The following is a 54,649-nucleotide window of genomic DNA, read 5'->3' on the forward strand; positions in this document are numbered from 1 at the left end:
GCATAAGTATACAGATTTTACGGAACTTACTGCTCCAATGATTTATGAATTTGTAGATAAGATAATTGTCCACGAAGCAGACAAGTCAACAGGGGAACGAATACAGCAGGTAGATGTTTATCTAAAATATATCGGAAAGCTGGATGTTCCAATGCCGGAACTTACGCCGGAGGAACGTAAAGAGCAGGAACGTCTTCGCAAAAAGCGTGCCCAGAGCCGCAACTACCGTCAACGTCAGAAACTAAAGAAACAGGCTGAAAAAGAAGCCAGAGAAAAAGCCAATTCAGAGGCTTAAATAAAAGAAAAAAGGACACTAACCTCAAAGCGTCCTTTAGAACGGCAAGCATGGGAATGGCGGATATCGTGGATACGAATCTTTTTCACTCCGCTTTTCTTGCAAGCCCTTGCCATCGCATTATTGATATAAGATTTGGTGAAGGGGAAGACCCTGTCCGTAACTTTCAAATTATAAAACTTTAACATATAATCTTTTACTTCCTTCATCACAAAGTCCGGTATGATGATGTTACGGATACTCTTGGGTGTTTTGGGTGGTGTAACCACATCCTGCTTCTTCACACGCTGGAGACTTTTGGTGATATCAAGAGTATTCTTCTCAAAATCAAAGTCCTTTGGTGCTAAAGCGAGGAATTCTCCAAAACGGATACCGGAGTAGTACAGTAGTGAAAACGAAACATGTGCGGTAGGATCATCTTCCATGGCTGTGAGTATTCGGTCAAATTCGTCCTTTGTCCAGAAGTTTACCACAACCTCACGCTTACCCATTCTGCCAGCCTTGTGGCAGGGATTTTCAGATAGGTTGAAGTAGTCCACTGCATAATTGAAAAGTGCTGTAATCATATTCTGCATCCTGTCTAGGTAGGAGTTGGAATAATCTTTTGCAATCATTTCGTTCTGCCAGGCGCGGATGTCCTTAGGAGTAATTTTATTAATGGGCTTATTCTCGAAATAAGGAAGAATAAGCTTCTCAAATACATGCTCCTTTCCGTCGATGGTGCTCTGGCGGCATCGGTGTCCCATATCCTCTATATAAATCTCATACATAGAGCGGAAGGTCATATCCGTGCTGCCTTTCTGCTTTCTTAAAAAATCTGTTTCCCATTCCTTTGCTTCTCGCTGAAGCTTAAAGCCTCGTTTCTTTATCTGTTTTTTCTTTCCGGTAAAATCTTCATAATAACATCTGACATACCAGGTTCCTCGTTCTTCATCTTTATAGACCGGCATATTGTTTACCTTTACTATCGAAGGTTCTCGCCAAAGAGTCGGATGAGTTGTTTGAACTGTTCCTTCTGATATTCCATAACCCTTCCCAGTTCTTCCTCACTGATTGGAAATGTTTCCTTATCAAAGCTGATAAGGTAGGAAGAAGATTTACTTCCGTCATCGTTTTCAATCTGACAGGGATTGCATCCGAAGTGAGAAAATTTCAACCAGTTTAGGTATGCATCTAGATTGTTGCCATAATCCGTGGTCTGTGTCATCCGTACATATTCATCGCCGGATGCTACAAATCTGGATATGTCACATTCCAGAGCATTTGCAATTAGTTGAAGCTTTCCGATTCCCGGAGTGCGGTCACCCTGTTCGTATTTGGAAACCGTTCCAACTTTCAAGCCGATGAGATTGGCGAGCTCCTCTTGTGATAGCCCTTTCTCTTTTCTTGCTTGTTTTAGTCTGTTGCCAAGTTCCTTGCGTTCTTCAAGTGTCATAATATTCACGGCTTTTCACCTCCTGAAATAAATACTATCACAATGTGTGATATTTTGTAATAGGAAAATCTATTGACAATGACAAAAAGTAGTAGTATAAATAATGATGAAATAAAAAATGCTGACAAAATGTGATAGTAGAGAGTGAGGTGAGAGGATGAAAATACAATATGTGACGGCAGATGAATTGGTAGATACTTTGGGCGTCAGCAAGGGAAAAGCCTACCAGATTATCAGACAGCTTAATGAGGAACTGGCTGAGCAGGGATATATCAAAATCGCTGGGAAGTGTCCAAGAAAGTATTTCGAGAAGAGATATTACGGATATACTTCCGAGGCTTAGCGTAAGCAAGCCCTAAAGAGCGGTAGAGATATTTCCCAAGGCTGACATTCGTACTGGTTCATTTCCATAATAAGAATGTCAGCATGCAGATGTGACTGCCAGCCATAGGAAGAGGAGTTCCTAATACGACTGGTGGGAGCAGATGCATTTGTGGTCAAGCGGCAAAACGCTTGCCCCCTAGTTTGGGATTTCCCAAACTAATAGGGGGACATTACTTTCGGAACCGGGAAAGAAAATGGAGAGCGATACCCTAAGAAATGAACTTGGAGAATTTAAGAAAAGGAGATTATGACAATGAGCATAAGAAGATTTTTATTTCGGAATTTAAGTAGACATGGAACAGATAAAAGGAGCGTGATGAGATGCCGGATATATACAGAACCATATCGGGGGCACTGTTCCGGGCACCGAACTTAGAACACAATAACAGAGATCATATTCCATGGAATGCGGTATAGGAGCGTGCAGACAGGAATGTGGTATTTGTAAACGGAACAAAAGATTTTACCCTAGAGCAGATATACGATAAACTTTTTCAAAAATCCTATGAGGAGTGGCTTGCAAAGGAGCGGAAAAAGAGTCGTGCTAAGGATGATCCACCAACCTATTATGAGAAGATTGAAAAGGATAAAAAGAAACATTTATCCTACAAAATCATCTGGCAGATAGGGGATATGGATGATACCAGGTACGATACAGACCACTTGTCAGCCATATGGGCGGAGGATGTTCTGTTACGGTTTGCAGAGCATCTGATGTATGAAGTGCCCAATGTGACTTATATATCCAAGGAGAGGCTTGAAGACCCAGAGTGGAAACCGCCCTTTGAGGCAGGTGTGGTGATTACCAATTTTGCATTTAATGGAGATGAATCTACTCCCCACCTACACATGACATTTGTTCCCTATTCTGATAATTGCAGTCGTGGACCGAAAACCCAAAATGCATTGGCACAGACCTTTACGCGTATGGGTTATAAGACCACTATGGAGCAGGCAAGAGATGCCTCAGATGAGCTGGTGTGGCAAGATACACCAGAGGGGAGGAAGCATCAGATGGTGCGTACAGCCTACGGCGCAGTTGAGTGGATAGAGGAGCAGAAGAATTGGATTGCAGAGGATATGGAAAAGAATATCGGATGGACTCGCTTTTATAAGGGTAAGAATGAGCGTGGCGATTTACTTCTTTCAGATTATCGCAGGGAGCGTGCGGCAGAGAAAGCATTGGAAGCGGAACGTGAGAAAGAAAGGCGAGAAAATGCCCTGCAGCACATTCAAACCCTGTCAGAGAAGACGATTAAAAAGCTGGATAAAGAGATATCCGCCAAGAATATGACGCTGGAATGCAAGGATGCTTTAATCGAGAGTAGAAAAAACGATGTGGCAGAGTGGGAGGTAAAAGCGGAGTATTCCAAGTCGGAGTATCTGAAGGCAGATGAGCTTCTGACGGATAAAAAGAAGGAAGTGGAGCAGGCACAAGGGGAGCTTTACAGAGTGACGGAGGAAATGGATGAAGCAACTCGTAAAAAGGAGAGCGCCTTAGATTTGTACCATAAGTTATCAACGGACACTGAGAATACGGATTTATTTGATAAGGTGGTGGATTTGTCCTACGAGAATGAACAGCTCCGGAGTAAGATTCAGGTCTTGCAGGATAAGCTGGGAAAAGCCTATGAATTTATGAAGCAGTTCGTAATCAATGGGAGAAATATGCTGGATGTGTTTCGAGAGCGGATTGGCGAAGTGAAGGAGTGGGTGCATAGGAAGGTTGCCGGGATAGGACGATAGGGGATGCCCCAAGTGGTAGTGATACTGCTTGGGGTGTTTTTGTTGGTTGTAGTCAAGTTTTGCAGATGATATAATAAGGACATGAATGGAATAGAAATGAGGTTGAATATTAAATTATGGTTGATATACATAGGATTAGTGCTGGCAATGTAAACTGTTATATCGTGGTTGATAATGATAAAGCCATATTAATTGATACAGGAAGAAAAAGATATCGGAAAAAGATTTTAGATAAGTGCAAAGAGCATCATGTGAGCTTAATAGTTCTCACACATGGACACATGGATCATTGCCAGAATGCGGCTTATCTTGCGAATGCTTTGAAGATTCCAGTAGCTATGAGTAAAAAAGATATTAATATGATACCAGATAATAGAAAGCAAAAAATGTCGGCAAAAACTTTTTTAGGGAAAATGGTGTTATTAGTATCTTTAAGCAGTTTTGAGAAGGATACTTTGGATACATTTGAACCAATGGTGTATTTGCAGAATGGAGACAGTTTGAATGAATACGGTGTAGATGTAAAGGTTGTAGAATTGCCAGGGCATACAAAAGGTTCTATTGGTTTGGCTATAGAAGATAAGTTGTTTGTTGGAGATGCTTTGATGAATATGTTTTATCCAACTATATCAATGCTATATACAGATGAAGAGAAAATGCTAGAAAGTGCGAAATGCATTGGCGAAATGGGAGAGAAAACAATTTATTTTGGTCATGGGAAACCAAAACGAAATCGGAAATGGGTGAAGTAAGTAAAGATGGTGGGATTACAGAAGAAGGTGTAAATGTAATACAAGAATCGTTTCCGCAAGTTTCAGATGCAATTTTTGATAAAACATTAGAGAAAAGAAGACAGACTACTTTGAATGTACAGAAAGCATTTAAGTAATAACGGTGCGTTCATGCATATTTTAGTATGTTGAGAAAGACGAAAGGTACAAGTATGAATGAAAATTAGTGATTTTATTTTTAAGTTCAAATCATTTAGAATGCGAGAGGAAGGATTATGTAGAGTTAGATTTTTTGTCAATACTCAAAAAGAAATGATATGTGTTTTGACCGATATAGATATTATGTCTAATGCGCCATATTTAGATACAGTATGCGATACGGTTATACAATCTCTGTATAATAATGGGTATTTGCTTGATTGCCAGATTCACATTTTGCATGATGATTTTGATAATAGTATGGCTATTATTGATAAGTATGGTAATGTGGAAAGGCATTTGTCTAAAAAGCAGATTGAGATTTTGACAGAGTGTGATGAAAATGAGTTTGCAAAAAAGTCTGTAGACATATTGTCAATAAAAAGACAGATAGAGAAGAAAAGATATGAAATTAATCCGTTTATTAATAATCAATACCTAAAAACACCAGAATATGTCAAAAGAGAAATTGAAATACAAGAAAATGCAATAAGTAAAAAGCGGTTGAAAGAATTAATAGATGCAGGAGCGTCAGAGTGGGAGTTGGATGCATTAATAAAAAAAGATCTGTCCTTAATTGCTGAAATATATAGTTCCCCATATGATGAGTATATTGTATTTTCAGAATTTCCACTTGGTGAAAGGCGAGTTGATTTTGCAATATTTTCTAGTAGGTCAACTATGGATGTTACGTTTATTGAAATAAAAGGAGCTGATTTTAATTTAAAAAAACGTGGACATTATGATAATTTAAATGCAAAGATAGAGGAAGCAAATAGTCAGATTAGGAATCATCGTAAGTATATATATAATAATTATGAATCATTTAGAAAAGAACTTCATAGAGTCAGAAAAAGAGCAGAATCAGGAGAAAATATATATAATGCTTTTTTAGCACCGAAGAGAAAATTACAAGTCGATCCAAATAAAAATGTCAATATAAGATTTGTTATTGTAGCTGGTAGAACTCCTGAAAATGATATAGAGGAAAGTGATTTAAGATACCAGTTTGAAAGAGATGATAGGGATGTAGAGTTGTTTTCATGGGATTCATGGATTAGAAGACTTAGAAGGGATTAAGAGGAGTGGAAGAATGGTACTGTTAGTGGTGGATACACAGAAATTGATAACCAATCCGGATTTGTATAATTTTAGTGCGTTTGAAAATGCTGTAAAAACGTTAATTGCAGCAGCCAGAGAGAATAATGTTGAAGTTATTTATGTAAGACACGATGATGGTGTCGGTGCGGAATTGACAAAGGGAATACCTGGTTTTGAGATATATGAAGGTTTTGGCCCGCAGCCGGGTGAAAAGATTTTCGATAAGACAGTAAATAGTTCTTTTAAGGGGATTGGTTTGTTGGAATACTTGAGGGAGAAGAATGTCCAGACGGTAGCTGTTGTTGGATTGCAGACAGATTACTGTATTGATGCAACGATTAAGTGTGGATTTGAATATGGTTTTAAAATGATTGTTCCTGAGAATGCGAATTCCACATTTGATAATGCTTTTATGACGGGAGAGCAAAGTTATAAGTATTATAACCATTTTATGTGGAAGGGCAGATATGCGGAATGTATTTCTGTGGAGGAAACGATTGAGAGGATGAAGGGGTGAGTTCAGAATGGAAGATGTTATAAGAAAATATTTTCAATGCTGGCTGGATAAAGATATTAATGCTGTAAAGGAGATTTTTAGCGACGATATTATTTATAGCGAGTGTTATGGTCCAGTGTATAAAGGTATCGGACAGATAATAAGATGGTTTGAGGATTGGAATCGAAAAGGTACTGTTTTGCAGTGGAATATAAAGCGTGTGATTGTTTCTGGTAATACAGCTGTTGCGGAATGGTATTTTAAGTGTGATTACGAGGGCAATGTGGATGGTTTTGACGGAGTTACCATTGCTGAGTTTGATGCAGATATGAAGATTTGTGATTTGAAGGAGTTTCAGTCGAAGGCAGAGCATTATTGTCTGTATGGTTATTGATTATTTAAATGATTTTGAGAGGAAAAGGGAGTGGACAGGGCTTAAAGGTGATATTAAAAAATATATAATTTTGAACCATGGTTTTCATGTTTTTGGGGATTTTTTATATACATATAATTTGGGGTTTGTGGGCAGTGTATCTTATGCCGTATTTTAGATAAATATAGGATGTGCTTGGTAGTGCTATAATGTATTTTATATAAATGTGCAGCGGCTGAAAAATCAGCCGCTGCACATTTTATAACTTTTTGTCTTTTGGTGGACACGGATCGTTTCCGTAACTATCTTTGTCGCGGATTCGTCCATCACGTCCGTGAATTACTAATTCGCTTTGTTGCTTGATTGCAATAGAGCGAGCATAATCAATTGCTTGTTTTTGGGTTTCAAAGTTTTTGGTAGCTTTTTCGGCGCCTTGGCGTTTGACTTGCCATTGTCCGTTGTTAGGTACTACGTGTTGATTGGCCATATTCTAAGTCCTTTCTCTGCCTAAGCAGCAGTATAATGTTTCCAAGGAATTCTTGCTGGATTAATTTTGGCAAGAAAACGTACAATGTCAGGTCTACCATCATAAGTTGGTATTCCGCGAGAGTCTTGAGCCATTAATATAATCGGAATGTTTCCGAAGAATGGAATAAAACTAGCACGTATTTGCTCCTTGGATGGACTTCTAAGAACATAAGACTTTACAACGACAATTCCAAAAGTTACGCCCTGTTCTTTAATTTTTGCACCATCGAATTGCATAGGATATTCCTCCTTTCCAAATTATTAGGAATAGAGTTAAAAAACTTTCAAAATGATTGAATTCTGCCTTGGAATATGCTATGATTCAAATGCGACTTTGAATTCGCGAAAGCGACTTCATTTTGAAAGGGTGGTCTATGAGACCATCTTTTTTTGTCTCTATATTAGCAGTCAAGAATGACGAGTGCTAAAACTCCTAATTAAATAGTATCATGTATAGATAAATATGTCAAGCTAAAATGTGAAAAAATCACAAGTGAAAAAGGAAGAAGTGGAAAAATATCGAGAGGATGAAATGAAAAAACTTGACAAATGTGAATAAATCACAATATAATACATATATTATATACATATGAAAGAAAGAAGGTAAGGGTATGCTAATAGGTTTTTCGGTAAGTAATTACAAATCATTTAAAGAGCCTCAGAAGATTTCGTTTGCGGCAAGTAAAATTACTAGACATAAAGAGCATATTACAGTAAAAAATAATAAGAGAATATTAAAAAGTGGATTAATTTTTGGAGCAAATGCGGGAGGAAAAAGTAATCTTGTAAATGCAATTCATTTTTCAAGGGAAATTATAATTAATGGTTTAGATAAGGTTAATCTAAATAAAAGTTATTTTAGAATAGAAAGTAATATGTATAAGGCACCAGGAGTATTTGAATATAGAATTATGCTTGGTGATGTAGAATATTCTTATGGATTGGTGATTTCATATATTGATAAGATTATATTGAGTGAATGGTTGATAAAAATGAGTTCTAATGGAGATGAAACATACATTTTTAACAGGGAAGTAGATCAAAACATAAGCCATGCGGAGAGTGAAATAGACTATCAAAACATGGAAGAAAAATATAAAATGGATTTTTACTTAGAAGGATTTTCTGAGAATATATCAGACGCATACAAGAAAAAAACTATATTAAGTGATATTGCGTTGAGAACTACGGATAAAAAAGGTGTGTTTGCAGAAATCAGAAAAGTATATGAATGGTTTGCGAGTGTTATAATTTTATTTCCTGAGTCAAAATATAACGGATTAAATGAAGTTGCGGCTGACGATGATAAAAAGAGGTTCTTTTCTGCGTTGATGAATTATTTTGATACTGGTATTGATTCCGTAGAGGGCGAAAGTCAGCAAATGGATTTTGATAAGATATTGGATAATATACCCAGAACTGAAGCTGAAAAAATCAAGGTGGATATTTCAAATGCGGCTAATGAACATCCGATTATGTTTAAAGTAGGTGAGCAGATTTTTATACTTCATAAAGATGAAAATGGAAATATTGTATACAACAAACTATTGTTGAATCATGGAAATTTAGATGATATGTTTGATTATACAGATGAATCTGATGGAACAAAACGACTTTTTGATCTGATTCCTATATTTTATGAAAATGGAAGAGGAAGTTTGATTTTGATTGACGAGATAGATAGAAGTCTTCATACAAATTTAACTAGAAAATTTCTTGAACTTTTTTTTGAAATTGTTAAAGATAGAGAATGTCAATTGGTTGCAACTACGCATGATTCAAACCTGTTGGATTTAGAGCTTTTAAGACAAGATGAGATATGGTTTGTAGAACGTCAGGTAGACCATAGTTCAAAAGTTTTTTCGCTAAATAAGTTTAAAGAAAGATTTGACAAGAAGATAGATAAAGAATATTTGTTGGGAAGATATGGAGCGATTCCGATATTTGATGATGATTTCGTATTGGAGGACGCGTATGAAGAATAAATATAGGTTAAGCTCCAATGCATTTGAAAGAGAGGAAGAGACTGACAAAGTGGAACCTCAAAAAATCTTTTTTCTATCTGTGGAGGGAAACGCAACAGAAAAAGAATATTTTGAAGCTATATCTGCCAATAGAAAAGCATTAGGTATTAATGCAATAGTTGATATAGAGGTGTTGAATAGAAGGCGAAAAGATACAAATAGTGCCCCGGAGCATGTGGTTGAGCTATTAGAGGAATATTTGCGATTAAGAGAGTATGGAAGAGAATCTTTAGTTAATGATATACCAAAGAACTTTGTTGAAAAGTATGGAATAGAATTTATTCAAAATTATCTCAAGGGCGAGGGAGAAATTTCTCGAAAACAAAAGAATGAATTTGTGACAGATCTTCTAAAGATAGGATATGATATTAATTATCGAAAGTATTTGGATAAATATCATAATGAACTTGATGAATTCGGGATTTTGATTGATAGGGATATGCAAACGCATTCGGAAGTAGATATGACAGAATGCATTAAATATTGCAGAGATAAGGGATATGCTTGTTATATTGCGAATCCATGTTTTGAGTTCTGGTTATTGCTACATTTGAGTGATGTGAAGAAAGAGTATCGCGACAGAATGTTAGAACTAAAAGAAAATAGAAAAGTTTCAGATAAACATACTTTTGTAAGTAAGGAAGTTTCGGAGAAGGCGCATCATGGAAAAAGTGGGATTAATTTTCGGAAAAATTATATGCCGTATATTGATATTGCAATCTCTAGGGCAAAAGAATTTGCGTCAACCGAGGATGAATTAGTGGATAATATTGGTTGTAATGTATGGAAATTAGTTGAAACAATGAAGAATTACAAATTATAAATGAATTATGGTGAGGCAAGATGCCTTGCCATAAATTGCATAAGAATAAAGGTGCGTTGGAAATATGGCAGGAAGAGATGGGGCACGTGGATATGTATATCAAGCACTTGTGGCAGTGTTCAAGTGTTTTCAGTATGACTCATGGAATCAAATAAAGGTTGAGCCGTTAACTAATAATGATAAGGTTGATATTTTATTGAAAAAAGATGAGGTGCTGATAAAAGCTATTCAAGTGAAATCTAGTGTTAATAAATTTGAAAAACCAGATATTGAAAAATGGATAGATGAAATAAAAAAAGACATAAAGGCTATGGATTATGAATTGGTCTTAGTAGGAGACATTTTAACGAAACCTGCGAGAGAATTTATTCGAAAAAATAATAATGATAAAAACAATCATGTTTATATTGAAATTATCGAAGGAGGAGAACGGGGGATAGAAAAACTTACCAAGAATTATGTGTTGGAATTTTTAGAATGTTATAATCCTGAGTGCAGTATTTCGGTAAATCAAATAGATGACATAGCAAATAAAATTTTTGCAAAACTCATGAAAATTAGCACGAATGAGAATTGGTTTTCAAAAAATGACTTGATCAATACAATCAATAGAAATATGACATCTAATACAAGTCAAAAGAAGATGTGGCATTCGATTAAGCGAGTTATATTCAGCATTGTTTGTATTGCAGTGTTTTATATTTCAATATATGTGTCAAAGGGTTCTCTTATTCCAATGTTATGCGTTGTCTTCTCGGATGTAATGGTTGCAGTTATATGGGGACTTTTGAAGTATAGCGACATTCATTTTTGGAAGAATTGGGGGAATGATAATGAGTGGTTTAGTTCTCGAAAATATGGTTCCGAATGTAAAAGTATTGCTGTGAATATTAATAAAGATGGTATGTCACACAAGCAGAAAGTGTATATAGAAAATTTATTGGCAGAAAGAATTGATAATATAGAGGGAGTAATAAAATTTTTCTCTGGAAATACAGAAAAAAACCATATTGCATTTAAAACTATAGATATTGATAGTGGTCGGGAAGTAAAAATAGATGAGATAGCTTTTGATACAGATCGTGAGTATGGTGATAAAACTTATTGGGATGAGGTGGAATTGCATATCGATAATATAGTTTCTAAAGATAGTAGAGCGTGCGTTTGGTCGGGCACAGTTATTAAATTTTTTAGAATATATAATTTTGACCAATTTAATTATTTAAGGTTGGGTGAAATAAGGATATTGCCATATGAAATAACATGGTTTAAAAATAAGATTGTTCAGAAGATGTGGCGTTATATAAATAATTTGTTGACTGTATATTTGGGCGGCTATGATAGAAATAATTTGTGGAAGCATATTAAAATAAAAGTAATTGGATTCTGTGAAAGACTGATTTGCAGATTGATAGGACTATTATTACTCTGCTTAATTATTGCTGTTATATTAGGTGTTTTGTACGGGCAACTATATTGGGTGATTGAATTTATAAGATATATTTTTTAGCAAAAAAATGTAAATACATTTCTAATGTCTGGCTGCTGATAACATTAGTCCGGCAAAGGATGTATATTTGCCGGACTAATGAAAGGATGTTTTAAAACACTTCCAAACTATCCTCCGCATCCACCCAGTCCTGCATCTCGCCATTCAGAGCAAGCCTTGCGTATTCCAGCGGATTATCAATCGCCAGAGCATTTAGGCACTGCTGAGAATTAGGAGTGGTCCGTATCCCGGATTCTGCTTGATTGCAATCAATCCGGAGGCTGTAGCCGTTGTAGTGGTTAATGTCGATGCTGTTATGCATCGGGTTATATTCAGAGTGTATCAATTTCATTGTTATCAGTCCTTTCATTTGAATTGGAGGTAAAAAGCCCATGGGCTTATTTTGGACTTGAAAAACTTTTGAAATAGATATAATAATCACAAAATGTACCATTTTATAAAATAAAACATCACTAGAAATATTCAGAACAATACAAATCGTGACATTAACAGTTAGGTTGCTACAATTATTGAATAATCAACGTTATCAATGAATAGAGCGCAAGCTCACTACAAATATTTCTTTTAATCTTTTACCGTCTCCCATAGTTTGCCACATATATGGATACGGTTGAGTTTAGGACAACTACTGCGTTATTGAATTTGCAGATGCACATGATATGATTTTACTATAATGAATCATCAGGAGGTTGCTATGTTATATTTACCAGAAAACTTAAAGAAATACCGTATATTAAAAAATCTTACGCAAGAGGATGTTGCAGAGTATTTGGGGATTACCCCGCAAAGCGTTTCGAAATGGGAACGTGGCGAGTCTTATCCAGATATTACACTTTTGCCGGCACTAGCAAATATATTTGAAACAAGTATTGATTTGTTGGTGGGGATGGATACGATTCGTGCAGAAACAACACGGTACAACATTCATAAAAAAGCTGTTGATTATCAGCGAAAAGGAGATTATGATTCTGCAGAAAAAACTTATCGGGATGCATTACTGATTTATCCCAATAAACCAGGGATGATTCTTGGACTAGCAAGTACATTAGCATTAAAGGGTAATACAGATGAAGCTATCGAATTAATGGAAAGAGGATTGCCTATATCAATTAATGAGAAACAGAAAGCCACTATGCGTGCAACCCTATGTTTCTTATATTTGAAAGCAGGATGCGAGGATAAAGCTAATAGACTTGCATCTGAACTTCCTCATACAAGAGAAAGTCGTGAAGTGATTCAACCACTAATCCAACAAAGTTTGTCTGAAAGTGAAATAAACGAAAATATAAAAAATATCTTACTTGGTGATGGAAAAGGTATTTGGTGAAAAAAGTTTGTTTCAGATTATAGTGATATTTTAGATAATAAAGACAACTTCAAGTTTTCCGGATTAATGTATGTTATATCTATAGCAAGATGAAATTAGAATATAATCAGCTAAAATAAACCTTGAGATTCAGTCGTGATATGACGAACCTCAAGGTTTATTTTTACCATTTCTTAATCGTCTTTACCTGTTTTGCCCGGTTGGTGTATTTCTTTATCTGCAACTGGGCGTTGATAAACTGATCCACGTCATGACGTCCTTCATCTGTGAGCTGATAGTAGTTGGTAAGGTGTTCGTCTACCATTGGCATTTTATCTTTTCCGAACATTTCCATAAGTGGATAGAGAGTATATTTTAGATATCGTTTTACCCGGTTTCCATCAAGAATACTGCCCAGACCTTTTGGTAGTTCCAGCAGCATTTCTATTTGATGTTATGGAACCCGTTATGAAATGCGTCGGAAAGTCATAACAAAATGAGGAAAAGTGTGTTGGAAGTTCATAACATCAGAAAAATTAGTGTTATGGAACCTGTTATGAAGTGTGTCGAAAAGTCATAACAAAATGGCAAATAGTATGTCGAAAAGTCATAACATTCCGGAAAATATCAGGGTTTTAGGGTTTTCCCTAACGAGAATCATTGTTTTGTACGGACAAAACGAGTATCTCGCAATTACCTTTGGCATATTCTACAAGGAGTCTTAGTTGTAATTTTTAGAACAAACAAGGGCAATTTGTTAGAGCAATAAAGTTCTATGGAAGATGAAAGATGAAAGATTGGGGAAAATAGGGTGTGAATACAGTAGTTGATGTGGTAGAATTGAAATAATGGATATAAAAACAATTAAAAGAAAATATAAAGATAGGTCAGAAAAATTTCTCTTGAAACTGATAGATAAAGTTTGTGATTGTGAAGAATTGGGAGAAATGATAATTGGGTTTTTGGGGAGACTTTAAATATGTCAAAATTAATTATTCTTAGAGGAAATTCCGGTAGTGGAAAGACAACGGTAGCAAGAGCATTACAGAGAAAGTTTGGTCGAAATACTATGGTAATCTCTCAAGATATAATTCGTCGTGAAATGTTATGAGTTCAGGATTATGAAGGAAATCCAGCAACAGCACTTATGGCTATTTTGTTAAAATATGGACAAGAAAATTCAGAGATAACAATTCTAGAAGGAATATTATATTCTGATATTTATGAACCATTATTTGAAACCGCTATTGAACAATTCGGTGAAGAGATATATGCGTATTATTATGAAATTCCCTTTGAAGAAACTTTGATAAGGCATAGTACAAAACCAAATCGTTTTGATTTTGGCGAAGAACATATGCGAAAAATGGTGGAAGGCCAAGGATTATCATGACACTATTCAAGAAAAGATATTAACGAAAGAACTAAGCTTTGAGGATGTGGTACAAATGATTTATTATGATGTGAGGTGCAAATGAAAAAATATAATTTAATTGCAGTCTTTAATAAGACTGCAGACCAATGGCTTATGTGTAAAAGAAAGAAACCGCCATATAAGGGATTGGCAAATTTGGTAGGTGGAAAAGTTGAACTGGGTGAGAGTGGAATTGATGCAGCCTACAGAGAATTGGAAGAAGAAACAGCAATTACCAAAGAAGATATCAGTCTTTTGCATTTGATGGATTTTACATATTACACAGAAGACTGTTGTATTGAGGTGTTCGTTGGAAAACTCAATAAAGATATCGAAGTTCGCGGTAACGAAAATGAATTATTTTGGTCTGAATTGGATAAAGATTTTTCAGACGAGTCAAGATATGCGGGAAATGGAAATATTAAGCATATTATGTGTGTGATTAAGGAGAAAGTTTTATTATGAAATTATTTCATGTGCAAGGTTGGCAACGGAACCGATAAAAGTTAAAAAATATATAAAAGTTGATAATGCATATAAATGGTTTTTAGAGAGTGCTGAACAGGGAAAATTAGTTATAGGAAAATATGAAGATAAATCGGAGCAAGAACTAAATAATTGGTATAATATGATTTATAACTATATTAAGGAAAAGGAAATGATAAAGATACCAGATTGCTCTTATGCTAAATTTGTTAAGAAAAAATTACCATTAGTATGGGAACGTTATGAAAAAGAAGCACAATATTTCGGAAAACCAGTGAGGGAAGCAAATGATATGAACAGCAAATAAAAACGATAGTAAGAAAGTTGCAAATTTAGCACATATGATGTGGTCATCTTCTATTGAAGAACTAACAAAGACATTGTAGAAGAAGTATTTACTATGCAAGACAGGAAATAAAAGACGATTTTGAGGTGTAGATGTGACAAAACTGAGGTACGAAAAGGCGACAATAGAAAATATAGATACAATTTATAATATAGTTCAGAATACAATAAAAACAATATGTCCGAAGTATTATCCGAAGGAAGTGGTTGAATTTTTCTATAATCTTCATAGCAAGGAGAATATTAAGAAAGACATCAAAAAGGAATGTGAAGGAAAATTTGTAGGGGCAGGAGGAGTCAGTTATTATAACGTTATGCCGACATATCACAATCATACAGGGCGAAAAGCGTATATCATGAATATGTACACAAAGCCAGAATATCGACGAAAGGGTATAGCGATTAAAACTCTTGAGTTGCTTGTAAAGGATGCACAGGAGAAGGAAATCACAGATATTTCTCTTGAGGCAACAGATATAGGGAAACCGCTTTATGAAAAGTTTGGATTTGTTGCAATGGAAAGCGAAATGAAATTATAAAGATAACGAATGTGAGAACAGTATTAAAAAATATTTTCATTGTCATAGTAATAGTGTGACTTTGTGAGGTTAAGTACAAAATTGGAGAAAGTTCATGAGAAAGCGAATTTATGTAATAATTGAGGTTTCAAAGGATAGTGACTTGGTTAGCAAAATATACGATATTTTTATGATGGTCGTGATATTTGCAAGTTTAATTCCTTTGGCATTTAAAGAGCAGACGACGGTATTCTTATGGTTAGATAAAATTACAGTAATGATTTTTATCGTTGATTATCTATTAAGATTGATAACAGCAGATTATAAATTAAACAGCAAAGGGAAAGCAGCAATTCTGATTTATCCATTTACACCGATGGCAATTATAGATTTATTGTCAATACTTCCGTCGATGACAATATTAAATAGCGGATTTAAACTTTTAAAGATATTTAGGCTTTTGCGAACCTTTAGAGTATTCAGAGTGTTTAAGGCGGTCAGGTATTCGAAAAATATTATGCTTATTTTAAGCGTACTAAAAAGACAAAAGGATTCTTTGTTAGTTGTGTTATGGTTGGCGTTAGCGTATGTTCTGGTTTCTGCGTTGGTAATTTTTAATGTGGAACCACAAACGTTTGACAGCTTTTTTGATGCAGTTTATTGGGCAACGATTTCACTTACAACAATGGGATATGGAGATATCTATCCGGTGTCTACAGCTGGACAGGTTATAACAATGTTATCGTCAGTCCTAGGCATAGCAATTGTGGCATTACCAGCTAGTATTATCACGACAGGGTATATGAAAGAAGTTAATAGTGATAAATAGAAATATATATCGACGAAGAAATACGCTTGTAGTATAATTACAGAGTATTTTATAGAAAATATGAAAGGGGATCGTTTTATGGCAAACATCCTTCAAAGAGATGGATTGACAGTAGAGTTGCTTGAAAAATTATCATATAAATCAGAACTAGGCATTAACCTCAAGAAAAATTTGCATTATTTTGACAAAGAAAGCCTTTTTGACGAATTGGTTAAAATAAATGAATGGTATGACGAGTTCCAAGAATTATATGAATTGGCTCTCGACTATCGAATTAAGAGTATACAATCAGCCATGCTAAAATACCAGCGTTATTATCCGGATCATCAGGCTAGAAAAGTATTCGATGATTTATTAGGATTTCGTTCGCTATGCGATAATTATGATGACGTATTGGCATTGTCAGAAATATCAAAATTACGGGTTGCCGACATGTCGAGGGGAAAAGCGAATGATGATGGATATCGAGGCGTGCATATGTATTTTCAATTAAGTGGAAATCATTATCCGATAGAAATTCAATATAATACTTATTATGATAGACAGTTCAACAATTGGCTGCATAAATATATTTATAAAAAGAATTACGATAATTCTGTAGGGGTACAGTTGCGAAAACTGTATGAAAGTGCTAAAATTCAGACAGAACAGGATTTTAAGGAGGAGCTAAAGCATGTGTTATCTGGTTGCTAAAAATGTAGATGCTGTTGGTTGTGTTGCATTGAGAACAACACATGGAAAGCATCTCTCGGAATTTAAGAGAAAAATTGAAAAAGTTGTAGGTTATGAAAAAATTCAGCTTGTAACCATTAGCAGACCATCTGCGTATGGCGAGTATGAACCATACAACTTTGTAGATACGAAAGAAGAATTTGAACATGCAGTAGTGCATATGTAAAGTTGTATTTACGGCTACTTTAGTGTCAAGATAAGGAGTGGCGTCAAAATGGCGTCAAGAATCACATTAAATAAAAATAACTGGTAGCAAAATTATGAAAAAACCTTGAAAAATGTACGGAAAAGTACCTAAAACATGGTAAAGAACGCAAGTTCGTTGCTGTGAAGGTTGTAGAACAGTAGGTTCAGGTTAGGTTGCTACAATTATCGAATAATAAAATTCAATCTAAAAACTATGGCTCAGCCCTTTATTTATAAGGGGTTGAGCTTTTTTAGTTTTTAGACTCAAATTCCCCGTGCACTTGTTTTGCACTTAAAAACTGCTTGTGCACTTAACAATGCACTTTGTGTTATGCAGTTTTCGTGATTATTTTGTGCCCGTTATCGTGTGCAGTTTCCATCATTTCAACCAATTCCTGCTGTTTGTTAGGATATAGATGGGAATAGGTGTTTAAGGTCGTCTGTACTTTCTCATGTCCTAATCGTTCTGATATGAGAAGAGGAGAACAACCTAAATGAATTAGATAACTTGCGTGAGAGTGACGCAAATCGTGAATTCTGATTTTCTTAATGTCTGTAGCCTTACAGGCTCTTGCGATACAGCCATTGATATAACTTTTCGTAAACGGAAATAATCTTTCTTTATTCGTAATTCCATAAATCGAATCAACATACTCTTTAAGCTCATTCATCACAAATGTCGGCATAACAATTGTTCTGACGCTTTTTGGAGTTTTTGGACTTGTGATAATGTCTTTTCCACCGGCACGCCTTAAACTCTTTGAAATGGAGATTTTATTATTCTCAAAATCTATATCTTCTAAAGTAAGAGCGAGAAACTCGCCACATCTAAATCCGGAATAATATAAAATCTGAAACATTATGTGTGCCGTCTTATCGGTAACAGTAGAAATTATCTTTTCGTATTCTTCAATAGTCCAAAAGTTTACAACCGTTGTACGTTTTCCCATCGAACCTGCCTTGTGGCATGGATTAGAGGGAAGGTCGTAGTAGCTGACTGCAAAATTCATAATGGAAACAATCATATTGTTTATTCGTAACAGATATGCGTCGGAATATCCCTTGTTAATCATTTCCGTTTGCCATGCTCTGATATCCTTTGCAGTAATCTTGTTTATGGCTCTTTTACCGAAGTAGGGAAGAATAAGTTTGTTGAATACTGTTCTGTATCCTTCTACCGTACTTTCCTTATAACGAGAGTCCATATCCTTAATATAGATATTGTATAGCGATTGGAAAGTCATATCAGCGTTTCCGTGTATCTGTTTTAGAAAATCATTTTCCCAGTTCTTTGCATCTCTCTGTAACTTAAAGCCTCTTTTGAAGGCTTGTTTTCTTTTACCGTGTACGTCCGTGTAGTAACATCGGACAAACCACGAATTTCGTTCTTCGTCTTTGTAAACTGGCATTTATCCACCATTATTGCTTAGTAGAAGAATCTTTCATCTGTTTAACTATGAGTTTGAACTGTTCTCTCTGAAAATCCATAATCTTTGATAATTCAGTTTCGCTAACAGGATATGTCTGATTATCAATTTTCAATAAGTAAGATAAGGTTTCTTCTCCATCGTCACTTTGAATTTTGCAGGATGTGCATTCAAACTTTGAAAGTTTAAGCCAGTCTATATAAACATCAAGACCGTGTTCATAAAATCCGTCAACAGTTGCTCTGAAAAGTCCGTCTTTGATCTGTAGAATGTCGTTAGTAGTACAACCCAGAGCTTCTGCAATAACAACAAGCTGATTAATACCAGGAGTACGGTCACCCTGTTCATATTTAGAAATGGTTCCAACTTTCAAGCCAATCAGATTTGCTAAATCTTCCTGAAGCAATCCTTTCTCTTTTCTTAATTGTTTAATTCTTTGTCCGATTTTTTTCTTTTCATCTTTACTTAATTCTGTCATGATTTCTCACCTCCTGAAACAATACTATCACATAACGTGATAATATGCAAGCAAAATTTCACTTAACTATCACACGAGAGAGTGGTAAATTATAAAAACTAATAAATAACTATCACAATATGTGGGGGGTAAAGAAGGGAGGAAGACAGTATGAGAGAAAAATATGTAGATGCCAATGAACTTGTACAGACATTAGGAATTTGCAAAAGTAAGGCTTACGAAATAATCCGAAAACTGAACAGAGAGTTGGAAAAACAGGGGTACATTACAATAGCCGGTAAATGTCCCAGAAAGTATTTTGAAAAGAAATACTACGGTTACGGAAGTCAGTAAAAAAGACTTCCGTAAAATCACAATTAAATAAAGGAGGATGAAAATATGACTAGAAGAACTTCGGAAGATATTCAAAGACAGATTGAACAGTTGAAGAATCAGAAAAAGGAAGTGCTTGCTAAAGAAAAGGCACAGGCTAGGAAAGCAAGAACGAGAAGACTGATTCAACGAGGGGCGATACTAGAACAGTATTTAGACAATGCAGAGGATTTGACCAACGAAGAAATTGAAGGAATCGTTAAATATGCATTTAACACTCCATATGTCAGAGATTATGTGAAAGATTTGAATAATGTTAAAGAAATTTGATAAGGTCCCTGAGCTTGCAAAGGGCGCACTTATGTACCACAAAGCAAGTTGTGGTACTCACCGGTACAAGTGCCGGACGCGCGCTCTCCGAGGGCTCTTGCAGAGAGCGGTAAACTAGTCAGCACTACATTAAAAAGTAGACTGACAGTTTTACTGTTTCTCCAATATTAAAAAATAAATATAGAGAAGGAGAAACAAATGGCAATTTTCCATTTATCAGTTAAGATAATTTCCAGAGGAAAAGGAAAATCTGCCGTTGCAGCGTCGGCATACAGAAGTGGTGAGAAGATTACCAGCAACTATGACGGAATCACTCACGACTATACGAGAAAAAGAGGAATAGCCGAGACGCTAATAATGTTACCAGACAATGCTCCTATCGAATTTTATAACCGTTCTACTTTGTGGAATGCAGTCGAGAAAATTGAGAAGGCAAAGAATTCGCAACTTGCACGAGAGATTGAGGTTGCAATACCAAATGAGTTGTCCGTTTCAGAGCAGTACAACTTGGTAAAAGAGTTTTGCAAGATGAACTTTGTGAATAAGGGAATGATTGCAGATATATGTTTTCACAATAAGAAAGATGGCAATCCTCACGCACACATCATGCTTACAGTTAGACCATTTAATGAAGATGGAAGTTGGGGAAGTAAGCAGAAGAAAGAGTACATTCTGGATGAGAATGGGGAAAAGATTTATGACAAAAAGAAACGTCAATATAAATGTAAATCTGTTCCTTCAACTGATTGGAATGAAAGAAGCAATGTTGAAAAGTGGAGAAAAAGTTGGGCAGATATGTGCAATACATATCTTGAAAAATCAGGTCACGAAACACGAATAGACCATCGCTCTTATGAACGACAGGGATTGGAGATATTACCAACTGAACACTTAGGTCCAGCAGCTTCACAGATGGAAAAGCGAAACATCAAAACGGAACGAGGCAATGTTAATCGCCATGTCAGATTGATTAACAAAATGATTCAGTTCTATAATGGTGAAATCGCAAGATTGAAGGAAGAAGCAAAGCTGCTTATCAAGGATGTAAAAGACAAAGTTGTCGGTATTGCAAGAAGGCTTGAAGGTTTCAGAAAGAATTATATATTTACAACCTATGCTGAAATCAACAATGACCGTGAACTTGCAGAATACCGAAAGTTAGTGCCAAAGGGAATAGACATAATTAAGAAGGCATATGACCTCATTAGAAAACGTGACAGAATGGATGAAGAAAAACGAGCATATGCAGAAGTTATGAATTCCAAAAAGGAAAAGAAAGCTAGAAGAAAACAGGCAGAGGACAAGTTCAACGGTTTGGTGTCATAACTTTATAAGGTGGATGGCGAACTAAATAACTTGCCACAGATGTTTAGATTGTATTCCTTAGACGATATGGAAGAAGCTATTGAGAATGAAGAGAGATATGGCAAAGCAATATCAAGGCTAGAAAAGGTATCCGATAGAATAAAAACAGCGAAAGAAATATCGCTTTTGGAATACGAGACTGAAAGAGATGGGATTGAACCTGATGAGGCTCAGGATGTTGAGGATGAAAGAGTAAAGATAAGACCGGAAGTAGAACAACAGGTAAAAGAAGAATTGGTTGAAATGTATGGTAGGGATTTTGATGGAGTGATGTTAGAACAGGCGATTGTAAAGGCAGATGAAGAATTAGGAGACGGTGCGACGGAAGAGAAAGTCTATATTAGAGAGAAAGAAAAGATAAGAGGGTAGTGAAACAAAGCGAGAAGGTAAGTGTTTCATTACCTTCTTTGCTATGGTAGAATATTTATAAGAAACACGTGTGCGGAGTAAAGGCGGAAGTATAGTATGAATTTAAATGATTTTATAAGGGAAGAAGAAAACGGTATTATATTTTGTAAAATAGGAAAAAACTCTTTGGAAATGTGGGGAAAAGGAGGACACTTTCCTTATAGAGATTATATTGGAAAGACAATTAATTTGAAAGAAGGTAGTATTACATTTGAAAGATTAGATGATGTTGTAAAATATCTTCATTACGGGGATGATTTGGTTATTTTTAGTTTTTCAGAAGGAAGGGACGAATTACCAGATGATGGCTATTTAGATAATCAGATGAATAAAGGTTGTTACAACACAAGAACTATTTATGTGAGAGACGTGTTGTCTTTTAAGGAAGCGAGTACAGTGGATTTTATATATGATAATATGACAGATAGAAGTGAGTTTTATGGATATTGTTATATAGCTAGTGAACATTTAAAGGATAGAAAATTGTATGAAGCAGCGCAAAGGTGGTTAGAATTAGCACAAAAAGACAATGTTGATTGTAATTAAAAACAAGATTTGATAGAAAGTTATGTCCAACAAAGTGAAAAAGATAGTATATTCAATAAGTTATTCAAAAAGATTTTTAGTTGGAAATAAATCGAAAAGATTTAGGGACAGAATATGAGATGAATATTTTGGGGAAATTTATTAGCTGTTAGGAGTAAAAATGAGTAATTACGCATTAGAGAATAAAACAGAAAATCTAATATCAATTATTAATCCAGGTCTAAATGGAAAAAGTGGAATAGAAGTAGCTTTATTATATCGAATTCTTCCTTGCAAAGAAATTGATTCTTCTGAGTTAGTAAAGGATGCATATATAATACAATACGGTGAGGATATTCCAAAGGACGAGTTCGGAGAAATACATGCGGATACGATTTTTAATGCTTTTATTCCATTTAGAGATTTTTGTGTGGCAAAGTTAATAATTCTTGCACGTAAGGATAAGTGTTATCAACCACTTAAAAATAGAACATATAGAAAGGATTTGAATGAATTAATATATTTATATTTAGATGATATTTTCAGGGGATATGAAGATTTACGAGAATTGTTTGATAAATACTTTGATTTGATGTATTCATTTTCTAATTTTATGCCAGTACCACGTTATTTTAATGGCAGTGAATGGAAAAGAGGTAAGGGGGATTGGAAATTAAATAAAGATTATCCATCTTTATTTTTGGATAATCTTAATGATGAAACAAGTTCTGTTTATAATAGAGAAAAAAATAAAGTATGGCTGGAAACAAATATGGAAAAATACAATATAAAGGAGATGTATGCTCTTAATCCTCCTTATAGTATAGGAGAATATTACAGTGATGAAAAACTCTTAAATTTAAAAGAATTTGTTCAAGAAGCTGTTAGAATAATAGAAGAAAGATTTAAAGAGCAACAGTCTCGACTCTGCAAATTTTGACAAAAGGGTAATATGAATGTAAATGTCTAAAAAACAGCATGAAACATTTGGCTGTAACGGTTTATTATTTTAGCTATAAGGTTGAAAATATGACAAGCATACATACGCTTTTTTAGTATACAAAGAGATAGCAGTAAATGATATAGGTAAATAACATTTGTTATTGAAAGGAGTAATTTTGAAAATTTATAACGATTTGATTGAATTTATTTTAGAGTATGGCTCAGCGAACCTAAGATATCGAGTGTATAAAGAAATTCTAGGTGAGCCATGTGATTCAGACAAGATGATGCAACTACAAGAAGAAATATTGAAGTTGCCTAAAGTGAAAAAGGCGTTTTCAGTACAGAAGGAATCTGGTTTTTTAGGAAATGTTATTCATGGCATTTACTTTGATGGATTTGATTCAACGGTTAACTTGCTTAAAAGAAATGGTGTAGAACTTACTAATCCAAATATGCAGCGAGCAAAAGATTCATTATTAAATTGGACAGATTACGAGAAAGACCATTTTTATAAAGGTGGCAACTTTATGGATGAGTATGGGAGAGGTGGATTCAGAGCAATTATAGCTGACCTTTTAGTAGAGTTAGGTTGTGACGAGAATGAGCCTATGATTCAAACACAGATAAATTATGCTTTGGAACATTTTGAAGGAGCATTATTACATACTAGTATAGATGATTTTACGCGTCCGGTTCGTTTCCAGGGCAAAAATGTTAGATACTACATAAAGGATTGCAAGTTCCCTGCTGCAAATCATGTTCAGATATTATCCAAAACATCTTCTTGGAGAAGTGAGGAAAATATTGAAATGGTTAGAAGGTCATACGAACATTGCAAGAAGATCGCAAGTGAATATGATGGCTTTATTTATATTAACTGTGGATATTTATTAGGACCGTTTAATCATAATTGGAAGTCAGGTATCATTGATGATGTACATGCATTTGACTCAAACCCAATTGATTTCGCTTGGTGGATGAGAAGTTTAGCCAGCGCAACAGAAACGAAACCTATAACATATGAGCCTACTTCTGGGATTGGACAAGGTATATTAGATTGGATATTTAGTGACGATTTATTATCTGAATTAACAGACGAGCATATAAGATTATTTAAAAAGTTTGCTTCACTTGAACCAGCATGGCGCAAGAAGGAAAGTATGCTTTGTGATATTTATTTTCCTATTGTATTAGGTATAAAAAAGTCAGGTCTAGCAGATAAATGTTAAAATATAAAAAATCTCTATGTAATGAGTGGAAGGACTCGACACATAGAGATTTTTTGTGTGAAAAGATTTGATGTTTCTTTAGATATGTAATTATGGTAGAATGGAAATATATTTAGTGTGCGGAGGACAAATGAATATGAAAGAAATAGAAAGAATGATTGACTTTCTGCTAAAAAATGCAAATCCTTCAATTGTGTATCGTGTTAAGAAAGAGATTTTGCAGAATATTAGCGAGGAAGAAGAAAAGCAATTACAAGAGCAGATAATGTCAGAGAAGATAGTTCAATCTATTGTAGACTGTCAAAAGGAGAATGGTTGGTTAGGTAATGGTTTTCATGGACCTAATAGAAATGCTGGTCAATATGAAAATCAGGAAACTGGAGTAAAATATCTTGCAGAAAAAGGTGTTTGTAAAGATACTCCTGTACTAAAACGAGCTATGACTGCATTTGTGGAGGTACCATTAACTGATTTATGTTATAGGACAAAAGGAAAATATTTTGATGAATTTAAATATGCAGCTAATGGGCAAAATATTATTCGTTGTGCATGTATAGCACGTGCTGGTTATGAGGATTCTATAGATATTCAACCACAGATTCAATTGTCACTAGATTCATTCCGTCGAGTACTAGAGGTGGATTCTATTTTAGACATTACACGTTTGGTCAAAAAAGAAACGAAGCGAGTGTTTAATAATTATGAAAAATGGCCTTGTCGATATCATTTAGATATTTTAGCGCACACTAATTCATGGAGAACGGAAGAAAATATCAAGATGTTAGCAGAAGCTGTTCATAAAATAATGCGTACTGATAGACCTGAATTAGTAGGAGTACATGCAGACTCTTGGGTTGGATATGTTCTAGGAACAGTTGGATGTTTCCCATCTCAAGGTTTTAAAGTTGTTGAAGATATAGATGGAATTTTACATTATCATATGGAATATCTTGTGTGGCTTGCAAAATGTGGAATTGTTAAATATAGCCCAATATTACAAGACATTGTAGAACAGGTAATTAACTGTGTAAATGATGATGGAGTATGTGAACTTGCAGCTAGGGATGACATATTTAAGGGATGGGGGCCATATGCAGGATTGCAATTAGAAGAGGATTGGAAATCAAAAAATAGAAGCAATTGTGATGTTACTTTTAGGGCGTTACAGTTATGCTATTATGCTAGAATATAAATGGATTTTGAGGAGGAAATGATGTATTACCACGCATCACAAGTTGCTAATATTAAGATTTTAGAACCAAGAATATCAAACCATAATATTCCACTTATATATTTCTCAACAAAAAGAGAAAATGTCTTAGTGTATTTGAGCAATGCAGTTGAAAAGTGTTGCAGAGAAACAGATTTTAGACATAATGGAAAATGGCATAAGTGGGCAACTTACGGATTTAATAAGGACGGAATACTAATATTAGAAGAATACTATCAAAATGCAATTATGGACACTTATAAGGGTGTCGCAGGGTATATATATTCTGCAAAAAATGTAAATAATCCACAGGAAAATATCAATATCCCTAATGCAGTTTCAACATCGGAGTTAGTAAATGTTACTGCTTGCGAATTTGTTCCGGATGCATACATAGAGATTTTGAAAGCAGCAGAGAGTGGGAAAATTATCATACGCAAATATGAAGATATGAATGATAAAAAAATTGACTGGATTAATAATACTATTAAGAAGGAATATGATGAGGCACTAAGCGAGCCAGAGTATAGATATTTTTTAGAAACCAAATTTCCCTTTGTGAAATAATAATAACTTCAAGGAGATTTCAAAATATATGGAAAATAATAGATTAAAACAAATCCGTGAAAGTGAAAGAAAGTCACATATAGAAATGTATTCTAATGATGAATTATATAAAGAAGGAAGTTGGTTAAGAAGACCTATTAAAACAGTATTGGATATAATTACTTTATTTGATGAATATGAAGAAATAAATGTATTGGATTTAGGATGTGGTGTTGGCAGAAACTGTATATACATAGATTTACATATTTTCTGGCGATAGATTCTTTACAGAAATCAGTTGTACTTTTGGATAAGTGTGCAACAACTATTCAAAAGTATTATGGCGGAATTATAACGAGTGATGATACTGAAATTATTAATTCTGAAAATTATGATGATAGTGTAATGGCTAAAAATACATTTTTAAAAGTGCTCGTTGATTGTTTTTATGTGGAGGATTTTCGTATAGATCGCATTACGCAAAATCCAAGTGAACAGTCTATCATAACTATATATAAAACAGGCGTGGATACAACAGAGTTGCTAGGTAAATTAGGCATAAATATGATTAATGCTAAAATGATAGATGAAACAACTCGACGAATGGAAAAAGAAGAAATAGATATTTTATGCGATAAAGCTCCTTATTTGATTGCGATGAGCGTCAGAGATTTTGCCGAGGTAGTATATGATATTACAGAAAGCGAGAGCTATAAAGAGCGTCTATTGATTCCTGAGCCGGCAAACGAACCGGTTGTAGGTGTAATAGATACTCAATTTGATAAAAGGGTATATTTCAGTGATTGGGTAGATTATCAGAAATGTATAAGCGATGATATTGAACTTCATGCAGAAGACTATTTTCATGGTACGGCAGTAACATCATTAATAGTTGATGGTCCTTCATTTAATCCAAGATTACAAGATGATTGTGGACGATTTAAAGTGCGTCATTTTGGTGTGGCAACAGCGGGTAGATTTAGTTCATTTGCAATATTGAAGCAAATTAGAGAAATTGTTCGAAAGAACAGAGATATAAAAGTTTGGAATTTATCATTAGGTTCTGCTATGGAAATAGATGCAAATTTTATATCTCCGGAGGCGGCTGAGTTAGATAAAATTCAATATGAGTATGATGTTATTTTTATAGTTGCGGGAACGAATAAGAAAAGAAACTCAAATGTCAATAAAATTGGTGCACCAGCAGATTCATTAAATTCATTGGTTGTAAATGCTGTGGATTTTAATGGGAATCCCGCATCATATACTCGAAAAGGCCCAGTATTATCATTCTTTTATAAGCCAGATGTTTGTTATTATGGTGGAGATGGTCCGGATAAAATTGTGGTTTGTGAACCATTAGGAAAAGCAACCGTATCAGGAACATCTTTTGCAGCACCATGGATTACTAGAAAAATGGCATATCTTATACACATTATGGGATTAAGTAGAGAAGTTGCAAAGGCTTTAATTATAGATTCGGCTGCAGGGTGGAATCGACAGGATACAATCAAATATGAAAAAGGATACGGAATTGTACCTAAAAGAATCAAAGAAATCTTGTATTCACTAGAGGATGAAATTAGATTCATTATGTCAGGTAGTATAGATGAATATGAGATATATACTTATAATATTCCAGTTCCACAAGATATGAATGCACATCCTTTCTTTGCAAAAGCTACACTTGCTTATTTTCCAAAAAGCGATAGAAACCAAGGAGTTGATTATACATCAACGGAGATGGATATTCATTTTGGACGAATTATGGATCAGAAAGGAAAGGCTGTTATTAAAGCTATTGATTACAATAAGCAAGCAGAAGAAGGACTGAATACAATTTATGAAGAAGATGCACGAAAGTTGTATCGTAAGTGGGATAATGTAAAACATATTTGTGAGGCGCTAAAGGAAAATGGACGTCCACGAAAAGCATATCAATCAGGTATGTGGGGATTGAGCATCAAAACAAAGGAAAGACTTGATCCAAAGGCAGGTAGAGGATTAAGATTTGGCGTGGTCGTAACATTAAAAGAAATGAACGGCGAGAACCGAATATATGAGTTTATTAAAATGTGTATGATGAGGGGGTGGATTGTTACTAGACTTGATGTACATACGCAAGTGGATGTTTATGTTAAGGCAGAGGAAGAGATTACTTTTGAATAAGGTAATAAATCAAAAGAGGATGGTGCTATAAATGGATGAACTGGAAAATTATAAAGAATTATACTATAAAGAAATTGAATATACAGAGAGATTAAATTCAAAAATAAATACGTGTATTACGTTTCTGACGATTATAGGAAGTGGATTGATTCTGGTGTGGTCGCAATTAGAAAAGGTTGGTTCAGGAATACAGTTTTGGCTATATTTGATTTTATGTGCGATTTCGAGTGTGTTGTTTATTGTTTGCATATATTTCTTTTACAAGGCGTACTCAGGTTACAATATACACTATTATCCTATTAAAGAAATGGCAATAGTCTGTAATCAAACATATGAACTAGCAGAAAAGGGACAAATAAAAAAGAAACAAGCTGAAAAACATATCAAGGATATGATGTCTGAAAGATATCTGAATGATGCTATACATAATCGAGAACAAAATCGTTTAAAAAATGAAAGACATCGACGATTAATAAATTTTATTGCAATAACATTTATGGTTATTCTTATAAATTATGCTTCTAGTGTATATATTTTGAATTACGTAAATGTTGAGCAGAATGTATATAAATGTGAATGTTGTAAAGGAGGTGGAAAAATGGAAAATGGTAATGATGAAATCAAGTTGACACAGCCAACAATCAATGGTGTGCCACTACCACAAACACCCAAAGCAGAAGCTATAAATGAATCTTTCAATTTGATAGATGATTCAAATGCAAATGTGTTACCAAAACAGAATGATGAATAGAAAAATGAGGGTGCTAAGATTAGCATCCTCGTTTTTGAAAGGTAAAATATGGGAAATAGAATATTAGGTAAATATAGTTATCAAGAAGGTGGAAGTATTTATATCAGTATTAATGAAAATATGAAATATAAGACTGAAGTAAATACACAAATTCACGAAATGAACCACATGCATTTAGACAATGTAACAACTTTAGGAAATATACTAAAGATATTGGAGATTGAAAGATGCTGTACACCAACAATTGATGTTACACATAGTTCCTTAATAGAAAAATATCAGCAAATTATTAAAAGAAAGACCGCTGATATACAGGAAATCTATGCCAACGGAATAGAACTTCTTTTGCTTCAACATTTAGGTAATGATATTGTAAAAAAGGAAGCATATCAGTTAAAGACAGAAAAATATAAGCAATATTGTGATAAATTATTGTTTGTTGTTGAAAATAGCGAACTGGAGTATGCTGAAAAACATAGGATTATTAATCTATTATGTTTTTATGCGATGGCCGTAGAAGATGGTTTTGTAGAGCTTATTACAGGTGAAATTAATGAGTGTTGGAAGTTGGAAAATTATTTTAATACAAATATGGGGAACCCAAATAGCAGATTGGATTATGGGATTGAGTGCTTAAAACAGAATGATTTAGAGAAATTAGTATCTTGTATTACGAATCAAAACATAATAAAGGTTATAGAAGGTTTGTTTGATGACAAAATTTTACGATATTCAGAGAGCATAGCAGAAATATATAAAGTTCTAGATATAAAAATTAGAAATAATGATATAAGTGAAGAAGTAATAAATTATTGGATAGAAAATTACCAGAGAAAAATTGAGGAACGAATTAGAGTTTTTGATTTTAACTTTTTGAAAAGGTTAGAAATAACTAGTAATGTTGTTGAATTAACAAACAAAAATATATGTATATTAAATATATATAATAATGGAAACGGAGAGGAAAAATTAAGAGTATATACTCACAATAATAGGGAAGGGGAATATGAGTGCTATGAAGTAGATAAATCTGCGTTAGAGTTGCTTATAGATGATATTAATTGTGTTTGTATTCCAAGTACAGATTATTTATTTTTAGAGAGAAAACCCCAATATTTCAAATCAATAAACAAGTTATTTGTATTGTTTGAGGATTATCGAGAATGTGACAGCTGGATAAAAGATACAGTTGTTAAGGGTGAATTTTACATAGGTGACTTGTATGATAATAAAGTTAATAACTTTTTTACTATTCTTGTATTTGCGGATAGGTTACAAAGTGGAGTTATATATTTATTTCCGACAACAAAGAAACTTGCAAAATGCATTATTGAAAATAACGGATTATCCAATATAGTGGTATATACTAACGATAGAGCATTTTTTACCGTTGTTGCAGCTTTGGGAACTAAATTAGATATGTTAAAAGATATTCAATGGATTATGGCTTTTATAACTGGTAGCAAAGGGGACTTCAATCCAGAGATAGATTCAGCAGCAAAGTTAGGGTATGATTTTGCTGTTAATATAGCGAATTCATTATTTGACTTTTTCGAAAAAGATGATTATTATTCGAGGTATGTTCTACCAACAGACAGAACTAAAGCAAAGCCGTTTTATATCGCAATGATGTTCAAAAAGGGGCATAATACAGGAAAGATATGTTCGTGTGATGAAAGATATCTTATTTTATTTCCTAGTAAAACATTAGGGGAAGAATGGATAATTAAGTATTCTGTTGAAAGGAGTGGTGAAGAAGAGCCATTTATAGTTGGGGTAGATAAACTATTTTGGAAAGAATTGAGATGCAGATTAAAAAATATTGATAGAAAAATTATATTATGTTTGGAAATATTACCACAAAAAAATGAAGACATATATAAGGAATATTCTTTAGAACAACTAGATAATATTATAAAATAAAGTGTTATGGAAGGAATAATTTAAATGTCATTATTGATTAATAACAGAAAAAGATAGCATCTAGTAAAAATAATATGCTGTTGTGAAAGTGTGGAATTCTTTATATGAGTACTTATAAACGAACGTATATATTGAAAGTAAGAAATCATGACCTCATGCACTTAATAATTTTTCTAAATACATATAGCCAGTACAAACTGTAACAATTTATAGCATAAAATCGAACTAAAAATACTATAAATACCACAGTATGTCGTACTATCAGGTAAGGTTGCTACAATTATTGAATAATCAACGTTATCAATGAATGCCGCGAGCTTATTGATTGCAAAGCAATCAATAAGAGAGGTTGATGCGAAATAGTAGGCATTCCCGAAATTTTCGGGGATGCCTAAATATTTTGGATAATTAGATTAGTATCATTAAATTAAAGTCGGTAATTTATCCACTAACAGAGGGCAAGTTCCCAAGATTTTTTTTATTTTCATTCATTTTATTGCTCCTATAATTTATAATATTAATTGTATATATAGAAATAAAAAACATATACACGCAAATCGGGGATAGCAATGATTGACAAAACATTTTATGCTATAATAAATGATAATTAAAATAAAAAGAAAGAAGACATTATGATTACACATCCAATTGAACCAATATATAATCAAAAATCAAAAATTTTAATATTAGGTAGCTTTCCATCTGTTAAATCCAGAGAAGAAGGATTCTTTTACGGACATCCACAGAATAGATTTTGGAAAGTATTAGCTGCCATATTTAATGAAAATATACCACAAACAATTCAGGAGAAAAAAGAATTTTTGCTTAATAATAAAGTGGCAGTGTGGGATGTAATTCATTCATGTGAAATTACAGGGTCTTCTGATAGTAGCATTAAAAATGTTGAAGTGAATGATTTGACAAGAATATTAAATACAGCAGATATAAAACAGATATTTGCTAATGGAAAGAAAGCGTATTCACTTTATAACAAATATATGAAACAGATAGTGATGAAAGAAGCAATATGCCTTCCATCCACAAGCCCTGCAAATGCTGCATGGAATATAGACAGACTTGTTGAAGCATGGAAGATTATAAATGAGTGATTAAATAAGAAATATATATAGCAATAATTAGAATAGAAAGATAGCAAAATATAATTTATAAAATAATTAGAATTTGAACAAAACAATAATAAACATATAACTTGCAAAAGGGAGTAAATAATTTTATGAAAATATATTACTATAATGTAGAAAAATTATCTGATAAATCAGTATATTCAAAATATTATGAAATGATGGATGAAGATAGGAAAAATAAAATAGATAGAATAAATCAGGAAGATAAAAAAATGCAAAGTCTTGCAGCTGGAATTCTTATACAGCATATAAGAAAAACTGAAAAAGAAGACAGTAAGATATTAATTGACAAATATAACAAGCCTTCATTTGAAGATGGTAAAATTAAATTTAACATATCACATTCAAATAAGTATGCAGTAGCTGTTGTTTCTGATTATGAAATAGGGATAGATACTGAAGATGTTAAAAGAAAGAATAAGTTTACTATGAAAGAAAGAAGGATTGTTAATACCTGCTTTGCTCCTAAAGAACAAAAATACATTTATGATATAGGAACAGAACAGGGAAAACTTCAGAGATTTTTTAGGGTGTGGACTATAAAAGAAGCTTATGTAAAAATGGAAGGGACAGGAATGATAAGACCATTTTATACATTTGAAGTGGATTTCGAAGAGGAAAGGCCAAAAATTATTGCAGACAAAGAGACGATGATAACTGAAATGAAAATTGGAATAAGCAATTTAGTGTCAGTATGTCATAACATAAATGATAATGAATATACGATAGAGAAATTATAAAATAATAGAAAATATGAAAATAGAGAAAATAAATAGCAACTAGATGGGTAATTCTTTATTGGTTATAAGAGATATTAAACATAAATATATTATAGTAGGAAAATAATAAAGAATAGAAAATTAGAAAAAAGTTGAAGTAAAGATTGTTGTAATCCTAACTTCAACTTCTTTGATAAAATTATTTACACCAACGACCAGAGGCTCCACAAGGAAGAACCAGACCATTGCCGCTTACAGGAACTCCAATTTCATCTGAAATAACAGTTCCGCCGAATTTTGATTTAACTTCAGTTGATAACATATAAGTTAAAACTGAAGGTGCAAGACCTGTAGTATATGAATTAATTAAGTAAAATAATGGATCGTCAGACAAGACTTCCGTACATAATTTTACAAAATCATAAATGGAATCTTCTATTTTCCAAATTTCACCACCAGGACCACGGCCGTAAGAAGGTGGATCCATTATGATTGCATCGTATTTGTTGCCACGACGTATTTCTCTTTTTACAAATTTAGTGCAATCATCAACTAACCAACGAATAGGTGCGTCTTTTAATCCGGAAGAAACAGCATTTTCCTTTGCCCATGTTACCATGCCTTTAGAAGCATCAACGTGAGTGACAGAAGCACCCGCATTAGCAGCAGCTAAAGTTGCACCACCGGTATAAGCAAATAAATTTAATACTTTAATTGGTCGACCGGCATTTTTAATTTTTTCAGAACACCAATCCCAATTTGTTGCCTGTTCAGGAAATAAACCTGTATGTTTGAAACTAAATGGTTTAAGGTTGAATGTTAATTCTTTATAATTAATAGACCATTGTTCCGGTAAATCAAAGAAATCCCATTGACCACCGCCTTTTTTACTTCTATAATAATGCCCATTTAATTTATTCCAACGTTTATCTTTCTTTGGAGTATGCCAAATGACCTGAGGATCAGGTCTAACTAATATGTAATCACCCCAACGCTCTAGTTTTTCGCCGTCTGAAGTATCAATTACTTCATAATCTTTCCAATTGTTAGCAATCCACATAATTAATATAAAATCCTATCTTTAAAAATTTTAATCATTGTATTATAATGACCAATGGTTATATATTACAATTTGAGAAAATAAAAGTCAATAAAAGCAGAAAACTACCTATTATATATAGAAGAAAGAAATTAAAGAGTAAATTATGAGATTTAAATTTAAAAATGAATTTTGAAATGATAGTGTAGAAAAAGTATTGATAAATAGCCAAATTAAGTAAAATAAAATTTTTTGAAAAAATGGTTGCAATTTATATTTTCATGTTGTATACTAATTCATGCTGTGACATTGATAGCGTTGAAACGAGAGGTTGCTACAGTAATGTAGGTTTTCCGCGGAGCGAATGTCAAGTTAGGAAACTGGCGACAAGTCACTGTACTAAAAACGAGTCCACCATAGAAGTGGAAACACGTGGGTAAGTTGTGAATAATCACAAAACACACGGAAAGGTTGTACAGTCACCGCTTGTCGTGCTAATAGTACGAAAAGGAGGCGGCTTTTTTTATGGCACAAGTAATGAGAATCACATTAAAGGCTTATGATCACAAATTAATCGATCAGTCAGCTGCAAAAATTGTTGAAACTGCAAAGAGTTCAGGAGCAGAAGTTAGTGGCCCTGTACCACTTCCAACAAAGAAGGAAGTAATCACAATTCTTAGAGCTGTACATAAGTACAAAGACTCAAGAGAACAGTTTGAACAGAGAACTCATAAGAGACTCATTGATATTGTTACACCAACACAGAAAGCAGTAGATGCTTTGGCAAGATTAGAAATGCCAGCAGGTGTATATATCGACATTAAGATGAAGAATAAATAATTCATCGCAATTTACTTATTTTAATAGGTAAAAAACGAAATAGTGAATTATCCTTGAAGGTTTAAATAGATTGAACTGTTCTAGGATGATCGCGGTGGCGCGATCCGCTGTAGATTAACAGGAGGTAATTAATATGAAGAAAGCTATTTTAGCTACAAAGGTTGGAATGACTCAGATTTTCAACGAAGATGGAAGTTTAGTACCAGTAACCGTTCTTCAGGCTGGACCATGTGTAGTAACACAGGTTAAGACAGTAGAAAATGATGGATACAGTGCTGTACAGGTTGGATTCGGTGAAAAGAGAGAAAAGCTAGTCAACAAGCCAATGAAAGGTATGTTTGACAAAGCTGGAGTTCCTTACAAGAGATTTGTAAGAGAATTTAAGTTTGAAAATGCTGAAGAGTATTCAGTGAAAGACGAAATCAAGGCAGACATCTTTACTGCTGGAGACAAAGTTGACGCATCAGCAATTGCAAAGGGAAAAGGATTCCAGGGTGCAATTAAGAGACATGGTCAGTCAAGAGGACCTATGGCTCACGGTTCTAAGTATCATAGACATGCCGGATCAAACGGTGCATGTTCAAACCCAAGCAAGGTGTTTAAAGGAAAGAAAATGCCAGGTCATATGGGTGCTAAGAAGGTAACAACACAGAACCTTGAAATTGTTAGAGTTGATGCAGAAAACAACTTAATCCTAGTAAAGGGCGCTGTACCAGGACCTAAGAAAGCTTTAGTAACTATTAAAGAAACATGTAAGTCTGGTAAGTAGATTTTGGAAGGAGGAACACGCAGATGGCAAAAGTATCTGTTTTAAATATGGAAGGTAAACAGGTTGATGAAATCGAATTAAACGATGCCGTATTTGGTGTAGAAGTTAAAGAAAACTTAGTGCATCAGGCAGTATTGAGTCAGCTTGCTAATAACCGTCAAGGAACACAGAAAGCTAAAACTCGTTCAGAAGTTAGCGGTGGCGGAAGAAAGCCTTGGAGACAGAAGGGAACTGGTCATGCAAGACAAGGTTCTACAAGAGCTCCACAGTGGACAGGCGGCGGAGTTGTATTCGCACCAGTTCCAAGAGATTATTCATTCAAGATGAATAAGAAAGAAAAAAGAGCAGCTCTTAAGTCAGTATTGACAGACAGAGTTAATGAAAATAAGTTTATCGTAGTTGACGACATTAAGTTTGAAGCACCTAAGACAAAAGATTTTGTAAAGATGATGAACAACTTAAATGTAAGTAAAGCATTGGTTGTATTAAAAGACAATGATGTAAATACTGTAATGTCAGCTAAGAACATCCCTACAGTAAAAACTGCTTTAACTAACACAATTAATGTTTATGACATTCTTAAATATGATGTTGTAGTTATCGATAAGGCAGCTGTAGCAACAATCGAGGAGGTGTATGCATAATGGCAGATATCAAATATTATGACGTAATCCTCTCTCCAGTAATTACTGAGAAGAGCATGAACGCTATGGCAGATAAGAAATATACATTCTACGTACACACAGATGCAACTAAGACTCAGGTTAAAGAAGCAGTTGAAAAAATGTTCGAAGGAACAAAGGTTGCTAAAGTTAACACAATGAACTTAGAAGGAAAGAATCGTAGAAGAGGAATGACAATTGGAAAGACAGCTAAGAAGAAGAAAGCTATCGTTCAGTTGACAGAAGACAGTGCAGATATTGAAATCTTCGCTGGTTTATAAAGATAATAAGTAAACGCAAGAAAAGCGTGATGACAAATTGAATTCGAAAGGAGAATAAAAATGGGAATTAAGACATTTAACCCATATACCCCTTCAAGAAGAGCTATGACTACTCTTGATAATGCAGAAATTACTAAAGCAACTCCTGAAAAATCTTTAGTAGTATCTCTCAAGAAAAATGCTGGTCGTAACAATCAGGGTAAAATTACAGTAAGACATCATGGTGGTGGTTCAAGAAGAAAATACAGAATCATCGACTTCAAGAGAAATAAAGTTGATATTCCTGCTACAGTTATTAGCATCGAATATGATCCAAATAGAACTGCAAACATCGCATTAATCAGTTATGCAGATGGTGAAAAGGCTTACATCCTTGCTCCTAACGGACTTAAGGTTGGAGCTACAGTTATGAACGGTGAAAATGCAGAAGTTAAAGTTGGTAACTGTTTACCACTTTCAGCTATCCCTGTAGGTACAGAAGTTCATAACATTGAATTATATCCAGGTAAGGGCGGACAGTTAGTTCGTGCAGCTGGAAATGCAGCACAGTTAATGGCTAAAGAAGGAAAGTATGCAACACTTAGACTTCCTTCAGGAGAAATGAGAATGGTTCCAGTTATTTGCCGTGCAACAGTTGGTACAGTAGGTAACATTGAACATGGTCTTGTAAATATCGGTAAAGCCGGACGTAAACGTAATATGGGTATTAGACCTACAGTTCGTGGTTCTGTTATGAACCCTAATGACCATCCACACGGTGGTGGTGAAGGACGTGCGCCAATCGGACGTTCTGGCCCATGTACACCTTGGGGTAAACCAGCACTTGGTTTGAAGACTCGTAAGAAAAATAAGAAGTCTAACAAGTTAATCATTAGAAGACGTGACGGAAAGAACATGAAATAAGGAGGTAGGAACTAATGGCTAGATCATTAAAAAAAGGCCCATTCGCGGATGAGAGCTTATTAAAGAAAGTCGAAGCTATGAACGCTTCAGGTGACAAGTCTGTTATTAAAACTTGGTCACGCCGTTCAACAATTTTTCCACAGATGGTTGGACATACAATCGCTGTTCATGACGGTAGAAAGCATGTGCCAGTATATGTAACTGAAGATATGGTTGGACATAAACTTGGTGAATTTGTTGCTACTAGAACTTATAGAGGACACGGTAAAGACGAAAAGAAGGGTAGATAATACCTGTAGATTTTGAAAGGAGGTCTCATCTATGGCTAAAGGACATAGATCCCAGATAAAGAGAGAAAGAAATGCTAATAAAGATACTAGACCATCAGCTAAGTTGTCTTACGCTAGAGTGTCAGTACAGAAGGCATGTTTCGTATTAGATGCGATCAGAGGAAAAGACGTAGAGTCAGCAATCGGTATTTTAACATACAACCCAAGATACGCATCAAGCGTTATATTAAAATTATTACAGTCAGCAATTGCAAATGCTGAAAACAACAACAATATGGATGTTAGCAAACTTTATATTGCTGAGTGTTACGCAGGTAGCGCTCCAACAATGAAGAGAATTAAACCTAGAGCACAGGGTAGAGCTTATAGAATCTTAAAGAGAAATAGCCACATTACAATCGTGCTCGATGAAAGATAGGAGGCAAAGTATGGGACAGAAAGTTAATCCACATGGCTTAAGAGTCGGAGTTATTAAGGACTGGGACTCAAAGTGGTACGCTGAAGCTGATTTTGCAGACAATCTTGTTGAAGATTACAAAATCAGAGAATATCTTAAAAAGAAATTATACAGCGCAGGTGTTTCTAAGATTGAAATCGAAAGATCATCTGACAGAGTGAGAGTAAACATTTATACAGCTAAGCCTGGTATCGTAATCGGTAAGGGTGGCGCTGAAATTGAAAAAGTTAAAGCTGAAGTTCAGAAAATGACAAGCAAGAAGTTATTTATGGACGTTAAAGATATCAAGAGACCTGACAAGGACGCTCAGTTAGTAGCTGAAAACATTGCTACACAGTTAGAAAACCGTGTATCTTTCAGAAGAGCAATGAAGTCTACAATGTCAAGAACAATGAAGAGTGGAGCTTTAGGAATTAAGGCTGCATGTTCAGGACGTCTTGGTGGTGCTGATATGGCTCGTACAGAATTCTATAGTGAAGGAACAATTCCACTTCAGACATTACGTGCCGATATCGAATATGGTTTCGCTGAAGCTGATACAACTTACGGAAAAGTAGGTGTTAAGGTTTGGATTTACAACGGCGAAATACTTCCAACTAAAGAAGGGAGCGATAAATAATGTTAATGCCTAAGAGAGTTAAACATAGAAAACAGTTTCGTGGTTCTATGAGAGGTAAAGCAACAAGAGGAAATAAGATCACTTACGGTGAATTTGGTATTGTTGCAACAGAACCAGCTTGGATTAAGTCAAATCAGATTGAAGCAGCTCGTATTGCTATGACTCGTTACATCAAGCGTGGTGGTAAAGTTTGGATTAAAATTTTCCCAGATAAACCAGTAACTACAAAACCAGCTGAAACACGTATGGGTTCCGGTAAAGGAACACTTGAATATTGGGTAGCAGTTGTTAAACCAGGACGTGTAATGTTCGAAATCTCTGGTGTTCCTGAAGAAATAGCTAGAGAAGCATTACGTCTTGCTACACACAAGCTTCCAGTAAAATGTAAGATTGTTTCACGTGAAGATTTAGAAGGCGGTGATAACAGTGAAAATTAAGACATATGTAGAAGATTTAAAGACAAAATCAGCTGCAGAATTAAATGATGAATTAGTAGCTGCTAAAAAGGAATTATTTAATTTAAGATTCCAGAACGCAACAAACCAGTTAGACAACACAAGCAGAATCAAAGAAGTTAGAAAAAATATTGCTAGAATTCAGACAGTAATATTTGAAAAGACAAACGCTGCTGAATAGTTTTAGGTTAATCCAATCCACTACAGGTGGAAAGTTAAGAAAGGAGAAATTGTTGTGGAAAGAAATTTAAGAAAAACACGTACAGGTAAAGTTGTAAGTGATAAGATGGATAAGACAATCACAGTTGCTGTAGAAGATCATGTAAAGCATCCATTATACAACAAGATCGTTAAAAGAACTTATAAGTTAAAAGCTCATGACGAAGAAAACCAGTGCGGAATTGGTGATACAGTAAGAGTTATGGAAACAAGACCATTATCAAAAGATAAGAGATGGAGACTTGTAGAAATTATTGAAAAGGCAAGATAATTTGCCTGGATTATAGAAGGAGGAATACAGCATGATTCAACAGGAAAGTAGACTTAAAGTTGCTGATAACACAGGAGCTAAAGAATTACTTTGCATCAGAGTTATGGGCGGATCTACAAGAAGATACGCAAGTATCGGTGACGTAATCGTTGCTACTGTAAAAGATGCAACACCAGGCGGTGTTGTTAAAAAAGGTGATGTAGTAAAGGCCGTAGTAGTTCGTACTGTTAAAGGCGCTCGTCGTAAAGATGGTTCATACATCAGATTTGACGAAAATGCAGCTGTAATTATAAAAGATGATAAGACCCCAAGAGGAACTCGTATTTTTGGGCCGGTAGCCAGAGAATTAAGAGAGAAACAGTTCATGAAAATTGTTTCTTTGGCACCAGAAGTATTATAGGAGGTGTGCTTAGATGTCAGCTATGAAGATTAAAAAAGGCGACACTGTTAGAGTAATCGCTGGTAAAGATAAGTTTAAAGAAGGAAAAGTTTCTTCTGTAGACAAAAAGAACAATAAGGTTACTGTTGAAGGTGTCAACATGCGTACAAAGCACACAAAACCAAGTGCTCAGAACCAGAATGGTGGCATTGTAACACAGGAAGGACCAATTGATGCTTCAAATGTAATGTATGTTCATAAGGGACAGCCAACAAGAGTTGGATACAAATTTGAAGACGGAAAGAAAGTTCGTGTTGCAAAATCAACAGGCGAAGTTATTGATTAATTGAGAGAGGAGGTCCGGAAAGTTGAGTAGACTTAAGGAGACTTATAAGAATGAGATTATGGATGCCATGACAAAGAAGTTCGGTTATAAGAACGTAATGCAGGTACCTAAGCTTGATAAAATTGTAATTAACATGGGCGTTGGCGAAGCTAAAGAGAACGCTAAGATTTTAGATACAGCTGTTAAAGATCTTGAAATTATTTCAGGACAGAAGGCTGTTGTAACAAGAGCTAAAAACTCAGTAGCTAACTTCAAATTAAGAGAAGGACAGCCAATCGGATGTAAAGTTACTCTTAGAGGAGAAAAGATGTACGAATTCTTAGATAGATTAGTAAACCTTGCACTTCCTCGTGTACGTGACTTTAGAGGAGTTAACCCAAATGCATTCGACGGAAGAGGAAATTATGCTTTAGGAATTAAAGAACAGTTAATTTTCCCTGAAATTGAATACGATAAAGTAGACAAAGTTAGAGGTATGGACATAATTTTTGTTACTACAGCTAACACAGATGAAGAAGCTCGTGAATTATTGACATTATTTAATATGCCATTTGCAAAATAGTTTTAGGAGGTAAATCCATGGCTAGAACTGCTATGAAAGTTAAACAGCAACGTAAAGCTAAATTCTCTACACAAGAATACAGTCGTTGTAGAATTTGTGGTCGTCCACATGCTTATTTAAGAAAATACGGAATTTGCAGAGTTTGCTTCCGTGAATTAGCATACAAAGGACAGATACCAGGCGTTAAAAAAGCAAGCTGGTAAGAGATAAATTGATAGGAGGAAAGAAACATGACTATGAGTGATCCAATCGCAGATATGCTTACAAGAATCCGTAACGCAAACACTGCTAAACATGATACAGTTGATGTTCCTGCATCAAAGATGAAATTAGCTATCGCTGAAATTCTTTTAAATGAAGGATATATCAAGAAGTATGAAGTCATTGAAGACGGTAATTTTAAAACAATCAGAATCACATTAAAATATGGTAAAGATAAGAATGATAAAGTTATTTCAGGAATCAAGAAGATTTCTAAGCCGGGTCTTCGTGTTTACGCTAGTAAAGACGAACTTCCAAGAGTTCTTGGAGGACTTGGAATTGCAATCATTTCTACAAACAAAGGTGTGGTTACAGATAAAGTTGCAAGAAAAGAAAACGTTGGTGGAGAAGTTCTCGCTTTCGTTTGGTAGGAAGAAAATAACGTTAAGAGATGAGATAAGATTGAAGAGTTTCTCTTCTTTCTTAGTCCAACTCTTCATTATTAATAAGGAGGTAACGGCATGTCACGTATAGGAAGAATGCCTATCGCTATACCAGCAGGAGTAACTGTTGATATTGCAGAAAATAATAAGGTGACTATTACAGGACCTAAGGGAACTCTTGAAAGAGTATTACCTGCGGAAATGGAAATTAAAAAAGACGGTGAAGAAATCATCGTTAGCAGACCAAATGATTTAAAGAAAATGAAATCATTACACGGTCTTACAAGAACACTTATCAACAATATGGTTGTTGGTGTTACAGAAGGATACCAGAAAGTTCTTGAAATCAACGGTGTTGGTTACAGAGGACAGAAACAGGGAAATAAATTAATTCTTTCATTAGGTTATTCACATCCAGTAGAAATGGAAGATCCAGAAGGAATCACAGTTGAAATGGATGGACAGAATAAGATAATAATTAAAGGTATTGATAAAGAAAAAGTAGGCCAGTACGCTGCTGAAATCAGAACAAAGAGAGCACCTGAACCTTACAAAGGAAAAGGTATCAAATATGAAGATGAAGTTATCAGACGTAAAGTTGGTAAGACTGGTAAGAAATAATTAAAGGAGTGTAAGAAATGATTAGTAAGAAATCAAGAAGCGAAATTCGTGTTAAAAAGCATAACAGACTGCGTAATCATTTAAGTGGAACAACAGAATGTCCACGTTTAGCAGTTTTCAGAAGTAATAATCATATGTATGCTCAAATTATTGACGATACAGTTGGAAAGACTCTTGTAGCTGCTTCAACACTTGAAGCTAAGAAAGAGTTAGAAAAAACTAATAACGTTGATGCTGCAGCATATGTAGGTAAGCTTATTGCTGAAAGAGCAATTGAAAAAGGTATTAAAGAAGTTGTTTACGATAGAGGCGGCTTTATATATCAGGGTAAAGTTAAAGCATTAGCTGATGCAGCTAGAGAAGCTGGATTAGAATTTTAGTTGAGGAGGATAACACACATGAGACGTGAAATAATTGATGCAAGTCAGTTAGAATTAGAAGAAAAAGTAGTGTCTATCAAACGTGTTACTAAGGTTGTTAAAGGTGGACGTAATGCCAGATTCTCAGCTTTAGTAGTAGTTGGAGACAAAAATGGACACGTTGGTGCAGGCGTTGGAAAAGCAGCTGAAATTCCTGAAGCTATTCGTAAAGGTAAAGAGGATGCTATGAAGAGTCTCGTAAGCGTACCAATGGATGAAAATAAGAGTGTAACATTTGATACAATCGGTAAATTCGGAAGTGCTTCTGTATTACTTAAGAAGGCTCCAGAAGGTACTGGTGTAATCGCTGGTGGTCCTGCTCGTAGTGTAGTTGAACTTGCAGGTATTACAAACATCCGTACAAAATCTTTAGGATCTAACAATAAGCAGAACGTAGTTCTTGCTACAATTGAAGGTTTAGCTTCATTAAAGACTCCAGAAGAAGTAGCTGCACTTCGCGGTAAATCTGTTGAAGAGATTTTAGGCTAGTAGGAGGTAATTAGAAATGGCAGATAAATTAAAAATTACTTTGGTAAAATCAACAATTGGAGCAGTTCCAAAGAATAGAAAAACTGTTGAAGCTTTAGGTCTTACAAAGATTAACAAGACAGTTGAAATGCCTGACAACGCTGCAGTCAGAGGTATGATTCAGAAAGTTAGACATTTAGTAAAAGTTGAAGAAATATAATCAATAGATAGGAGGTGCGACAATGGATTTATCAAATTTAAAGCCAGCAGATGGTTCAAAGCATAGTGATAATTTCAGAAGAGGCCGTGGACATGGTTCAGGAAATGGCAAGACAGCAGGTAAGGGTCACAAAGGACAGAAAGCTCGTTCAGGAAGCCCAAGACCTGGTTTCGAAGGTGGTCAGATGCCATTATATAGAAGAATTCCTAAGAGAGGTTTTACATGTATTAATTCAAAGAAAATAGTAGGTATTAATGTAAGTGCATTAGAAAGATTTGATAATGACACTACAGTTACTGTAGAAACTCTTTTAGAAAGCGGAGTTATTAAGAATCCACGTGATGGCGTTAAGATTCTTGGTAATGGCGAATTAACAAAGAAGCTTACAGTAAAAGTTAATGCTTTTAGTGAAGGAGCAAAAGCTAAGATTGAAAGCCTTGGCGGAACATGTGAGGTGATCTAATGTTAGAAACACTTCGTAATGCTTTAAAAGTTAAAGAAATAAGAAAAAGATTATTGTACACATTTATGATGTTAGTAGTAGTAAGATTAGGTAGTCAGATACCACTTCCATTTGTAAATGGTGATACAGTTAAATCAATAACATCACAGTTTAGCGAAGGGGCTTTCAGCTTCTTCGCTGCTATTACAGGTGGTTCAATGGAAAATATGTCTATTTTCGCATTGAGTATTACACCTTACATTACAGCTTCCATCATCATCCAGTTATTAACAATTGCAATTCCTAAGTTAGAGGAAATGCAGAAAGATGGTGAAGAAGGAAGAAAGAAACTTGCAGAAATTACAAGATATGTAACAGTAGCATTAGCACTTATCGAAAGTACAGCCATGACAATTGGATTTGCAAATCAGGGATTGTTTAATACAGATACAATCACAATCTCAAATATGAGTACATTCCGTCATGTTGGTGTAATCGTTATGGGCGTTGTTGCTATGACAGCCGGTTCAGCAGCACTTATGTGGATTGGTGAACAAATTACAGAAAGTGGTGTTGGTAATGGTATTTCTATCGTGTTAGTAATTAACATTGTATCAAGAATGCCAAGTGATATTGCCGGATTATTTACAAATTATGTAACAGGAGCAAGTTCAATTGGTGGAAAGATTTTAGCGATTATTATTATAATTGCTGTAGTAGTTGGAATTATTGCTTATGTAGTATGGCTTCAGGATGGTGTTCGTCACATCGGCGTTCAGATGTCTCAGAAAGTACAGGGAAGACGTCAGGTTGGTGGACAACAGTCAACAATTCCTTTGAAAGTTAATACTGCAGGTGTTATCCCAATTATCTTTGCATCATCAATTTTGCAATTCCCAGTTGTAATTGCACAATTTTTTGGAAAAACACCTGAATGGACAAACTATTTAAGTCAGTCACATTGGTGTAATCCTGCACATATGAAATATTCAATCGGATTTGTTGCTTACATAGTAATGATTATATTCTTTGCATATTTCTATACTTCAATAACATTTAACCCTAGAGAGGTTGCTAAGAACCTTAACGACAGAGGTGGATTTATTACAGGTATCAGAAGTGGTAAGCCAACAGTAGAATATTTGACAAATATATTAAACTACATTATTTTAATTGGAGCAATCGGACTTATTATTGCAGCTTGTATTCCAATTGTAGCTTCAGGAGTTGCTGGAGCAAATGTTTCTTTTGGTGGTACATCAATAATCATCATTGTAGGTGTTATTCTTGAAACAATAACAACAGTTAAATCAATGATGACAGAACGTAAGTATCAGAATGTAAAAGGAATCTTTTAGTAGCATAGGGGGCAGTCACCAGACTAGTCCCCTTGATTGCTAGAATAGAAAAATTAAGAAGTTGTGAGGATTGTAAACTATGAAAATAATTATGTTAGGCGCGCCTGGTGCAGGAAAAGGAACACAGGCAAAGATGATCGCTGAGAAATATAATATACCACATATTTCTACAGGGGATATTTTTAGAGCAAATATTAAAAATGGAACTGAATTAGGGAAAAAAGCTAAGGAATATATTGATCAGGGACAGTTAGTACCGGATGAATTAACATTAGACTTAGTTATGGATAGATTTAAAAAAGATGACTGTAAAAACGGTTATGTATTAGATGGTTTCCCAAGAACTATTCCGCAGGCACAGGCTTTAGATGAAGCGTTAAAAGCAATTGGCGAGAAAGTTGATTATGCAATTGATGTTGATGTGCCGGATGAAAATATCGTAAGAAGAATGGGTGGAAGAAGAGCTTGCGTATCTTGTGGAGCAACATACCACGTTGTATACAACCCAACTAAGGTTGAAGGCAAGTGTGACAGATGTGGAAACGATTTAATAATAAGAGATGATGATAAACCGGAAACAGTTTTGAAAAGATTAGATGTTTATCATAAACAAACACAGCCTTTAATTGATTATTATAATGAACAAGGCGTATTAAGAAGTGTTGATGGTACAATTGACATGAATGATGTGTTTGCTGCGATAAATGATATTTTAGGAGCATAACAATGGCGGTAACAATTAAATCAGAGAGAGAAATTGAACTCATGAGACAGGCAGGCAAGTATATTGCAATGGCTCACGCAGAGTTAGAAAAAGAAGTAAAGCCTGGAATGAGTACTTATCAAATTGATAAAATTGGTGAAGAAATAATTAGAAGTTATGGTTGTATTCCTACATGCTTAGGCTATGAAGGATATCCTGCTTCATTGTGTATTTCTGTTAATGATGAAGTAGTACATGGAATTCCAAGAAAAGACCGTTTTGTAGAAAATGGTGATATTGTCAGCTTAGATTTTTGTTTAAGCTATAAAGGATATCAGTCTGATTGCGCCAGAACATTGGCAATTGGAGAAATAAGTGATGATGCAAAACAGTTAATCGAAGTTACAAAACAATGTTTTTTTGAAGGAATTAAATATGCTAAAGAAGGTTGCCATTTATATCAGATATCAGCAGCTATAAATGATTATGCTGATAAATTCGGATATGGTGTAGTAAGAGACTTAGTAGGACATGGTATTGGTAGAGAAATGCATGAAGACCCACAAATTCCAAACTTCAGACAAAGAAGAAGAGGAATGAAGTTACAGGCTGGAATGACATTGTGCATAGAACCTATGATAAATATGGGAAGAGCAGATGTAGCATTTATGGATGATGATTGGACAGTAGTAACAGATGATGGAAGTTTAGCAGCTCATTATGAAAATACAGTTCTTATTACAAAAGGAGAACCGGAAATACTTACTTTGATTTAACCGAAAAAAAGGAGGATATATAAATGTCTAAAGCAGATGTAATTGAAATAGAAGGAAAGGTAATTGAAAAATTACCAAACACAATGTTTCGTGTTGAATTGGAAAATGGACATGTAGTATTAGCTCATATAAGTGGAAAACTTCGCATGAACTACATTAAAATTTTACCAGGAGACAAAGTAACAATTGAGATGTCACCATATGATTTATCTAAAGGAAGAATTATCTGGAGAGATAAATAATATGGTTGATAAATAAATTTAAAAGTTTTTGTTGCTATATTTTGACAAGTGTGTTAATATATATAACGGACTTTTTTTGAAAGGAGGATTTTTCAATGAAGGTAAGATCATCAGTTAAACCAATTTGCGAAAAATGCAAAGTCATTAAAAGAAAGGGAAGCGTTAGAGTTATCTGCGAAAATCCTAAGCATAAACAGCGTCAGGGTTAATTTCTGACATATTGAGTGAATATTTGGTTGTATTCACTTGTTTGTGCACTTTAAGAAGTTGTGTAATATCACAACGAATTAATTTGCGGCTGCAGTAGCAATATGCTACTATTAGATATTAGTAGTAAGAGAATTTTCAAGTACGTTTTCTTACTATATTAATCAGCGAATAGCTGAGAAACAGAATGTGGATGCTTAAAAATTGCTGATTAAGCATCAAGAAACAATTTAACGTTAGGTTACATGGGTGCGCACAACATTTCAGACGTGCAAAGCACGGGCTGCGTAATTTGTGGAACTTATCAATTTAACTAATGGAGGTTATACACATGGCTCGTATTTCAGGTGTTGATTTACCAAGAGAAAAGAGAGTTGAAATTGGCTTGACTTATATTTATGGAATTGGACTTCCAAGCTCACAGAGAATTTTAGCTGAAGCTAATGTAGATCCTAACACACGTTGTAAAGATTTAACAGACGATGAAGTTAAGAAGATTAGCGAAGTTATCGATGCAAGCCAGACTGTTGAAGGTGATTTAAGAAGAGAAATCGCTTTAAACATTAAGAGATTACAAGAAATTGGATGTTACAGAGGAATTCGTCATAGAAGAGGACTTCCTGTTCGCGGTCAGAAGACAAAGACTAATGCAAGAACAAGAAAAGGTCCAAAGAGAACTGTAGCAAATAAGAAGAAATAGTACCCATAAGGGAGGTTAGTTTAAAATGGCTAAAAAAGTTACAAAGAAAGTGACAAAAAAGCGTGTTAAGAAAAACGTTGAACACGGACAGGCACATATCCAGGCATCATTTAACAATACAATTGTTACATTAACAGATGCTGAAGGAAATGCCTTATCATGGGCAAGTGCTGGTGGTCTAGGATTTAGAGGTTCAAAGAAATCTACTCCTTATGCAGCTCAGATGGCAGCTGAAACTGCAACAAAAGCAGCTTTAGTACATGGCTTAAAGACAGTAGATGTTATGGTTAAAGGTCCAGGTTCAGGTAGAGAAGCAGCAATTCGTGCTTTAGCAACTTGTGGACTTGAAGTTACAAGTATCAAGGATGTTACTCCTGTTCCACATAATGGATGTCGCCCACCAAAGCGTAGAAGAGTCTAATTTAGGAGGGAATAGAAATGGCAGTAAATAGAGTTCCTGTTCTTAAAAGATGTAGATCTCTCGGTTTAGATCCGATTTATTTAGGAATAGACAAGAAATCAAATAGAAACTTAAACAGATCTAGTAGAAAAATGAGTGAATATGGACTTCAGTTAAGAGAAAAACAGAAAGCTAAATTCATTTATGGTGTTTTAGAAAAACCTTTCAGAAATTACTTCAAGAAGGCTTCAAAGATGCCAGGTCAGACAGGTGAAAACCTTATGATTTTATTAGAACGTAGACTTGATAATGTTGTATTCCGTATGGGATATGCTAGAACAAGAAAAGAAGCAAGACAGATTGTTGATCATAAGCACGTATTAGTAAATGGAAAGCAGGTTAACATTCCTTCTTACTTAATTAAAGCAGGCGATGTTATCGAAATTAAAGAAGGTTGCAAGTCATCACAGAGATACAAAGATATCGTAGAAGTGACTGGCGGAAGAACAGTTCCATCATGGCTTGAAGCAGACCAGGAAAATCTTAAGGGTGAAATTAAAGAACTTCCAAAGAGAGAAGAGATTGATGTTCCCGTAGATGAAATGCTTATTGTCGAATTATATTCTAAATAAGCTTAAGCAATTCCCAATAAAGGAGGGGCTAATTAGTGTTCGATTTTGAAAGACCAAATATAATAACAGAGAAATCAGAAGATGGTAGATATGGTAAGTTTGTTGTAGAACCTCTTGAAAGAGGTTACGGAACAACACTTGGCAATGCATTAAGAAGAATTATGCTTTCTACATTACCAGGTGCAGCTGTAAGCCAGATTAAAATTGACGGAGTTCTTCATGAATTCAGTTCAATACCAGGTGTAAAAGAAGATGTTACTGAAATAATTTTAAATATCAAACAGCTTGCTATTAAAAACAATAGTGCTACTAATGAACCAAAGGTTGCACATATTGAAGCAAGTGGAGATTGTGTTGTAACAGCAGCTGATATTCAAGTAGATTCTGATATTGAGATTTTAAACCCAGAGTTGGTTATTGCAACACTTAACGGTGGCGCAGACAGCAAGCTTAGTATGGAATTAATTATCACAAAAGGCAGAGGATACATTAGTGCTGACAAGAATAAGAATGATAGTTTACCAATCGGTGTAATTGCTGTAGATTCAATCTACACACCAGTTGAAAGAGTAAATATGTCAGTACAGAATACTCGTGTAGGCCAGGTAACTGATTTTGATAAACTTACATTGGATGTTTATACAAACGGCACTTTGGAAACAGACGAAGCTGTTAGTTTAGCAGCTAAGGTTCTCAGCGAACACTTAAAACTGTTTATTGATTTGTCAGAAAATGCAAGAAATGCAGAAGTAATCGTAGATGCTGTAGATGATGAAATCGATAAAGTGTTAGAAATGAACATTGATGAGTTGGAATTATCAGTTCGTTCATACAATTGTTTGAAGAGAGCAGGTATCAATACAGTTGAGGAATTAACAAACAAGACTCCTGAAGATATGATGAAGGTTAGAAACTTAGGCCGTAAATCATTAGATGAAGTGCTTGCGAAGTTGAAAGAACTCGGCCTTGAATTGAGACCAAGCGATGAAAACTAATATTTATTAGTTTAAATATTATGGAGGTAAGAAAATGGCAGGTTATAGAAAACTTGGAAGAACTTCAAGTCAAAGAAAAGCTTTAATTAGAGGTCAGGTTACAAGTCTTTTAAATAACGGCAAGATTGTTACTACTGAAGCAAGAGCTAAAGAAATTCGTAAAGTTGCTGAAGGTCTTATTGCATTAGCAGTTAAAGAAAAAGATAACTTTGACGAAGTAACAGTTGTAGCTAAAGTAGCTCGTAAAGATAAAGATGGCAAGAATGTTAAAGAAGTCGTAGACGGCAAGAAAGTAACAGTATATGATGAAGAACAGAAGACAATCAAGAAAGATCAGCCTTCACGTCTTCATGCTAGACGTCAGATGAACAAAGTTCTTTACGATGTAACAGAAAATGCTACAGGTAAGAAGAAAGACAGAAAGAAAGTTGACTTAACTAACAAGTTATTTGATGAAATTGCTCCAAAGTATGCAGATCGTAATGGCGGATATACAAGAATTGTAAAAATCGGTCAGAGAAAAGGTGATGCTGCAATGGAAGTATTACTTGAATTAGTATAATAAATAAAGTTTAACTTATATATAAAACGGACAAATGTTGTTGATAAGGCAATGTTTGTCCGTTTTGTTATATCGGCTTTTTGTCAAGCATGGGGTTAATCCAAATTGTAAGAAAAGATAAATAAGTAATTATATTTTGCTACGCCAAATAAAACCAATAACAAAATTTTGACTATTATAAGGTGAAATATAAAACTATATAGAAAAAATTATTGCTATAATTTCAATTATGTGCAAAAATAAAGCGTGAATAAAACTTGAAATTCAAAACAATTTGAGGATATGACATGGGAATAATTAATATAAAACATTTGGTTCATAAATTTAAAGACAATGATGAAAATGCAGAAATAATAACAGCCATTGATGGCGTAGATCTTGATGTAGAAGAAGGACAGTTTATTGCAATATTAGGTCATAATGGTTCAGGCAAATCGTCTTTGGCAAAACATATTAATGCGTTGCTTGCTCCGACTGAAGGAACAGTTTTAATATCCGGGATGAATACTAAAGATGAAAAGAAAATTTGGGATATAAGACAACAGGCAGGAATGGTATTTCAGAATCCTGATAATCAGATTGTATCGGCTGTTGTTGAAGAAGATGTAGCATTTGGACCGGAAAATCTGGGTGTTCCAACCGAAAAAATATGGGAACAGGTAAATTATGCGCTAAAAGCAGTTGATATGACTGCGTATAGACTTCATTCTCCAATGAAATTATCAGGCGGACAGAAGCAAAGAGTAGCAATAGCAGGAATAATAGCAATGGAACCTAAATGCATTATATTAGACGAACCTACAGCAATGCTTGATCCAATTGGAAGGGAAGAAGTTATTTCAACATTAGAAGAACTGAACAAGGCTAAAAATATAACAATTATCTTAATTACACATCATATGAGTGAAACTATACATGCAGATAAAATATTTGTAATGAATAAGGGAAAAATAGAATTACAGGGAACACCAAGAGAAGTTTTCTGTGAAGTTGAAAAAATGAAGGAATTAGGACTTGAAGTTCCGCAGGTTACAGAATTAGGCTTTGAATTACAAAAGGAAGGCTTAAACATAAAAAATGGGACATTAGAGATAGATGAGTTAGTAGATGAGATAGTTAGGGTATACAATAATAACTAGGAGGCCAAAATGGGAATACGACTTGAAAATGTATGCTACACATATGGCAGTGATACTACAAGTGAAATAAAAGCGTTAAATAACGTTAATTTGGAAATAAATAAAGGTGAATTTGTTGCAATTATAGGACACACAGGCTCTGGAAAATCAACATTAATACAGCATTTTAACGGATTGGAAAGACCAAAGAGCGGAAATGTATTTTATAATAATGAAAATATATATGAAAATAATTATGATTTGCGAAAACTTAGATGCAAAGTCGGGCTTGTTTTTCAATATCCGGAGCATCAGTTATTTGAAGAAACAGTGCTTAAAGATGTCTGTTTCGGTCCAATGAATATGGGAATGAGCAGGGAAGAAGCAGAAAAAAAGGCTAAATTAATGCTTGAACAGGTTGGAATAAACGAAAAATGCTATAACAAATCTCCTTTCGAACTGTCAGGCGGACAAAAAAGAAGAGTAGCAATAGCAGGAGTTCTGGCTATGAATCCAGAAATAATAGTCTTAGATGAACCAACTGCGGGATTAGATCCAAAAGGAAGGGATAAAATTTTAAATAGAATTAAAGAATTACATGATAATACAGGCATAGGAGTTGTTTTGGTGTCTCATAGCATGGAAGATGTAGCAAATTATGCACAGCGCCTTATCGTAATAAATAATGGTAAGATAAAATATGATGGAATGCCAAAGGATGTATTTAAGCATTATAAAGAATTAGAAAAGATGGGACTTAAAGCACCCCAGATTACGTATATTATGCATAAGTTAAAAGAAAAAGGGTTAGATGTAGATGAGAATGTTATAACAATTGAAGAAGCACGTGAAAATATTATGCAATGTCTAAATAGAAAAGACATTTAGAACAATAGTAATAATATATAGAAAGGTATGCAAAGTCGTAATTTAATAGATACTAAAAAGACTTTGAATTAGATAGATAAATGGCAGAAATAACATTAGGACAATATTATCCTGAAAATTCAATAATTCATAAATTAGATCCTAGGGTAAAACTATTTGGCACTTTAATATTTATAATAGCTATTTTTTCAACAAATAACATTATAGGATTACTTGCAATTGTAATGTTTTTGGCAATTATAATAAAAATATCTAAAGTACCATTTGCAAAAATAATAAAAGGGATAAAAGGAATATTATTTTTACTTGTATTTACGATAGTGTTAAATATTTTATTTACCCCAGGAACACCAATCATAACATTTTGGATAATTAAAATAACTAAAGAAGGATTAATAACAGGTGGATTTTTAACATTTAGATTAACATTTTTAGTGTTGAGTACATCTGTTTTGACATTAACCACTACACCTAACGATTTATCAGACGGATTGGAAAAATCATTTGCATTTTTAAATAAAATACACTTTCCGGTACATGAAATGGCAATGATGATGTCTTTAGCCTTAAGGTTCATTCCGACTTTAGTTGAGGAAACAGAGAAAATAAAAAAAGCTCAAATGGCAAGAGGAGCAGACTTTGAAACAGGCGGACTTATGCAGCGTGTTAAAAGTTTAATACCATTGTTAGTACCACTATTTGTTTCTTCTATAAGAAGAGCGCTGGATTTAGCAATGGCTATGGAATCGAGATGTTATCATGGTGGCAATAGAACAAAATTAAAACCACTTGTTTATAAGAAAAAGGATAAAATATCATATTTAGTATTAGTTGTCTTTTTGTGTGTGATATTAGGAGCAGGATTTGTTACGAATAATTTAGTGATGTTTAAGTTTCTGAGCATAAAAGCAAGCTAAAATATGATAAATATATTAGTAAAAATAAAATTGTATTAATAAACAATAGAAAAATAAAATAAGTTATTAATAATTTGCAAATATAATCTTGTGATATATACAATTAATCGTTTATTAGGAGAATTATAAATAAATGAAGAGAGTAAAATTAATTATAGCGTATGATGGCACAAATTATTGTGGATGGCAAATACAAATAAATGGAATAACTGTAGAGGAAGTGCTTAATAAAGCTATAAGTGAATTGACAGGAGTAGAAACAGCTGTTATTGGAGCGAGTAGAACTGATTCGGGGGTCCATGCTATGGGAAATGTAGCTGTTTTTGATACGGAATCAAAAATTCCGGGTGAGAAATTTTCATTTGCATTAAATCAAAGACTGCCTAATGATATTAGAATACAAAAATCAGAGGAAGTTCCGCTGGAATGGCATCCGAGATTTTGTAATAGTACAAAAACATATGAATATAAGATTTTAAATAGAAAATTTGATATGCCAACGCAGAGACTATATACCCACTTTGTATATATGCCCTTAAATGTTGAAAAAATGAAAGAAGCAGCAAAATATATAGTAGGGGAACATGACTTCGCAAGTTTTTGCTCATCGGGAAGTCAGGTTGAAAGTACAGTTAGAACCGTATATAGATTAGAGGTAGATAAAAATGACGATGTCATATCAATAATAATATCTGGTAATGGGTTCTTATATAATATGGTGAGGATAATTGTAGGTACTTTAATAAAAGTAGGATTGGGAGTTTATCCACCAGAATATGTAAAAGAAATAATAGAGGCAAAAGATAGAAATGCAGCGGGACCTAAAGCACCGGCATGTGGCTTAATGCTGGTTAAGATAGACTATGAGGATTGAATGAAAAAAATAACTATAAACTAAAGTCTAAGAAGAAATAGAAAATAATGATGATTCCACCATATAGAAGATTATTTCATATAGTGGAATTTTCTTTGTTAATTGCACAAAATATTAAAGTTAGACAAATAAAGAGGGTAGAATTTAAATTTGCAAGATAACATACAAATGAAGAATGAAGAAAAATAAATAAAATTGAAAAAAAGTGTTGACAATTGTATATAAAAGTTGTATTCTATTCAAGCTGACTGTTGAGACAGCAGTTCAGACAGAAAAATTTAATTGATTCTAAGTTTTGAATAACGAAGAAAAATATAAAAAAGTTGTTGACAAAGCAGAACAATCGTGATAATATGAACGAGTTGCTGCTGAAACAGCAACAAGCAAAACAAGAACATTGATAATTGAACAGCAACCATCCCTGAAAAT

At 34.3% G+C, this 54,649-nt stretch carries 80 protein-coding genes (1 of these 80 cut by a window edge); 71 read left to right on the forward strand and 9 right to left on the reverse strand.

Annotation, left to right across the window (positions count from 1 at the left end):
• On the forward strand, positions 1-295 hold the 3' portion of the coding sequence (locus DWW96_RS14375; protein ID WP_243002998.1) for a DUF4368 domain-containing protein. 197 nt of this gene lie to the left of the window's left edge; the window shows 295 of its 492 coding nt (coding positions 198-492); the start codon falls outside the window, past its left edge; its stop codon occupies positions 293-295.
• Here the strand turns inward: DWW96_RS14375 and DWW96_RS02905 are convergent.
• Together DWW96_RS02905 and DWW96_RS02910 are read right to left on the reverse strand one after the other, a co-directional pair.
• Positions 292-1,245, reverse strand: coding sequence for a site-specific integrase (locus DWW96_RS02905; protein WP_117908908.1), 954 nt, complete (start codon positions 1,243-1,245; stop codon positions 292-294). The genes DWW96_RS14375 and DWW96_RS02905 overlap by 4 nt on opposite strands.
• Positions 1,246-1,259: 14 nt before the next feature.
• Entirely contained in the window at positions 1,260-1,730 is a 471-nt protein-coding gene (locus tag DWW96_RS02910) for a helix-turn-helix transcriptional regulator (RefSeq protein ID WP_199522666.1), read from the reverse strand.
• Positions 1,731-1,887: 157 nt separating this feature from the next.
• On the opposite strand from DWW96_RS02910, the gene DWW96_RS02915 reads away from it, so the two are divergent.
• From DWW96_RS02915 to DWW96_RS13940, 8 genes are all read left to right on the forward strand, one after another.
• Positions 1,888-2,073 carry an ICEBs1 excisionase gene (locus DWW96_RS02915; protein WP_117908912.1) on the forward strand — a complete coding sequence of 62 codons (186 nt, stop codon included), beginning with the start codon at positions 1,888-1,890 and terminating at the stop codon, positions 2,071-2,073.
• A gap of 476 nt (positions 2,074-2,549) precedes the next feature.
• Positions 2,550-3,860, forward strand: coding sequence for a hypothetical protein (locus DWW96_RS02920; protein ID WP_117908913.1), 1,311 nt, complete (start codon positions 2,550-2,552; stop codon positions 3,858-3,860).
• Between the two features lie 116 nt (positions 3,861-3,976).
• Complete coding sequence (locus DWW96_RS02925) at positions 3,977-4,612, forward strand: MBL fold metallo-hydrolase (RefSeq protein WP_117908915.1); 636 nt, start codon at positions 3,977-3,979, stop codon at positions 4,610-4,612.
• Positions 4,600-4,749, forward strand: coding sequence for a hypothetical protein (locus DWW96_RS13935; RefSeq protein ID WP_158562634.1), 150 nt, complete (start codon positions 4,600-4,602; stop codon positions 4,747-4,749). The genes DWW96_RS02925 and DWW96_RS13935 overlap by 13 nt, the downstream gene beginning before the upstream one ends.
• Positions 4,750-4,807: 58 nt before the next feature.
• Positions 4,808-5,869, forward strand: coding sequence for a Shedu anti-phage system protein SduA domain-containing protein (locus tag DWW96_RS02930; RefSeq protein WP_117908917.1), 1,062 nt, complete (start codon positions 4,808-4,810; stop codon positions 5,867-5,869).
• A gap of 13 nt (positions 5,870-5,882) precedes the next feature.
• A complete protein-coding gene (locus DWW96_RS02935; RefSeq protein WP_117908919.1) occupies positions 5,883-6,407 on the forward strand; it encodes a cysteine hydrolase family protein in 525 nt (174 codons plus the stop codon).
• Positions 6,408-6,414: 7 nt separating this feature from the next.
• Positions 6,415-6,780 carry a nuclear transport factor 2 family protein gene (locus DWW96_RS02940; RefSeq protein ID WP_117908921.1) on the forward strand — a complete coding sequence of 122 codons (366 nt, stop codon included), beginning with the start codon at positions 6,415-6,417 and terminating at the stop codon, positions 6,778-6,780.
• A complete protein-coding gene (locus tag DWW96_RS13940) occupies positions 6,770-6,937 on the forward strand; it encodes a hypothetical protein (protein ID WP_158562635.1) in 168 nt (55 codons plus the stop codon). Before DWW96_RS02940 ends, DWW96_RS13940 begins: the two co-directional genes overlap by 11 nt.
• A gap of 81 nt (positions 6,938-7,018) precedes the next feature.
• Here the strand turns inward: DWW96_RS13940 and DWW96_RS02945 are convergent, their stop codons facing one another.
• Both DWW96_RS02945 and DWW96_RS02950 read right to left on the reverse strand, forming a co-directional pair.
• Complete coding sequence (locus DWW96_RS02945) at positions 7,019-7,246, reverse strand: DUF2188 domain-containing protein (protein WP_117908923.1); 228 nt, start codon at positions 7,244-7,246, stop codon at positions 7,019-7,021.
• A gap of 20 nt (positions 7,247-7,266) precedes the next feature.
• Positions 7,267-7,524, reverse strand: coding sequence for a hypothetical protein (locus tag DWW96_RS02950; protein ID WP_117908925.1), 258 nt, complete (start codon positions 7,522-7,524; stop codon positions 7,267-7,269).
• Positions 7,525-7,898: 374 nt separating this feature from the next.
• Between DWW96_RS02950 and DWW96_RS02955 the strand changes: the two genes are divergently transcribed.
• From DWW96_RS02955 to DWW96_RS02965, 3 genes are all read left to right on the forward strand, one after another.
• Positions 7,899-9,272, forward strand: a complete 1,374-nt coding sequence (locus DWW96_RS02955; RefSeq protein ID WP_117908927.1) for an AAA family ATPase — start codon at positions 7,899-7,901, stop codon at positions 9,270-9,272.
• On the forward strand, positions 9,262-10,134 hold the full coding sequence (locus DWW96_RS02960) for an RloB family protein (protein WP_158562636.1): 873 nt from the start codon (positions 9,262-9,264) through the stop codon (positions 10,132-10,134). The genes DWW96_RS02955 and DWW96_RS02960 overlap by 11 nt, the downstream gene beginning before the upstream one ends.
• A 64-nt stretch (positions 10,135-10,198) precedes the next feature.
• Positions 10,199-11,644 (forward strand): hypothetical protein, encoded by a 1,446-nt coding sequence (locus DWW96_RS02965; RefSeq protein WP_117908931.1) that lies wholly within the window; start codon positions 10,199-10,201, stop codon positions 11,642-11,644.
• A gap of 91 nt (positions 11,645-11,735) precedes the next feature.
• On the opposite strand, the gene DWW96_RS02970 is transcribed toward DWW96_RS02965, so the two are convergent.
• On the reverse strand, positions 11,736-11,975 hold the full coding sequence (locus DWW96_RS02970) for a DUF6061 family protein (RefSeq protein ID WP_117909045.1): 240 nt from the start codon (positions 11,973-11,975) through the stop codon (positions 11,736-11,738).
• A gap of 363 nt (positions 11,976-12,338) precedes the next feature.
• Between DWW96_RS02970 and DWW96_RS02975 the strand changes: the two genes are divergently transcribed.
• The gene (locus tag DWW96_RS02975) at positions 12,339-12,971 is read left to right on the forward strand and encodes a helix-turn-helix transcriptional regulator (protein ID WP_117908933.1); all 633 of its coding nucleotides are present in this window, start codon (positions 12,339-12,341) and stop codon (positions 12,969-12,971) included.
• Positions 12,972-13,134: 163 nt separating this feature from the next.
• On the opposite strand, the gene DWW96_RS02980 is transcribed toward DWW96_RS02975, so the two are convergent.
• Positions 13,135-13,305 (reverse strand): hypothetical protein, encoded by a 171-nt coding sequence (locus DWW96_RS02980; RefSeq protein WP_199522661.1) that lies wholly within the window; start codon positions 13,303-13,305, stop codon positions 13,135-13,137.
• A 624-nt stretch (positions 13,306-13,929) separates the two neighbouring features.
• Here DWW96_RS02980 and DWW96_RS14380 point away from each other — a divergent pair.
• The 8 genes from DWW96_RS14380 to DWW96_RS03015 all read left to right on the forward strand — a co-directional run bounded on the left by DWW96_RS14380 (position 13,930) and on the right by DWW96_RS03015 (position 17,440).
• A complete protein-coding gene (locus DWW96_RS14380; protein WP_243002999.1) occupies positions 13,930-14,061 on the forward strand; it encodes an AAA family ATPase in 132 nt (43 codons plus the stop codon).
• A 36-nt stretch (positions 14,062-14,097) separates the two neighbouring features.
• Positions 14,098-14,343 (forward strand): hypothetical protein, encoded by a 246-nt coding sequence (locus DWW96_RS14385; RefSeq protein ID WP_243003000.1) that lies wholly within the window; start codon positions 14,098-14,100, stop codon positions 14,341-14,343.
• Positions 14,344-14,424: 81 nt separating this feature from the next.
• Positions 14,425-14,829 (forward strand): NUDIX domain-containing protein, encoded by a 405-nt coding sequence (locus tag DWW96_RS02990; RefSeq protein WP_117908937.1) that lies wholly within the window; start codon positions 14,425-14,427, stop codon positions 14,827-14,829.
• A 19-nt stretch (positions 14,830-14,848) separates the two neighbouring features.
• A complete protein-coding gene (locus tag DWW96_RS02995) occupies positions 14,849-15,157 on the forward strand; it encodes a hypothetical protein (RefSeq protein WP_117908939.1) in 309 nt (102 codons plus the stop codon).
• Positions 15,158-15,290: 133 nt separating this feature from the next.
• A complete protein-coding gene (locus tag DWW96_RS03000; protein ID WP_117908941.1) occupies positions 15,291-15,734 on the forward strand; it encodes a GNAT family N-acetyltransferase in 444 nt (147 codons plus the stop codon).
• 94 nt (positions 15,735-15,828) lie between these two features.
• Entirely contained in the window at positions 15,829-16,542 is a 714-nt protein-coding gene (locus tag DWW96_RS03005) for an ion transporter (RefSeq protein WP_117908943.1), read from the forward strand.
• A 78-nt stretch (positions 16,543-16,620) separates the two neighbouring features.
• Positions 16,621-17,235, forward strand: coding sequence for a hypothetical protein (locus tag DWW96_RS03010; protein ID WP_117908945.1), 615 nt, complete (start codon positions 16,621-16,623; stop codon positions 17,233-17,235).
• Entirely contained in the window at positions 17,216-17,440 is a 225-nt protein-coding gene (locus DWW96_RS03015; RefSeq protein WP_117908947.1) for a DUF6718 family protein, read from the forward strand. Before DWW96_RS03010 ends, DWW96_RS03015 begins: the two co-directional genes overlap by 20 nt.
• Positions 17,441-17,789: 349 nt before the next feature.
• On the opposite strand, the gene DWW96_RS03020 is transcribed toward DWW96_RS03015, so the two are convergent.
• Both DWW96_RS03020 and DWW96_RS03025 read right to left on the reverse strand, forming a co-directional pair.
• Complete coding sequence (locus tag DWW96_RS03020; RefSeq protein WP_117908949.1) at positions 17,790-18,869, reverse strand: site-specific integrase; 1,080 nt, start codon at positions 18,867-18,869, stop codon at positions 17,790-17,792.
• Positions 18,870-18,879: 10 nt separating this feature from the next.
• Positions 18,880-19,365, reverse strand: a complete 486-nt coding sequence (locus DWW96_RS03025; protein ID WP_117908951.1) for a helix-turn-helix transcriptional regulator — start codon at positions 19,363-19,365, stop codon at positions 18,880-18,882.
• Positions 19,366-19,515: 150 nt separating this feature from the next.
• On the opposite strand from DWW96_RS03025, the gene DWW96_RS03030 reads away from it, so the two are divergent.
• The 15 genes from DWW96_RS03030 (at position 19,516) to DWW96_RS03100 (ending at position 32,963) form a co-directional block, all read left to right on the forward strand.
• The gene (locus tag DWW96_RS03030) at positions 19,516-19,698 is read left to right on the forward strand and encodes an ICEBs1 excisionase (protein ID WP_117908953.1); all 183 of its coding nucleotides are present in this window, start codon (positions 19,516-19,518) and stop codon (positions 19,696-19,698) included.
• Between the two features lie 45 nt (positions 19,699-19,743).
• Positions 19,744-20,007, forward strand: coding sequence for a DUF3847 domain-containing protein (locus DWW96_RS03035; protein ID WP_117908955.1), 264 nt, complete (start codon positions 19,744-19,746; stop codon positions 20,005-20,007).
• Between the two features lie 198 nt (positions 20,008-20,205).
• Positions 20,206-21,333, forward strand: a complete 1,128-nt coding sequence (gene mobQ / locus DWW96_RS03040; protein WP_117908957.1) for a MobQ family relaxase — start codon at positions 20,206-20,208, stop codon at positions 21,331-21,333.
• Positions 21,334-21,342: 9 nt separating this feature from the next.
• Positions 21,343-21,741, forward strand: a complete 399-nt coding sequence (locus DWW96_RS03045; protein WP_147339793.1) for a hypothetical protein — start codon at positions 21,343-21,345, stop codon at positions 21,739-21,741.
• 96 nt (positions 21,742-21,837) lie between these two features.
• Positions 21,838-22,326, forward strand: a complete 489-nt coding sequence (locus DWW96_RS03050; RefSeq protein ID WP_117908961.1) for a hypothetical protein — start codon at positions 21,838-21,840, stop codon at positions 22,324-22,326.
• 160 nt (positions 22,327-22,486) lie between these two features.
• Positions 22,487-23,245 (forward strand): hypothetical protein, encoded by a 759-nt coding sequence (locus DWW96_RS03055; RefSeq protein WP_117908963.1) that lies wholly within the window; start codon positions 22,487-22,489, stop codon positions 23,243-23,245.
• 244 nt (positions 23,246-23,489) lie between these two features.
• The gene (locus tag DWW96_RS03060; RefSeq protein ID WP_199522662.1) at positions 23,490-24,479 is read left to right on the forward strand and encodes a hypothetical protein; all 990 of its coding nucleotides are present in this window, start codon (positions 23,490-23,492) and stop codon (positions 24,477-24,479) included.
• 136 nt (positions 24,480-24,615) lie between these two features.
• On the forward strand, positions 24,616-25,671 hold the full coding sequence (locus DWW96_RS03065; RefSeq protein WP_147339797.1) for a hypothetical protein: 1,056 nt from the start codon (positions 24,616-24,618) through the stop codon (positions 25,669-25,671).
• Positions 25,672-26,256 carry a hypothetical protein gene (locus tag DWW96_RS03070; RefSeq protein ID WP_243003001.1) on the forward strand — a complete coding sequence of 195 codons (585 nt, stop codon included), beginning with the start codon at positions 25,672-25,674 and terminating at the stop codon, positions 26,254-26,256. It abuts the gene before it with no gap.
• 28 nt (positions 26,257-26,284) lie between these two features.
• Positions 26,285-26,515, forward strand: a complete 231-nt coding sequence (locus DWW96_RS03075; RefSeq protein ID WP_117908972.1) for a hypothetical protein — start codon at positions 26,285-26,287, stop codon at positions 26,513-26,515.
• Complete coding sequence (locus DWW96_RS03080; protein WP_243003002.1) at positions 26,461-28,404, forward strand: S8 family peptidase; 1,944 nt, start codon at positions 26,461-26,463, stop codon at positions 28,402-28,404. Before DWW96_RS03075 ends, DWW96_RS03080 begins: the two co-directional genes overlap by 55 nt.
• 31 nt (positions 28,405-28,435) lie before the next feature.
• On the forward strand, positions 28,436-29,155 hold the full coding sequence (locus DWW96_RS03085; protein WP_117908974.1) for a hypothetical protein: 720 nt from the start codon (positions 28,436-28,438) through the stop codon (positions 29,153-29,155).
• A gap of 48 nt (positions 29,156-29,203) precedes the next feature.
• The gene (locus tag DWW96_RS03090) at positions 29,204-31,078 is read left to right on the forward strand and encodes a hypothetical protein (RefSeq protein ID WP_117908976.1); all 1,875 of its coding nucleotides are present in this window, start codon (positions 29,204-29,206) and stop codon (positions 31,076-31,078) included.
• Between the two features lie 632 nt (positions 31,079-31,710).
• On the forward strand, positions 31,711-32,187 hold the full coding sequence (locus DWW96_RS03095) for a DNA-deoxyinosine glycosylase (RefSeq protein WP_117908978.1): 477 nt from the start codon (positions 31,711-31,713) through the stop codon (positions 32,185-32,187).
• Between the two features lie 125 nt (positions 32,188-32,312).
• On the forward strand, positions 32,313-32,963 hold the full coding sequence (locus DWW96_RS03100; protein WP_022088588.1) for a 4'-phosphopantetheinyl transferase superfamily protein: 651 nt from the start codon (positions 32,313-32,315) through the stop codon (positions 32,961-32,963).
• A 178-nt stretch (positions 32,964-33,141) separates the two neighbouring features.
• Here DWW96_RS03100 and DWW96_RS03105 read toward each other — a convergent pair whose 3' ends face one another.
• A complete protein-coding gene (locus DWW96_RS03105) occupies positions 33,142-34,002 on the reverse strand; it encodes a class I SAM-dependent methyltransferase (RefSeq protein WP_022088587.1) in 861 nt (286 codons plus the stop codon).
• Between the two features lie 504 nt (positions 34,003-34,506).
• On the opposite strand from DWW96_RS03105, the gene rpsJ reads away from it, so the two are divergent.
• The 35 genes from rpsJ to truA all read left to right on the forward strand — a co-directional run bounded on the left by rpsJ (position 34,507) and on the right by truA (position 54,220).
• On the forward strand, positions 34,507-34,821 hold the full coding sequence (gene rpsJ / locus DWW96_RS03110; RefSeq protein WP_022088586.1) for a 30S ribosomal protein S10: 315 nt from the start codon (positions 34,507-34,509) through the stop codon (positions 34,819-34,821).
• A 133-nt stretch (positions 34,822-34,954) separates the two neighbouring features.
• Positions 34,955-35,590 carry a 50S ribosomal protein L3 gene (gene rplC / locus DWW96_RS03115; RefSeq protein WP_117908980.1) on the forward strand — a complete coding sequence of 212 codons (636 nt, stop codon included), beginning with the start codon at positions 34,955-34,957 and terminating at the stop codon, positions 35,588-35,590.
• A gap of 23 nt (positions 35,591-35,613) precedes the next feature.
• A complete protein-coding gene (gene rplD, locus DWW96_RS03120) occupies positions 35,614-36,234 on the forward strand; it encodes a 50S ribosomal protein L4 (protein ID WP_117908982.1) in 621 nt (206 codons plus the stop codon).
• The gene (gene rplW / locus DWW96_RS03125) at positions 36,234-36,533 is read left to right on the forward strand and encodes a 50S ribosomal protein L23 (protein WP_022088583.1); all 300 of its coding nucleotides are present in this window, start codon (positions 36,234-36,236) and stop codon (positions 36,531-36,533) included. The genes rplD and rplW overlap by 1 nt, the downstream gene beginning before the upstream one ends.
• A 60-nt stretch (positions 36,534-36,593) precedes the next feature.
• Positions 36,594-37,436, forward strand: a complete 843-nt coding sequence (rplB, locus tag DWW96_RS03130; RefSeq protein ID WP_022088582.1) for a 50S ribosomal protein L2 — start codon at positions 36,594-36,596, stop codon at positions 37,434-37,436.
• A 14-nt stretch (positions 37,437-37,450) separates the two neighbouring features.
• A complete protein-coding gene (rpsS, locus tag DWW96_RS03135; RefSeq protein ID WP_022088581.1) occupies positions 37,451-37,726 on the forward strand; it encodes a 30S ribosomal protein S19 in 276 nt (91 codons plus the stop codon).
• 31 nt (positions 37,727-37,757) lie between these two features.
• Complete coding sequence (rplV, locus tag DWW96_RS03140; protein WP_022088580.1) at positions 37,758-38,144, forward strand: 50S ribosomal protein L22; 387 nt, start codon at positions 37,758-37,760, stop codon at positions 38,142-38,144.
• 10 nt (positions 38,145-38,154) lie between these two features.
• Positions 38,155-38,802: a 30S ribosomal protein S3 gene (gene rpsC, locus DWW96_RS03145; protein ID WP_022088579.1), complete on the forward strand. Its 648-nt coding sequence runs from the start codon at positions 38,155-38,157 to the stop codon at positions 38,800-38,802.
• Positions 38,802-39,239 carry a 50S ribosomal protein L16 gene (rplP, locus tag DWW96_RS03150; protein ID WP_022088578.1) on the forward strand — a complete coding sequence of 146 codons (438 nt, stop codon included), beginning with the start codon at positions 38,802-38,804 and terminating at the stop codon, positions 39,237-39,239. The genes rpsC and rplP overlap by 1 nt, the downstream gene beginning before the upstream one ends.
• Entirely contained in the window at positions 39,229-39,438 is a 210-nt protein-coding gene (gene rpmC, locus DWW96_RS03155) for a 50S ribosomal protein L29 (protein WP_022088577.1), read from the forward strand. The genes rplP and rpmC overlap by 11 nt, the downstream gene beginning before the upstream one ends.
• Before the next feature lie 54 nt (positions 39,439-39,492).
• Entirely contained in the window at positions 39,493-39,747 is a 255-nt protein-coding gene (gene rpsQ / locus DWW96_RS03160; protein WP_022088576.1) for a 30S ribosomal protein S17, read from the forward strand.
• A gap of 31 nt (positions 39,748-39,778) precedes the next feature.
• Entirely contained in the window at positions 39,779-40,147 is a 369-nt protein-coding gene (gene rplN / locus DWW96_RS03165; RefSeq protein WP_022088575.1) for a 50S ribosomal protein L14, read from the forward strand.
• Positions 40,148-40,160: 13 nt separating this feature from the next.
• Entirely contained in the window at positions 40,161-40,472 is a 312-nt protein-coding gene (rplX, locus tag DWW96_RS03170; RefSeq protein WP_022088574.1) for a 50S ribosomal protein L24, read from the forward strand.
• A 22-nt stretch (positions 40,473-40,494) separates the two neighbouring features.
• The gene (gene rplE / locus DWW96_RS03175; protein ID WP_022088573.1) at positions 40,495-41,034 is read left to right on the forward strand and encodes a 50S ribosomal protein L5; all 540 of its coding nucleotides are present in this window, start codon (positions 40,495-40,497) and stop codon (positions 41,032-41,034) included.
• Positions 41,035-41,051: 17 nt separating this feature from the next.
• Positions 41,052-41,237: a type Z 30S ribosomal protein S14 gene (locus DWW96_RS03180; protein ID WP_022088572.1), complete on the forward strand. Its 186-nt coding sequence runs from the start codon at positions 41,052-41,054 to the stop codon at positions 41,235-41,237.
• A gap of 27 nt (positions 41,238-41,264) precedes the next feature.
• Positions 41,265-41,666: a 30S ribosomal protein S8 gene (gene rpsH, locus DWW96_RS03185; RefSeq protein ID WP_022088571.1), complete on the forward strand. Its 402-nt coding sequence runs from the start codon at positions 41,265-41,267 to the stop codon at positions 41,664-41,666.
• A gap of 90 nt (positions 41,667-41,756) precedes the next feature.
• A complete protein-coding gene (gene rplF / locus DWW96_RS03190; RefSeq protein ID WP_022088570.1) occupies positions 41,757-42,299 on the forward strand; it encodes a 50S ribosomal protein L6 in 543 nt (180 codons plus the stop codon).
• A gap of 17 nt (positions 42,300-42,316) precedes the next feature.
• Entirely contained in the window at positions 42,317-42,679 is a 363-nt protein-coding gene (rplR, locus tag DWW96_RS03195) for a 50S ribosomal protein L18 (protein WP_022088569.1), read from the forward strand.
• Positions 42,680-42,697: 18 nt separating this feature from the next.
• Complete coding sequence (rpsE, locus tag DWW96_RS03200) at positions 42,698-43,207, forward strand: 30S ribosomal protein S5 (RefSeq protein ID WP_022088568.1); 510 nt, start codon at positions 42,698-42,700, stop codon at positions 43,205-43,207.
• Positions 43,208-43,223: 16 nt separating this feature from the next.
• The gene (rpmD, locus tag DWW96_RS03205) at positions 43,224-43,406 is read left to right on the forward strand and encodes a 50S ribosomal protein L30 (RefSeq protein ID WP_022088567.1); all 183 of its coding nucleotides are present in this window, start codon (positions 43,224-43,226) and stop codon (positions 43,404-43,406) included.
• Positions 43,407-43,428: 22 nt separating this feature from the next.
• Positions 43,429-43,869 carry a 50S ribosomal protein L15 gene (rplO, locus tag DWW96_RS03210; RefSeq protein ID WP_022088566.1) on the forward strand — a complete coding sequence of 147 codons (441 nt, stop codon included), beginning with the start codon at positions 43,429-43,431 and terminating at the stop codon, positions 43,867-43,869.
• Entirely contained in the window at positions 43,869-45,206 is a 1,338-nt protein-coding gene (gene secY, locus DWW96_RS03215; RefSeq protein WP_022088565.1) for a preprotein translocase subunit SecY, read from the forward strand. The genes rplO and secY overlap by 1 nt, the downstream gene beginning before the upstream one ends.
• Positions 45,207-45,285: 79 nt before the next feature.
• Positions 45,286-45,930, forward strand: a complete 645-nt coding sequence (locus DWW96_RS03220; RefSeq protein ID WP_022088564.1) for an adenylate kinase — start codon at positions 45,286-45,288, stop codon at positions 45,928-45,930.
• 2 nt (positions 45,931-45,932) lie between these two features.
• Positions 45,933-46,685 (forward strand): type I methionyl aminopeptidase, encoded by a 753-nt coding sequence (map, locus tag DWW96_RS03225; protein WP_022088563.1) that lies wholly within the window; start codon positions 45,933-45,935, stop codon positions 46,683-46,685.
• A 23-nt stretch (positions 46,686-46,708) separates the two neighbouring features.
• On the forward strand, positions 46,709-46,927 hold the full coding sequence (gene infA, locus DWW96_RS03230) for a translation initiation factor IF-1 (protein ID WP_022088562.1): 219 nt from the start codon (positions 46,709-46,711) through the stop codon (positions 46,925-46,927).
• A gap of 95 nt (positions 46,928-47,022) precedes the next feature.
• Positions 47,023-47,136, forward strand: coding sequence for a 50S ribosomal protein L36 (rpmJ, locus tag DWW96_RS03235; RefSeq protein WP_022088561.1), 114 nt, complete (start codon positions 47,023-47,025; stop codon positions 47,134-47,136).
• A 329-nt stretch (positions 47,137-47,465) separates the two neighbouring features.
• Complete coding sequence (rpsM, locus tag DWW96_RS03240; RefSeq protein WP_022088560.1) at positions 47,466-47,834, forward strand: 30S ribosomal protein S13; 369 nt, start codon at positions 47,466-47,468, stop codon at positions 47,832-47,834.
• Positions 47,835-47,859: 25 nt separating this feature from the next.
• Positions 47,860-48,255, forward strand: coding sequence for a 30S ribosomal protein S11 (gene rpsK / locus DWW96_RS03245; protein ID WP_005362186.1), 396 nt, complete (start codon positions 47,860-47,862; stop codon positions 48,253-48,255).
• Positions 48,256-48,272: 17 nt separating this feature from the next.
• A complete protein-coding gene (rpsD, locus tag DWW96_RS03250) occupies positions 48,273-48,866 on the forward strand; it encodes a 30S ribosomal protein S4 (protein WP_022088558.1) in 594 nt (197 codons plus the stop codon).
• A gap of 35 nt (positions 48,867-48,901) precedes the next feature.
• Positions 48,902-49,861 (forward strand): DNA-directed RNA polymerase subunit alpha, encoded by a 960-nt coding sequence (locus tag DWW96_RS03255; protein ID WP_022088557.1) that lies wholly within the window; start codon positions 48,902-48,904, stop codon positions 49,859-49,861.
• A 34-nt stretch (positions 49,862-49,895) separates the two neighbouring features.
• On the forward strand, positions 49,896-50,423 hold the full coding sequence (locus DWW96_RS03260) for a L17 family ribosomal protein (protein WP_022088556.1): 528 nt from the start codon (positions 49,896-49,898) through the stop codon (positions 50,421-50,423).
• Between the two features lie 287 nt (positions 50,424-50,710).
• A complete protein-coding gene (locus DWW96_RS03265; RefSeq protein ID WP_117908984.1) occupies positions 50,711-51,562 on the forward strand; it encodes an energy-coupling factor transporter ATPase in 852 nt (283 codons plus the stop codon).
• Between the two features lie 9 nt (positions 51,563-51,571).
• Positions 51,572-52,429: an energy-coupling factor transporter ATPase gene (locus DWW96_RS03270; protein WP_117908986.1), complete on the forward strand. Its 858-nt coding sequence runs from the start codon at positions 51,572-51,574 to the stop codon at positions 52,427-52,429.
• Positions 52,430-52,509: 80 nt separating this feature from the next.
• Positions 52,510-53,346, forward strand: a complete 837-nt coding sequence (locus tag DWW96_RS03275; protein ID WP_117908988.1) for an energy-coupling factor transporter transmembrane component T — start codon at positions 52,510-52,512, stop codon at positions 53,344-53,346.
• Between the two features lie 133 nt (positions 53,347-53,479).
• Complete coding sequence (gene truA / locus DWW96_RS03280) at positions 53,480-54,220, forward strand: tRNA pseudouridine(38-40) synthase TruA (RefSeq protein WP_022088552.1); 741 nt, start codon at positions 53,480-53,482, stop codon at positions 54,218-54,220.
• Positions 54,221-54,649 lie beyond the last annotated feature (429 nt).

Origin of the sequence: Eubacterium sp. AF17-7 (assembly GCF_003461285.1) — a bacterium.
Classification (GTDB): Bacteria; Bacillota; Clostridia; order Lachnospirales; family Lachnospiraceae; genus Eubacterium_U; species Eubacterium_U album.

Bases quoted from the DNA above. Each gene is read 5' to 3' on its own strand.
- rplF (WP_022088570.1), top strand. From the start codon at position 41,757: ATGTCACGTATAGGAAGAATGCCTATCGCTATACCAGCAGGAGTAACT.
- DWW96_RS02980 (WP_199522661.1), bottom strand. From the start codon at position 13,305: ATGGAAATGTTCGGAAAAGATAAAATGCCAATGGTAGACGAACACCTT.
- DWW96_RS02990 (WP_117908937.1), top strand. From the start codon at position 14,425: ATGAAAAAATATAATTTAATTGCAGTCTTTAATAAGACTGCAGACCAA.
- DWW96_RS03180 (WP_022088572.1), top strand. From the start codon at position 41,052: ATGGCTAGAACTGCTATGAAAGTTAAACAGCAACGTAAAGCTAAATTC.
- rpsJ (WP_022088586.1), top strand. From the start codon at position 34,507: ATGGCACAAGTAATGAGAATCACATTAAAGGCTTATGATCACAAATTA.
- DWW96_RS03220 (WP_022088564.1), top strand. From the start codon at position 45,286: ATGAAAATAATTATGTTAGGCGCGCCTGGTGCAGGAAAAGGAACACAG.
- DWW96_RS03080 (WP_243003002.1), top strand. From the start codon at position 26,461: ATGTGGTGTTGGCAGAAACTGTATATACATAGATTTACATATTTTCTG.
- DWW96_RS14380 (WP_243002999.1), top strand. From the start codon at position 13,930: ATGTCAAAATTAATTATTCTTAGAGGAAATTCCGGTAGTGGAAAGACA.
- DWW96_RS03010 (WP_117908945.1), top strand. From the start codon at position 16,621: ATGGCAAACATCCTTCAAAGAGATGGATTGACAGTAGAGTTGCTTGAA.
- rplV (WP_022088580.1), top strand. From the start codon at position 37,758: ATGGCTAAAGGACATAGATCCCAGATAAAGAGAGAAAGAAATGCTAAT.
- rpsK (WP_005362186.1), top strand. From the start codon at position 47,860: ATGGCTAAAAAAGTTACAAAGAAAGTGACAAAAAAGCGTGTTAAGAAA.
- DWW96_RS02975 (WP_117908933.1), top strand. From the start codon at position 12,339: ATGTTATATTTACCAGAAAACTTAAAGAAATACCGTATATTAAAAAAT.
- rplO (WP_022088566.1), top strand. From the start codon at position 43,429: ATGGATTTATCAAATTTAAAGCCAGCAGATGGTTCAAAGCATAGTGAT.
- DWW96_RS02970 (WP_117909045.1), bottom strand. From the start codon at position 11,975: ATGAAATTGATACACTCTGAATATAACCCGATGCATAACAGCATCGAC.
- rpsM (WP_022088560.1), top strand. From the start codon at position 47,466: ATGGCTCGTATTTCAGGTGTTGATTTACCAAGAGAAAAGAGAGTTGAA.
- DWW96_RS03020 (WP_117908949.1), bottom strand. From the start codon at position 18,869: ATGCCAGTTTACAAAGACGAAGAACGAAATTCGTGGTTTGTCCGATGT.
- DWW96_RS03025 (WP_117908951.1), bottom strand. From the start codon at position 19,365: ATGACAGAATTAAGTAAAGATGAAAAGAAAAAAATCGGACAAAGAATT.
- DWW96_RS03275 (WP_117908988.1), top strand. From the start codon at position 52,510: ATGGCAGAAATAACATTAGGACAATATTATCCTGAAAATTCAATAATT.
- DWW96_RS03030 (WP_117908953.1), top strand. From the start codon at position 19,516: ATGAGAGAAAAATATGTAGATGCCAATGAACTTGTACAGACATTAGGA.
- DWW96_RS02925 (WP_117908915.1), top strand. From the start codon at position 3,977: ATGGTTGATATACATAGGATTAGTGCTGGCAATGTAAACTGTTATATC.
- DWW96_RS03055 (WP_117908963.1), top strand. From the start codon at position 22,487: ATGAGTAATTACGCATTAGAGAATAAAACAGAAAATCTAATATCAATT.
- DWW96_RS03015 (WP_117908947.1), top strand. From the start codon at position 17,216: ATGTGTTATCTGGTTGCTAAAAATGTAGATGCTGTTGGTTGTGTTGCA.
- truA (WP_022088552.1), top strand. From the start codon at position 53,480: ATGAAGAGAGTAAAATTAATTATAGCGTATGATGGCACAAATTATTGT.
- DWW96_RS02915 (WP_117908912.1), top strand. From the start codon at position 1,888: ATGAAAATACAATATGTGACGGCAGATGAATTGGTAGATACTTTGGGC.
- DWW96_RS03075 (WP_117908972.1), top strand. From the start codon at position 26,285: ATGGAAAATAATAGATTAAAACAAATCCGTGAAAGTGAAAGAAAGTCA.
- DWW96_RS02935 (WP_117908919.1), top strand. From the start codon at position 5,883: ATGGTACTGTTAGTGGTGGATACACAGAAATTGATAACCAATCCGGAT.
- DWW96_RS02940 (WP_117908921.1), top strand. From the start codon at position 6,415: ATGGAAGATGTTATAAGAAAATATTTTCAATGCTGGCTGGATAAAGAT.
- rpsH (WP_022088571.1), top strand. From the start codon at position 41,265: ATGACTATGAGTGATCCAATCGCAGATATGCTTACAAGAATCCGTAAC.
- DWW96_RS03005 (WP_117908943.1), top strand. From the start codon at position 15,829: ATGAGAAAGCGAATTTATGTAATAATTGAGGTTTCAAAGGATAGTGAC.
- DWW96_RS03270 (WP_117908986.1), top strand. From the start codon at position 51,572: ATGGGAATACGACTTGAAAATGTATGCTACACATATGGCAGTGATACT.
- DWW96_RS03065 (WP_147339797.1), top strand. From the start codon at position 24,616: ATGAAAGAAATAGAAAGAATGATTGACTTTCTGCTAAAAAATGCAAAT.
- rplP (WP_022088578.1), top strand. From the start codon at position 38,802: ATGTTAATGCCTAAGAGAGTTAAACATAGAAAACAGTTTCGTGGTTCT.
- rplW (WP_022088583.1), top strand. From the start codon at position 36,234: ATGGCAGATATCAAATATTATGACGTAATCCTCTCTCCAGTAATTACT.
- DWW96_RS02950 (WP_117908925.1), bottom strand. From the start codon at position 7,524: ATGCAATTCGATGGTGCAAAAATTAAAGAACAGGGCGTAACTTTTGGA.
- DWW96_RS02960 (WP_158562636.1), top strand. From the start codon at position 9,262: ATGAAGAATAAATATAGGTTAAGCTCCAATGCATTTGAAAGAGAGGAA.
- secY (WP_022088565.1), top strand. From the start codon at position 43,869: ATGTTAGAAACACTTCGTAATGCTTTAAAAGTTAAAGAAATAAGAAAA.
- DWW96_RS03100 (WP_022088588.1), top strand. From the start codon at position 32,313: ATGAAAATATATTACTATAATGTAGAAAAATTATCTGATAAATCAGTA.
- rpsC (WP_022088579.1), top strand. From the start codon at position 38,155: ATGGGACAGAAAGTTAATCCACATGGCTTAAGAGTCGGAGTTATTAAG.
- rplR (WP_022088569.1), top strand. From the start codon at position 42,317: ATGATTAGTAAGAAATCAAGAAGCGAAATTCGTGTTAAAAAGCATAAC.
- rpsE (WP_022088568.1), top strand. From the start codon at position 42,698: ATGAGACGTGAAATAATTGATGCAAGTCAGTTAGAATTAGAAGAAAAA.
- DWW96_RS02905 (WP_117908908.1), bottom strand. From the start codon at position 1,245: ATGCCGGTCTATAAAGATGAAGAACGAGGAACCTGGTATGTCAGATGT.
- DWW96_RS14385 (WP_243003000.1), top strand. From the start codon at position 14,098: ATGGCTATTTTGTTAAAATATGGACAAGAAAATTCAGAGATAACAATT.
- infA (WP_022088562.1), top strand. From the start codon at position 46,709: ATGTCTAAAGCAGATGTAATTGAAATAGAAGGAAAGGTAATTGAAAAA.
- rplX (WP_022088574.1), top strand. From the start codon at position 40,161: ATGTCAGCTATGAAGATTAAAAAAGGCGACACTGTTAGAGTAATCGCT.
- DWW96_RS02955 (WP_117908927.1), top strand. From the start codon at position 7,899: ATGCTAATAGGTTTTTCGGTAAGTAATTACAAATCATTTAAAGAGCCT.
- rplB (WP_022088582.1), top strand. From the start codon at position 36,594: ATGGGAATTAAGACATTTAACCCATATACCCCTTCAAGAAGAGCTATG.
- rpsS (WP_022088581.1), top strand. From the start codon at position 37,451: ATGGCTAGATCATTAAAAAAAGGCCCATTCGCGGATGAGAGCTTATTA.
- DWW96_RS13935 (WP_158562634.1), top strand. From the start codon at position 4,600: ATGGGTGAAGTAAGTAAAGATGGTGGGATTACAGAAGAAGGTGTAAAT.
- DWW96_RS02910 (WP_199522666.1), bottom strand. From the start codon at position 1,730: ATGACACTTGAAGAACGCAAGGAACTTGGCAACAGACTAAAACAAGCA.
- rpmJ (WP_022088561.1), top strand. From the start codon at position 47,023: ATGAAGGTAAGATCATCAGTTAAACCAATTTGCGAAAAATGCAAAGTC.
- mobQ (WP_117908957.1), top strand. From the start codon at position 20,206: ATGGCAATTTTCCATTTATCAGTTAAGATAATTTCCAGAGGAAAAGGA.
- DWW96_RS03050 (WP_117908961.1), top strand. From the start codon at position 21,838: ATGAATTTAAATGATTTTATAAGGGAAGAAGAAAACGGTATTATATTT.
- DWW96_RS02965 (WP_117908931.1), top strand. From the start codon at position 10,199: ATGGCAGGAAGAGATGGGGCACGTGGATATGTATATCAAGCACTTGTG.
- rplC (WP_117908980.1), top strand. From the start codon at position 34,955: ATGAAGAAAGCTATTTTAGCTACAAAGGTTGGAATGACTCAGATTTTC.
- rplN (WP_022088575.1), top strand. From the start codon at position 39,779: ATGATTCAACAGGAAAGTAGACTTAAAGTTGCTGATAACACAGGAGCT.
- DWW96_RS03260 (WP_022088556.1), top strand. From the start codon at position 49,896: ATGGCAGGTTATAGAAAACTTGGAAGAACTTCAAGTCAAAGAAAAGCT.
- DWW96_RS02945 (WP_117908923.1), bottom strand. From the start codon at position 7,246: ATGGCCAATCAACACGTAGTACCTAACAACGGACAATGGCAAGTCAAA.
- DWW96_RS02930 (WP_117908917.1), top strand. From the start codon at position 4,808: ATGAAAATTAGTGATTTTATTTTTAAGTTCAAATCATTTAGAATGCGA.
- DWW96_RS03035 (WP_117908955.1), top strand. From the start codon at position 19,744: ATGACTAGAAGAACTTCGGAAGATATTCAAAGACAGATTGAACAGTTG.
- rplD (WP_117908982.1), top strand. From the start codon at position 35,614: ATGGCAAAAGTATCTGTTTTAAATATGGAAGGTAAACAGGTTGATGAA.
- DWW96_RS03105 (WP_022088587.1), bottom strand. From the start codon at position 34,002: ATGTGGATTGCTAACAATTGGAAAGATTATGAAGTAATTGATACTTCA.
- map (WP_022088563.1), top strand. From the start codon at position 45,933: ATGGCGGTAACAATTAAATCAGAGAGAGAAATTGAACTCATGAGACAG.
- rpsD (WP_022088558.1), top strand. From the start codon at position 48,273: ATGGCAGTAAATAGAGTTCCTGTTCTTAAAAGATGTAGATCTCTCGGT.
- DWW96_RS03090 (WP_117908976.1), top strand. From the start codon at position 29,204: ATGGGAAATAGAATATTAGGTAAATATAGTTATCAAGAAGGTGGAAGT.
- DWW96_RS03070 (WP_243003001.1), top strand. From the start codon at position 25,672: ATGGATTTTGAGGAGGAAATGATGTATTACCACGCATCACAAGTTGCT.
- DWW96_RS03095 (WP_117908978.1), top strand. From the start codon at position 31,711: ATGATTACACATCCAATTGAACCAATATATAATCAAAAATCAAAAATT.
- rpmD (WP_022088567.1), top strand. From the start codon at position 43,224: ATGGCAGATAAATTAAAAATTACTTTGGTAAAATCAACAATTGGAGCA.
- DWW96_RS13940 (WP_158562635.1), top strand. From the start codon at position 6,770: ATGGTTATTGATTATTTAAATGATTTTGAGAGGAAAAGGGAGTGGACA.
- DWW96_RS03085 (WP_117908974.1), top strand. From the start codon at position 28,436: ATGGATGAACTGGAAAATTATAAAGAATTATACTATAAAGAAATTGAA.
- DWW96_RS03265 (WP_117908984.1), top strand. From the start codon at position 50,711: ATGGGAATAATTAATATAAAACATTTGGTTCATAAATTTAAAGACAAT.